Source organism: Niastella populi (assembly GCF_002078015.1).
Classification (GTDB): Bacteria; Bacteroidota; Bacteroidia; order Chitinophagales; family Chitinophagaceae; genus Niastella; species Niastella populi.
The window spans coordinates 57,672-103,561 of the sequence record NZ_LWBP01000191.1 but is presented as its reverse complement, the minus strand read 5'-3'; the positions used below and the strand labels follow the sequence as shown (position 1 = coordinate 103,561).

The window sequence follows — 45,890 nt, the reverse complement described above, 5'->3', positions numbered from 1 at the left end:
TTACGAAAGAAATTTGATATTGACATTGCTCTCATGTTCGCTTATAATAGCTTCTACTCTACAACTGATATGTATGATACTGTATATGATTATGCTTATTCGCTAATAGGTAAACACGGGATTGTTGGAGTTAGGAAACAAAAAAGATCTGTAGGTATCATTTGTCGTGTTAATAAAAAGGAACTGAAGATCGACCTTGTTCCTTGCAAAGCAACCAAAGGCCTTAGAAACCAAGGTTACTTGTGCGTGAACAAAGAGACGTGGTGGTCCCAAGATTCAACTTATACCAAAACCAATTTCCACCTGCTTAACAAACAGCGGTTGACCCATACACAAAAAAATCTTGTGGTATTATTGAAAGAATGGAAGCGTATTAATAAGGTACCTTTGCCTTCCTATCTTTTGGAAAACCTGGTATTGGACGCCTATCGATATAACCAGGGTATGATTCCGCGTTCGCTGACGGATAAATTGATTATGGTGTTCAATTTTATTGCGAAAAATCTTAATACAGCCTGTATTCGTAGCATAGAAAACACAAATAATATCCTTACCGAAATTCCCGATGGTGATAAAGCTGATATTATATATGCATGTAAGTCGGTGGTAAATAAGTTTAATTATCAGCCTAATTCTATTATTAAGAATTTTACTACCAACAACGCATAATATAATTATTCCAGCTATATAACTTATTTTTTATTAGTAGAATATTGTTCATGAACTTCACCAGGTGTTCGAACTACATCCCACACCCCGTACCGAAGTGTAAAGCCTTGTAAATGAAAGTTTACGAGGCTTTTTTGCTGGTATCCCTGATGGGTATATCGAACTATGAAAAAAACAGGGCCACAAAATTACGTATCACAAACTGCGACCCCGGGAACTATGGCTTACATTGAATTTATTATCCGAGCCCATGAGATGACATCATTTCTGGCATCTGGATTCATGTCTGCCAAATCCTCTTCGCTGATCAGTTTATCAGCCAGTTGAGCACCTTATATCATCTTCGCATACCTTATTGTCATACCGTTGTGCAATGTGCTTGCACCAAGATAGCACCGCCATTTTTCAATTCTCATATTAAATAATTAAGTGCTTGATAAATTGGTTGCGGCGCAGGATTTGAACCTGCGGCCTTCAGGTTATGAGCCAAGCTTCCTCAATTTTTTTAGATAATAATCTCTCATAACGTGACTTATTAGTTGTTTTAAATTTTAAATTCTCCTTTTTGAAAAAATGTTACTGATGGAGAAAAGGTAGATACCGTCCAGCAGAGTGCCCCGGTCAAATAAAGCCGAGAGGCTGCCTTAGCAGCCGGTGACGAAGGATACGAGCATTTGACGGTGCACGGGGATGGTATAAACCGACTACTCAGAAAACATGGTGAAAGGGGGAGTCTGTTAAGGGTGGATAAAGCAGGTAAATGTCCGGCTAAATTTTATTAATGTAAAAGACAGATAATGTGGAACTATTCATCTACATCATCAAATATGCTTCTCGTCGAAGTAAAATCGGGAGTTGACTTAATTTTATTCAAATTACGTTTGGGTAGACCTCTATTCTCATCTTGAGATTTTTCCTCTATCCAATCTTCTGCTTTTTTTCGTTCGCTTGATACAACATCATCAACGTCAGGTAAATTATAAACTTTCTCTAGCGTCTTAAGCATTCCTAAATAATCATCCATATGATCCTCTGGATCGTCTTTTTCTTTATAACTTGATTCAAAGTCATCTCTGATTTTATCCAGGTTTGGAATTAGTTCGGTATAAACTCTATCTTGTAAAATACGAAGTTCATCCTCATTAAATACAGTCCGAACATTATCATTTTTTAACGCATAAATATCCCGGCCATCTATCGCACATTGAGTTAGGCGGTTGACAAAATTTTTGCGCTCTTCGTCAGGAAGGAGATCTAGTTCATGCAGGCGAACAACAAGAATTACTTCTGAAGACGCTGAAAAATACAATGACGGATCTGAAATAACTTTTAAAACCTCCGGATTTGCGGCTATATAAATTTTGAGAAAATCTTTAGAACAGCGGCGGGCAAGAAAACCGTAAAGTGCAGACGTTGCTCCCCAAGATGAAAAAAATGATGTCTTATATTTATCCGTTGTTTTAAAATCGCTCAATCTTTCTAAAATGGCTTTATAATAATTTTGAGGGATAATTACAGCTCGTTGAACACCGACATCGCCGCATGTAATTTGATCGATTAACTTTTCGGTGGATGTGCCAGTGATATAAATTTCCAGCCACTCAGGATTTTCTATTAAAATTGACGCATAAGAATCGCCAATGGTTGGGTGTTTAAATCGCCAAAATGAGTTGTCGTTTAAGGTGACGTGTTGAACCATGCCTCCTTTAAGAGCTAGCAAAGACTGAATTACGCCAGCAACAGAACTTCCTAAGCGCTCAATTGCCGGGTTTTCAATACCGGTAAGCGTTATAGGACTTTCAAGCTGCCCATTTCTCATATAGATAAGAGCGAGTGCAGCTTTACTATCAATATCCAGTCCCTTAATCACTTCTTGTAGAAAGCGTTCTTGCTTATCTATATATTCGTTCAGAGTATATTCATGAAATATCAAACCTTCGGTAAATATTGGTTCGGAAAGCCTTCTTGCCGTTTCCGGTATAAAACGCGGATGGCTTGCAACATAGTCCAGATGGGGCTTAATTGCGGATAGAAATTTCTTCGTTTGTTTTCCCAACTTTAAGTGATTGTATAGAATTTGCTTTTTTTCTTCCAGGCTGAGGTTATGTACATCAATGACTACCTGGCCTTCTTGAAGTAGAGGGAATGCTCCTTCTTTTAAATCGTTTCTAGCTCTATTGTAGATATAGTCTCTTGATGTCATAACAATTTTGACACCTTGTTTCAGCATTGCCTTAACCTGCGGAAAGATATGATTCCATGAATTGACCAGGGATGACTCATATTGAGTGACACCGAAAGCATCATCAATCCAAAAAAACTGCGCAGGATTTATCGAGTTCCATCGAGCGACTACTTCGTCCGGCCTGTCAACCTTTACTGTAAAAGCTCCCCATTGATCCAGGGCGGACATGGCTAACATTGAGGCAATTGTTGTTTTTCCTGCAGCGGGTTCTCCTATTAATAAAACAAAGCTATGTTTGTTGAGCGCCTTTAATGCTTTATTATATGAATCAGTAATGACAATTTTTGCGAGTTCATCTCTTAATGATGCTAATAGCTCTTTCGCCTGGTCATATGCACGTTGATCCAAAATTTGGCTTAAATCTCCCAATCCATATAAGCGAGGGACAGAAGTTCTTAGACTTTTGCTTTCATGAATTTGTTGGCAAATCCATGTTGATCCAAAAATGAGCGTATGCTTAACTCCCAGAGCCTTGAATTTCTCTTTTATAATTTCATCCTGCTGGCCTGATATTCCTGCATTTGTTAAAATTACATAGCAATCGCACCTGCCAGCTTTAATTAAGCGCTCAACTTTTGGAAGCTCGTCTGTTAAATCAGATAGCGTTAGGTTTGATTCAAATTTAGCGGTGAACTTGCACTGAATAACAAATTTTCCTTCTATTGTTTCCTTTCCCGTAGGCTTCCATTTACCTGCAAAGGCACCGTCTTTTCCTGCATCATTTGTATCAAGAAAAGATTCTACTGTCTGGCCTAATATATCCCTGGTGATGCTCAGACATAACTGTTGAAAGCTATGCCATCCTAGCTGGTGGAGATTATAGTTAATACTTGCTGACATATTATTCTTCAAACCTAAGCAATTCAACTACATATTGCCATTTTTTTGAATGAAAACAAGATTTTTGCATCGAAAGATATACCTATGATGGCTAATTGTAAATTTTTAGTCGCATGCCTTAGATTCTAACCAACTTAATCTAAAAATATCCTATTTGCCCTCATAAGCAATTGTATTTCAATTTATAACTTCATTTTTAACCCATAAAGATTTCTTAGCGAATCAACAATCCGGTTCGTACTCCGCCCCAACAGGGGTACAACCTTCCGAAAGAGGAAAATGTACAGAGGGCTGTTCTAACAAGAGCAGCCCTTTTTCTTTGATATTATTGTAGTTGTGCGCCAGGGCGGCGTGGAGGCGGGGTGTTCGAAGCGTATGCCCGTCATATACGAGACCACCTTCGAACACTTTCTTTAAAAGAGCCTGTTTACCGGCCAGTGAAATTTTCAAATAGAGATTTCTGAGATTCGTTAAAACCGGCATGGCCTGTTGTAGCTTCTCTAAAAGATTTGTGTGGGATTTAGCGAGATTACCGATTGCTGTTTCCAGCGCTCCCTTTTCCGCAGATAATTTGGCGAACCATTTTTTGTAGGTGACCATTTCTATTTCATCATTGATCATTCGCTCTTCCAATCTTTCTATTTTGATAATTACCTCATTTAACTTTTGCACCTGCGCTTCCTGCAGCAACTTTCTGTCATTCGTTTCCTGTTCCAGGCTTTGAGTGGCATACTTACTGATCTTATTAAGTTGTTGCGGTGTAAAACTCAAACCCATAAGCACCTTTTCAATCAGTTCGTGCATTTTCTCACCCCGATAATTCCTGTTTCTTTCTTTTGGACAGCTGTAGTACATGTAATATTTGTTCTTACCCTTGCTATAGCTGGCCGTTAAATGCCAGCCACAATCGCATTTAACGATGCCGCGTAAAGGAAAATCTTCCCTTGGTCGTGTACGGTACCTGGGCCGGTTATTTATTTTGTCGTTGGCAATCCAGAAATCAGCTTCACTTATTATTGGTTCATGCAAAGCCTTTACAAATTTTTCCGGCTCGCCATTATAGGCAGGCAGGCGTAACAAAGCTGCATAAATAGGGTTTGTAAGCACCCGCATGATGGCGCTGTTACCAGACATGGTATATCCTATTTTGCGGGCTTCTTTCGAGATAAGCGAGGGCGAAATGCCGTTGATGAATTGCTGGAAAATAAACCGGACAACGGGCGCTTTCAATTCATTGATTTGTAAGGTGGGCCTACCCTCACTATCTCTTATATTATTATAGCCGAATGGCGCATTGTTAACCACCCTGCCGGCAGCCATGGCATTACGAAGACCCTGGGCAGTTCTTTTTCTAATGTTCAACAACTCATGATTCGCCATTAGATATTTAAAGGCCCGGCCAAGAAAAATACCAGGGTCGGTTGTATCTATATTGATAGGTTCATCGATAGCCACCACCTTAACACCATGTTTCTTTTCCAGGTGTTCAATTTTAGCAAGTGCTTCACTCAGGTTCCGGCTGAACCGGTCATGATCTTTGATGACCAGGAAATTCACCCGGCCTTTACAAGCTTTGATGAAGTTTTCCAGCGCGATGTAATCGGGCCGGTCGAATGTGTCGGAACATTCGCCATCATCGCGAAAGATGGCAGACATGGAAACGTTATTCCTTTGGCAATACTCCCTGATCAGGTTCTCCTGTGCATCGAGGGAGTACACCGATTGATCCTTTTTGCTGATCCGCACATACCCTATTGCTGTCTTCATTTTCGTTAAGAATTACCTGAACAATTAATGATGCAATTAACTTCAATAACTCCTCCTCATTTTCACACATCACAATACCCTTTTAAAATTACTTTGACACGACTAACGTTCGCAGTTATAAATTTAAAAAGGTTGCGGTACTTTATTGATATTTCACCACTTCAGAAATTGAAAGGGTGGTTCTCTTTTTAAAGAGTGTGCTCGACGATGTTACTTGGGCTATAATTTTTGAAATTTAAACTCTTCTTTTTCTGTGTAAACTTGTATCACAAAACAGTTGGATAAATACGTATGGTGCTACTATAAATTTAAGATTGTTTCTCTTTCAAAATGTCTGTCATTACTTCAGTGCTTTTTTGTTTGTAAAGCATCATGAGAAACCGGGCCATCGAGCGAAGATTATGGCTACATGTCTGCTTTTAATTTCGAAGACAAATGCCCGTTTACTGAAGCTATTTCGGCCACTGCATATAAAGGCATCCTTTTAATACCTGCCCATTCGCGGCAGTAAGATAGCCAGGCAGGCTGCTATCGGCAAGATGTAGTGTTGTATCACAACACAGGTTTAAGTCGGACAAAAACTCCGGAGTCGTTTTTGTTTATTACAGAGACAAAGCCTATCGGCTTTCATTTATTCAAACCAATGCACATCGAAAGGAGTTTTGAACAGTAGCAAATAGAGACAACCACGAGATTTTTACCTGCCTCCCGTTGATGACTGAATGGCAGCACCAATAGCGAAAAAGATAATCACAAATTGAGGCGAGCTTTGTATCACAATTCTTCCTTTTAACGGCTGGCCAAAAGAAAGAAAAAGGAAGAATAAAAATGGTTACTTGCCTAAAGCATAGCCAGGCTGTTTTTTGCCCTCTTACCTATGCCCGAAATACCATACTTACAATACTGATAAGCCGCTTCCAGAAGACACTCAAGATCATTGAAAGTAAGCAACACTTTTATCGCTTTTAACTGAACCGGATCAGATGCATCAATATCAATTCCGGCCTGCAACCAATCTTTCAATTCCTGCCTGATATAAGGCATGGAAAACTTTTTAAAAAAGGAACAGAGGACATCATTGGGATTGTCAGCCTGTTCGTGCGTTAACAGGTATACTTTATCATATTTAACAGGCCGCCTGGTAACATTTGCTCCGCTGGCATTTATGTGTATTACATAAATAGCTTCCAACAACAGTTCCAGGTCAACAAATAAGGTTTGCAAACCTGTACGGCGATCTTCCTCATCATAAACATGACTCTGATTGATAATAACCGCATGGAACCAGCGGTTACAATTCGCTCTGAAATAATCGAAATCGATGCTATCAAAAACCCCGGCGATGGTATCCAAAGGATCAGCCTTTACCAGTTCTACATCAAGTACTTTCCGTTCACATACAGCATTCATAAGGCTATGGTTTAAGGTTAGCAAATGGAACCTGCATTCCTTCCTGGGAATGGATCATCCAGCAGGCTTCTATCAATTGTTCAATTTTCTCATAAAAGAATAAGTGGTTATTGCGTTCGCGTGGGTCATTTGAGACGCAGTTCGGGCTGCTGGAAACGACCGTTACAGTCCAGCCCCATAAGATCTGTCTTATATCGTTCAGGTGATAGCTTTGGAAAAACTCATATAGAACTGAAAGCGGGTCGCTCTTTTCCTGCTCGTTTAACCGGAGCGGCGTGTTATACCATTCGGGGTGAAGGTTAGCCGTTTTGCCAATGAAATTGACTTTGCAAGCGGATTCGTTTATTGGCTCTACCATATGTAAAAGTTTTAGGTTACAAAAGGTAAATGAGCCTGCAAGGGAAGGTGAGCCGGAACGGATTAAAAATGGGGCCAAAGATTATAGGGTTGGAGCCCACCTACCCTTTGCCGAACGGGCCCTGACAAAGCCCACTACCCATCGGGTAGCCGAAACACAAAGGACAAAGTGAGCCCAACCCTATAGTAAATATAAGGACTGGGCACTTCACTTACCATCCTGTGTTTCGCGAATTGTCAGGTTCGTTCAGCAGGCTCGTAAGCACTATAAAGTTAAAGAAAAACACTAATACATGTATTAGGATGATAAAAATATTCTTTCCCTTACTTGCATGGATACATGGCAAAGGAGATACAGAAAAATAAGGTAGACTGGTTTATAATAAACAAGGTAAAGGAGATCCGCACAAAGAAAGGATTATCCCAGGAAGACCTGGCTGCGCACCTGAATATATCAGCTGCATATATAGGCCAGGTAGAGAGCCCGAATTTCCGGGCGAAGTATAAAACCTTACACCTAAATGAGCTAGCAAAGTTGCTTGGCTGTTCGCCACGGGATTTTTGGCCGGAGAAGGCGTTGTGAATGTGATGTCTGCTCTCCCATTTCTAAGACCTCTAAAACGAAAGCCGCCGCTTAGTCATATTATTAAATTAGTTGAAAACTAATCTAATTTATCTTAATTTGTAAACAAATTTGCGAATTACGCTAATATCATGGCGAAAAACGAAATCAACAGAATTCGAGTTGTATTAGCCGAAAAGGGAATTACAAATAAATGGTTGGCGGAGAAATTAAAAAAGAATCCCACAACAATTTCAAGATGGTGTAGTAATGAAATGCAGCCATCACTTGAAACTCTTGTTAAAATTGCAGAAAAACTTGCTGTTGATGTAAAAGACCTTATCAACTCAACAACTAATAAAAGGTGAAACAATCTGATATAAAAATTATCAAGTCCCTTGGCTCCATAGGGTCAGAAACTCTGAATGGTAAAAATTATAGTAGGGATGACTTTGCACGAAGTATTATCAACTATCCAGCTATGATGGTTCCATCTGTGCAAGAACCAATAATTCAACGCCTATCCCAAGCACTCAAAGGCGATATAGGATTGATAGATCCGTTCATGGGAGCCTCTAATACACTGGTTACAGGAATGAAATATGGGTTAAACATATTTGGGCAAGATATAAATCCATTGTCACTTTTAATTAGCCAAGTTAAAACGCACTACTATTCAGCAGAAGAACTTGAAAATGCAGAGGAAAGAATTTTGAATGTAATAAAGGGAGACAGGTCAAAAAAAACTGAGGTTAAATTTCCAAACATTGACAAATGGTTTACAAAAGAAGCTCAGACTGACCTTTCAAAAATTTATAGAGCAATTCTTAAAGAGAAAGAAGTCAATATACGTAAATTTTTCTGGACAACTCTCGCCGAGGTGATTAGATTAAACAGCAACGATCGAACATCTACTTTTAAGCTACACATGAGACCCTTGGAAGAGATTCGCAAACGGAAGATCGCATGTATCAAAAGCTTTGAAACAATATCAAAAAGAAGCATTAAAAGTTTGACAACCTTCTGCGAGGTACTAAAGCAAAATGGTTTTATCAAAAATGGGAAGTATTCTAAATCTCTGGAGATAGCTTGGGCAGACACAAAGAAAGAAATTAAAACAAAAAGGACATTTAACCTTTTAATTACCTCACCACCGTACGGTGACAATCAATCAACTGTCACTTATGGTCAATTCTCGTATCTCCCATTACAGTGGATACCTTTAGAAGATATTGACGAAAGTATAACGTTTGATTATTTACGTTCAACTTTAGCAATTGATACTGAGAGCCTAGGCGGGACAACGAACAAATCACAGAAAGAGATGGATGAAATTGTTTATAACAAATCGAAAACATTAAAAAAATTTATTAACCAATTTGAAGGTGTAGAAAGAAGGCGTGCAGATAAAATTACCAGATTTATTTATGATTTGGATTCAAGCATAAATAACATGCTACCAAAACTAAGCAAAGACTCATATATGGTCTGGACAATTGGCAATAGAAACGTCAACAAAAAAGAAGTAAAAAACGATATAATTCTAAGTGAATTGATGGATTCAAATGGCATAAGTCTTTTCACCGATCTTGAAAGAGACATACTAAGTAAAAGAATGCCAGGGAAAAACAATATTTCAAATACTATGAGCAAGGAGAAAATTCTAATATTCAAGAAATCGAGTTAATGGCCAACAAGCAATATCATTTTGATATAACACCACACATTGTAAAACAATTAGGTGAGCAACTAGTTTCAGATGAAATTACAGCACTTTTAGAATTAATAAAAAATTCTTATGATGCGGATGCATCCTATGTCTCAATTGAAATCAATACCACTGGACAATACCTTAAAGGCCAACTTTATTTTCCTAAACATAAAGGCTTTATAGTTGTCGAAGACGATGGATTTGGCATGAGCGAAGATACCATCATGAAATCTTGGCTAATTATTTCCTATTCCCAAAAGCGCCAGTTAAAAGAAGCAAAAAAGACAACACCGAATGGACGAACCCCGCTTGGCGATAAAGGTCTCGGCAGATTAAGTACTCAAAGGCTAGCAGACTTCTGCGAAATATTCACCAATGAGAAAACATTGCAAGGAACTCATATTGCCTTCAACTGGAAAGACTTCGAGAAAGAAGAGTCATTAGGTAAAGTAACCGTAAAAGCAACATCCTATAAACCGAAAAGAAAACACGGTACAACTTTAGTCCTAACAAATTTAAACCATGCAGAAGTTTGGGAGGGAGATAATCTAGAAAAATTCAAAGGCCAAGTTTCCCAAATAATTTCCCCCTATAAAGAAAATCGCCCCTTTGATGTGTATATAAAAATAAATGAAATAGCCGTTGATTTAGACAAGTCAAATGAAGAATTGAGGGATTTAGCAATCTCGCGCTTTGAATTTAATTTTGATAGTTTAACATTAGTATTAAAAGGAAAAACCAAATTAGCTAAGTTTATTGGCAATAATAGAGATGATTTTAAAACTTTTCTTGAGAATGATAATGGCCGGAAATTTTATAGCTTCTTAAAAAAGAAACATAAGGATATACATATAAGCTCAAACAGTTTTTTTATTCATTTTGAAAGAAAGTTTGATTTCAATAAAGATATTGGAGGGTTGGAAATATTTAAAGGAGAGAGGGCAAACCCAGGACCTTTCTACGGAGTAATCGATGAGTTTACGTACGATAATTGGCTATCAAACGACGAGAATCTAAGAGAAATATTCGGCAAAATGTCCAACTATAGAGATTTTGCTCAAAGTCAAGTAGGAATAAAACTATTTAGAAACGGATTCGCAGTAAAACCCTTTGGAATAAATGGAGATGATTGGCTAAGGTTAAGAGAATCACAAACAAGCGGAGGGTCATACTATACACTTAGACCTGCTAATGTAATTGGCTATTTTTCGATTGATGAAGGAGAAAACGATAAACTTCAAGACAAAACGGATAGAGAAGGTTTAGTTTCGAATCCATATTCAAGAAACTTCTTCACTATTTCATACTTTATAAGAGATGAAATTAATCGTTACCTTGAGAGTATTAGAAGGTCATATAATGAATTTCTAAAAGAGTATAAGACAGTAAATAGTGGCATTAAGACAGTAAAACAAGCATTTGATCAACTAAAAGATACTCAAACTAAAACGGATGAAGTCAAAGAAGAGTTTAAGGAAGCAGTATCTACGGTCAGCAAAGCCATTTCTGATTCAAATAAAATTATCAAAGCTGTAAAAAGCAACCCTCTATTTTCTACTGATTTGGAAAAGCAAACGGTAAGTAAAGTAGAAAATATACTAAAAGAGTTACTCGCCATACAAAATACATTAACAAAACTGGAAAAAGTTATAACACGGGCAGAAAAACTTACCGAGGTTATTAATGTACTTGAGCCTAAAATACATGTCCTTGAAGAACAGCTTGATAATTTTTCAGAACTAGCAAGCTTAGGATTAACAGCCGAATCCGTAAGCCATGAGTTTGCTTCCATTGCAGATAGATTAGCAGAGAAGTCTAGTTTGTATTCCAATAAAGTTCGCAACAAAAAAATGACGGACTCGGATATTTATGTTTTACTGGAATACATAAACAGTACAGTTAATGGCTTAAAAGTTCAGCTAAAACATCTGGATCCGGCATTAAAATATAACAAAGAAAAGAAAACACCGATAAAACTTTCTGTCTTTTTTAAAGAAGAAAAAGAATACTATAAGAATAGGCTTGACAAGAACTCTATTGAATTTAAACTTATCGTTAGTAAAGATTATACTATTACCATAAATAGAGGAAAGCTTGTTCAAATTATCGACAATCTTATAAATAACTCCGAATACTGGCTCAAAGAGAAAAGAAAAAGTGAACCTAAATTTAGTCCTTCCATTGTTATTAAAATTGATAACCCATGGCTATATTTTTATGACAATGGTTACGGAATAGCACCTGCTATCCAAAATGAAATTTTTGAGCCCTTTGTAACTACCAAGCCCAAAGAAGAAGGTAGAGGACTTGGCTTGTTTATAATACAACAACTACTCGATTCATCGGGTTGCTTAATCACATTGGAACCGTCGTTAAATGAACACAAGAGGAGGTACATATTCGCAATCAATCTTTCTAACATCATTCAATAGAAATGAAGCAAGGCATTAATCAAACCCCTGCAGTTCTTGCCGACACATTTAAAGATAAAAGCGAAGCCCAGGCAAAAACAGCTTTATTAAATTTGCTTTCACAATTAAAAATTCAAAAGATTGTCTATATAGATGATAGATGCTCTATAAATGAACTAAAGGAAGCATATGTAGGAAAACTAAAAGCTCATTACGACAACAAGCCAGAAGAGCTGGATTTTGTAAACTGGGAGCTTCCAGAAGCTCCTTTTGAAAAGGATATTATTAAGATATGGGATGAAAAAGACGATGCCCAAAGAAGGGAAATCTTCTTAAAAATAATAACTTTTGAAGGCAATAATGAGGAGCTTGAAAATTCCACTGCACCTTTGAAACTAAAAGATCTTTTAAAGGATAAAATTGAATTGTTGTCACCTACAGAATGGATTGAAAAGAAAAATGAAATATTAAGCAGCTTAACAGCCACCAATAAAATCCTATTTCTATTTGATATAGAATTTGTGCATGCACCATTGCCCGATTTACGAGATGGTAGAGACTTGGCATTCGAACTGCTTCAAGATAAAAAGATAAGCGAATATTTACATTGCGGCTTATTCTCCCACCTATTTGACACCATTGAAGAGTATGATAAAAGAAGTGAATATTGCAACACACATAATTTAGAGAAAGAAAAATTCTACACAATTTCAAAAAAGAGATTCCAAAATAGTTCATATCTACCAGGCTTGGCAGAGGGCATTAGAAATACTCTTTTGATCAATGAAGTAGAATCGCTTAAAAAAGAAACCTCAGCAATACTCAGAAGTTCATTTTCTCAATCAATTCAAGAGATTAATTCTCTAACACCAGAATCATTTAACCATATAATTCAAAGAAGCTCAAAACTAGAAGGTGTTTGGGAAATGAGCACACTCATCAGAATTTCAAATATCATAACCACCAATAGCGCTTTGACTCGGCTGCTGCCCAACGATAAACGAAAAAAAATAAATCAATGCCTTGAAAAAATACGTTTAGTTGAAAAGATAAAAACAGGAAGCGAAACTCCGATTGTAAAGTCACAGGTTATTAAACTAAGGGAAAAAGAACTATATATAAGTAATGAAATTTTGAATCGTTTGCATTACCCAATATCAAATGGAGATATTTTTAACATTGAAAACAAAGATTATATCTTACTTGTTCAACCTTGTAATGTTACACTCAGGAGTAGCGGTTCTAGAGATAGAAAGTATAATATAGGTTTTTTGGTTGAATTAGAAACGATAGACCAAGATAATTATTTAAAATTCAAAAAGGGACAGCTAGCCACTTTGGAAATTGTTGAGGATGTTACGTTACCTAATGACAAAGTAAAGATTGTTCGTTACTCGACATTTCAGCCGGTAAGCTTGTCACCCCTAGATCTAACTGTTTTTAACAATGATGGGTCATCAAAAATGAACTTAAGTGAATCTGAAAGCAATTCGGCGATCTTACAAGATTCATGGAAAAAAAGGTATAAAGACCTTTATAAAGAGTTTTCTGAATTTAGTGAGGGAATAAAGACTTATAGAAAGATAAAAATTGCAAATAAAAACACCATTAAAAAATCGATTTTTAACGGCCCTCTTTTTTCTGGATTTAAAATAGATAACGAAAACTGCCTATCTAAATCTGGAAAATTGTTAGAGTTTAACATTAAACGGGTAAGTCATTATAGATCCCCATTTTCAGATGATCTTCTGCAAAAATTCATGCTGTACTTATCTAGAAATGCGTTTGACCATGATTTTTCCAATTAATTAAGTGAAATTAAACGACCCTACTGCTATAAATACTATCGACCGGAAGACAAAGAATACAATCAACGAATTCATTCAGGTGTTCGCCCCCACTCCCGTACGCGGTACAACAAATCGTGGATCATGCTGAAAAGTTGGGGAGCAGGAATGGTTATTCTTAATATAGAATGTATTCGGGCCATTTTTCCCTTTTTTAGTATATTGCACCAGGTTATACCATTGGCAGCATTTATTATTCATTCCGCAATCAGCATTCTTTCTACACAAGACAATCGCCAGACCTTCACGAGACTTTCACAAGACCTTTACGAGACCCTCACGGGACCTTCACGAGACCTTTACGGGATGTAAATCTTATGGTAATGGCTTCGGAGTGCATTTGCAATGGTCTTGCACTCCGGTTGAACTACTATTAAAAGCCAATGAAAGTATACTGAAACGGGTAGTTGTATTTATGTGAATAACCCGGGAACAACCTACAGATTGCCTGATGACACACTGGCGATTGCCTCACACACCAGGTATCGGTAGAGGGGCCGCAGGCAATCCCCGGCGTATCTCAGTACAATACCCCGGCTATCTGGCTACCTTTAACGTACAATGCAGGTACCATTACCCTACCATGTTTGACCATAAATCCCCCATTTTTTTGACCTGATCCCAAAAAGTCACTCTTAAAGCAACTTTTTGCATTTCAAACAGCGCGTCCACAACCGGACAGCTCAGATTTATTTGGCTCAAAGAGAGTGATTTCATGAGCCGAATAGCTTGATTATCCGGCTCATGAAATTGAGTTATGGTTTAAGTTGGGTTGGTACTCTTTTAATCTTATTCCGGTACAAAGATTTTATGTGTGCAACTTATCTCTTGACTACCTTAATTGGCTTTTGGCCGGCCTTGCCTGCCCTGATAAAATAAGTGCCCGATGGCAAATTGGTTATATTCAGTTTTAGCATGCCGTTTTTCCCTGCAAACTTATTCCGTAAAACCACCCGTCCTTCTATATCTATCACCGTAATCTCTGTGTTAGCCGGTATATTGGTTACCGAAACAAAATGGGAGGCCGGATTAGGAAATGCCTGCATGTCGGCTTTTCCATTCGTTGACATACCAGTTACAACAACCGGCGCCAGCGAAGCTGCATCCGCAGCCACAATTTCAATAGACGACACCTTGTCGTTCCAGCCATTGTCTACAAGGCAACCGTCGTCGGCGGTAAGCGACAAACTGCTCCCCATAAAATTATCATCCCAATATAATAGAACCCTATAGCCTGAAGCCACCCTGATAGATGAAATATCATCGTTCCTGACGCCGGCCGCTATTAAATTGCTTAACGTATACCTGCCAACACGCAAAGGCACGCCGCCACCCGTGTAGTTGCAGTCTTTATAAACGGTAGCATATTGATTGGTAGTGGAAGCGTAAGGGCAGTTGATCAAAAGAGAAACGGCCGTAGATGCGGCGAATCCGGAATAATAAGTTCCCTGGGCGGCTCTGGTATCCCAACGTGTTGGTATAATGTTCTCGGTATTGCGATTATTGTAAGCCACGCGTGCATTCAATTGCAGCCAGGAGATAAAATCAGGCCGGTTACAATCTATGATATACCGCCGTGCATAACGCTGGAAGATGCCTTTGAAGCCATTCAGGTCGGGCCCTTCTTCATTATTGATGACACCCGAGTTGTACATATTCACCTTCGTATACTGCGCAATGTTGACTGCATTCGTCAGGTAAGATGCATCTCCCGTGTGATTAAACAACATCACAGACGCACCGAGATATGTTCCCTGGTTATAGGTAGAGCTCCAATAATTAATGGTACTGCCGTTTCTGCTATCATACACCTTACCGGTAGCTGGTTCAAAAAGATTGTTCTTCGACCAGTTGTACAGGGTAATGGCTTTGTTAACATAACCTATGTCATTAAACGCCTGGTACAAATACATACAAGCTACCATCGCGGGTCCATTGATGCATGAATTGGTGCCGGGCGTACCTTGTTTCCATACAAGCCAGTTGCCATTGTCGCGCACGGCACGGGCATACATCTTATCAAACTGATCTTTAGCCTTATTGAGATAAGTTTGGTTGCTGGTTCGTAGTCCCATGCGTACACAGGCAAGCACCATCCAGGTGATATCATCATTGTAATCATTCCACATCCAGTCCTGCCCTTCTTTATTGAGAAAAAGCAGGTACATTTCATCGAACATGGTTTTGTACTTGAGGTGACCGGTAACCTCAAACGCGTCTACCACTATTTCCATCATTTCGGCAACGCCCCAGAACCCTTCATTGGGTATGATCTGATTGCCCGTTCTGGCATCGTAATACTTCGTTTTCCAGGCGGCAAATATGGCATCGGCAATAGCCGCCGTTGGCGCAGCAGGCCGCTCATTAACTTTTTCAAAGCCCCATCTTTGGTTGGAATTGCTGTTGTTGGTCCACAACACTACATTGGTGCCGTCGGCCGATCCACCGTTCGTTACATCAGCGGAAAAGCCGGTGTTGCCGGCAGACCTGATACTGAACGAAGCATCGCCATTGTTAACAATGTTCCAACGCACCTGGTTATTATTGGTATTATCATTCTGGTTGATGTTAACCGAATTTGCCGGCGTGGCGTTAGCCAGATGCAAGTACTTTCCGGTACCGATGTTTTGAAAAGTATAGTTGTTGCCTGTAATATGTACTACCCTCCATCGTTCAGCATCGCTGTCGGTGTCGGTCCAGATATCTACATTGGCGCCATTCGACAAGGAAGAGTTACTTACATTCAGCAATTTGTTATTGCTTTTCGAGCGGATCTTATAAATGGCCCCTGATTCAATGCCGGCGGTTTGGGCAATAACATCAGTAGCATGTAAGAGCAGTAATGCTATAGCAGCACTTAGGAAAAGGTGTTTCTGTTTCATGTGACAAGTATTGTTTGGTGATAAATACAAATAACGAGGTAGCCTAGGCTAATATATTGATTTAGCAAGTTGCACCTATCATTACTGCAGCAAAAGATTCAATGAAATATCCACATACAATCGATTTCAGGCTTGAAAAAACGCCTGATTTGCCATACGCCACTATACGATGGTTGGCGGTGGCGCTGCATTGTCACTAACCTTAACCAGTGCCCATACTTATCATCCTGCCTAAGATTTGAAGGTTTTGTTTAGTGTAAATTAGTCGCCATTAAAGTGAGACCCTGCTGGTAAAACCACCTTGTGAAGTCTGCAATCTTACTTTTTCAAGGTTCAGAAGAAAATCGGCGAATGCCGGAAGGTGTTCAATCTGGCTCCCGTACCCGGCACAAGAAATTCCAAAAATCAAAAAGGCAAATACCAATACGAAAGGTGTGGAATTTGCCTTTTAAGGATATCCCGATTACTGGTACAGGTTGAAAAGATTGATTAGTGCTCTTTATGTATGAATAATAGGTAGCGGTTAGTGCAAGCAGTTGTTTGGAGTAAGATTCCCTAAACAGGGGTTGCTTTTTGTCTTTATCTACCCGAATGAACAGATCATCCCACAGCTGAAGACCGTGCAACGACTATTTCATCTTTTGATTCAGTTCCTTTCTTTGCACCGAAGTATGCAACGGCCGCACCAAGCAGCAGGCTTACAAAGGCGAGTATTGCTGCCGTTGATGCCGCATCCGCAGCTTTATCTGCAACCTCTCTTGCCTTCGCCTCTGCTTCCTGTTTCATCTGCTGCATTTTTGCAGAAGCCTGTTTTGAAGCAGCTATCCAGTTATCTGCTATTTGTTCCGCCTCTGCCCTGCTCTTACCGGTTCGCGCAACGATAACATTCACCACTGCGTTTCTATCCACCGCCTGTGCAACATCTTTTCCTTCAGCAAAAAGTTGACCCAGCAATCCATCTACCTGTACGTCTGTATATTGCGGAGTTACCGCATTATTGTCGGCTGTAATTCCTGCATTATCCACCGACTGTTTTGCCCGGTTTTCCAAAGCACCGGGCTGTAATTCTGGCTTTCCTGTCTGCTTAAGTAATAGCGTAGCTTCATTTTTGAGTTTATTCAGGTCCACATTTTGCAATTGCTCCCTGATTTCAGGTGTCGCTGCTTCAACGGCTTTTGCGGCCACATTACCAACAGTACTAAGCGTGTTTCCGACCAGCCTTCCTACCCCGCCAAGTATACCACCTATTGCTGTTGTAACAAAATAAAGTGTAAGAAGAGATACTATACTCCAGGTTAACAGGCCATGTATGGCGCCATCAAATTCCTGATTGGTCTTTGACAGCCGACCCGCTACCCAGCCACCTGTAAATAAGGCTATTAGACTCGATATTACATACCAGATCGCTGTGCCCACGCCGAGGCCCTGCACCGGGTTTTCTTCTGTTTTAGGATCAACAGTGCTTAGTCCAATACCTATACCCAGTAAACTGAGTGTAATTTGTATAACTACCGCTATCAGTACACCAGCAAATACTGCCGCCCAGGAAATGCGCTTTACTGAAGCAAGTACACCTGGTTCACTCAACACGCTGGTTCTTTCTAATCTCGCTTCCATAATATATGTTTTAGTTAATACGGAAATTTTCATGCTCAGCTTATTTCAGCAATATTCCCGCAGCAGTGATTAGAAAATTACCCACTCCATCTGAATGGATAGTCCCGTTACGGGTATAAAAAACCTGATGTAATAGAACTCAATAAATCACTAATCGATTTGTAATAGTGAAGCCGATGAGTGAACTTGTACTGTTTTCCTTTACCGATGTTGCGGCCTTAATTAGTGTGTAGTCCTACCTTCACCTGGAAAGCAAGGCAAGCCCTCCCCCGGTCTGTGTTTGATAACTGCGTGGCTGCGGCTGAATCTTCATTGCGGGTCCCCGGCGGCGGGCTCGCTATTTAGGAGAAGCGCCCGGCGCAGCGGCCGCATGGGACATCGCCGCCCTGGCCAGCATGTTCGGCATGATGATCGGCTTCCTGAACGGGACCCGTGTCTTTGAGTCGGAAGGTTTACAGGTGGCCGATCCTGCCAATATGGTCCTCAACATTGCAGTTATGACAGAGGGTTTTGAGTGCTGAATATCAGCATTTGCCGGGCCGTTCCTGTTTTTCTGACCGATGTTTAGTCATGGTCCCACGTTTGTTTTAAAGAATGGCTGAATTGTTTTGTATCCGGGCAAAAAAGTTATCTTAGCGCCTCATGCAACGCCTGATCTATTACATTTCATTACCGTTCATTTATTTGCTTTCCCTCCTGCCCTTTCCAATCTTATACAGGGTCAGTGATGGGTTCTATTTTGTCCTCTTTTACGTAATGGGCTATCGCAAAAAAGTAGCCCTGCAAAACCTTCGCAATTCTTTCCCCGAAAAATCGGAAAAAGAAATAAAAAGATTGTGCAGGGATTATTACCACTACCTCTGCGATCTCTTCCTCGAGAGCTTTAAAACGCTTACGATCGGGCGGTCGGCCATGTTAAAACGCTGCACGTTAAGCCCCGCTGCAAAAGATATTTTCGACCGCTATCACAGTGAAGGGAAAAGTATCATGCTCGTGATGGGACATTTCGGCAATTGGGAATGGGCAGGCAATACTTTCAGCCTCACGTGTAAACAACAATTGTTTGTAGTATACCACCCATTTGGCAATAAGTATTTCAACGGCCTGATGTATCGCATGCGCACCCGTTTCGGCACCGGGCTTATTGCAATGAAAGACACATTTAAGGACATGGTGAAAAACAAAGCGAAGATCACCACCACCGCCTTTATTGCCGACCAGACACCACAGCCGGATAATGCATTCTGGACCACCTTTCTCAACCAGGATACTCCGGTTTTCAGAGGTACCGAAAAAATTGCCAAAAAAATGGGTTATCCTATTGTTTACATAACAATAAAGCGGCTGAAAAGAGGTTATTACAACATTCTGGCGGAAGTATTGTCGGAAGATGCCAAAAATACCGCCGAAGGAGAAATATCAGCATTACACACAACCAGACTGGAAAAAGATATTCGGGAACAACCAGAAATATGGCTCTGGACACATAGACGATGGAAACACAAACGCCCTGCAGAATTACATTAATTGTATAAAAACCCTTTAAATAAAACATGCAAAAGAAACCGGGCCGGGAACTGATCCTTGCCACCAAGCCATTTGCCAAAGAAATTGTATGGAAAAGCTGGTTCTACAGCCTGTCTACCTTAACGATCCTGATTGCCCTCTTTGCAGGCATTTACTTTTTAGATAATATCTTCTTACGGATTGCCTGCAGTGTCGCCGCCGGGCTTACTATGGTGCGGATGTTCGTTATTTACCACGATCACCAGCACCATACCATTCTTCACCGGTCATTGCCCGCAGATATTCTTTTCAAAATATATGGCATTTTTATTCTCGCGCCTGTCAGCATCTGGAAGCGCTCGCACGATTACCATCATAATCATAACTGCAAATTATTCAGCGCCAGTATCGGTTCATACCCGGTTATGACCAAACAAAAATTCCTGCAGTCTTCCAAAGCGGAGCAACGCAGCTACCTGGCCATCCGCCATCCGCTCACCATTATGTTTGGCTATATCACCATGTTCCTCTACGGCATGTGTGTGCGCTCTTTTATCAGCGCACCCAAACGCCATTGGGATTCGCTGGTGGCTCTTATCGTTCATATTGGTATCAGCGCATTTATTTTTATTAAACTGGGCTTTATCACCTGGCTGCTGGCGGCCATAGTGCCATTTCTGCTGGCTTTTATGATAGGAGCCTACCTGTTCTATGCCCAGCATAACTTCCCGGGCGTAACCTTCCGTGAAAAAGACGATTGGTGTTATGAGGAAGCGGCGATGTGTTCCAGCAGCTACATGGTCATGAATCCCTTCTGGAGATGGGTTACGGCAAATATCGGTTATCATCATATTCATCATATCAATTCACGCATTCCGTTCTACCGTCTTCCCGAAGTAATGGCCAGCATTCCGCAATTACAGGAAGCAAAAACAACTACATTGAATCCGCTGGATATAGTAGCATGTTTCCGGTTAAAGGTGTGGGACCCAAGCACGGGCTCAATGGTGGGAATTAAATAAAACATGCGGCGTACCTGAACCCGCATTAAAAAAAATAAAGATCCCGAACTGAAAAGTTTGGGATCTTCTATTTGTAAGAATAAATACCAATATTGCTACGCTTTGTCTTTGATCATCTCCCACTTATCCGCTTTACTGAAACGTTACTTTAATCATCCTGTTTACAGCCGGCAGCGTTGTAAAACCATTGGGGTTTGGCACTTCCATAATGGGCTTGCTTTCATTGAGCGGCGTACCTGCCAGGTTGAATTGTGTAATACCGGCTCCCGGGAATTGATTTATGGCCGTTCCGTTATCGAACAACTTGATTGAGGACGACAGGTCGCCCTTTTCATCGGCATCCCAATCATTTCCCGAGGTGGCGAAAAACCAGTCGTTTGAAAATCCATACATCGTTGCAATTGCGATCCGGTCGCCTTTCGCTACCGATAACATTTGCGACACCATGCCACCGTCGGCGCCATCGATCCGCGGAAGCAGCACGGTACTTTTTCCTTCTTTGAGTACATACACCGATCTAACGCCCGGCTTCGATCTCAAGGCTGCCGCCAGCAAATCGGCATTGCCATTCTGCGCCAGTTCTTTCAATCCTTCGCCGCGGTCTAATTCCCCTGTTTTAAAGAAGGGATTTTCCTTACCCTTATATACCACCACCAATATCGGTGACAAAGGAGTAAAAATGCCGGTCTTTTCCATCAGATAAGCACTCATTGCCGAGATATCGCCAGCCTCTGCAATATCAGTGAGCCCGTTTGCAGTTGGTTTACCGGCTGTATAAACCGGCTCAGGCAACAGCAGGTTTCCGCCTGCCACATAGGAGATGGCCCATACCCCGGGACTAAATGGAGTTTCATTGGCGGTGCCGCCCGATTTGTTGGTAATGGTAATGGTGAATGTAGAATTGCCATCATATGCGAGGGATGCCTGCATTAGGTTAGAAGCGGCCAGGTAAGTGTTGCCATTATCATCCATCCCATTTACTTCTTTAATGTTTTTGGCCATTGCTTCAGCCGTTCCGGGATGGGTTACCGCAGCGCCGGGCGCCTGGTTCACCCGGGTGCCGTTATCCCACAGTTTTATCTGCGCTGATACATCCCCGGTTACCGGCGAACCATCATCGTTGTACAATTTAATGCCCGGATTTTCCGGCGCAAAGAACAGGTCGTTGCTCCAGCCATACATCGTGGCAAATGTCAGGCGCTGGTTTTTGGCTGCGGAAAAACTGAATGAAACGGATTGTCCGGGAAAAATTACAGGCGGCGTACCGCTTCCCCTGAAAGTACCTGATTGTACCAGCGGCTTGCTGTCGAGTACGTTTTCAATTTTTATGGTACCCGTCCGGTCGGGCGGGTTATCATCATCTTTTTTACAGGAGCCCAGGAACAACACTGAGGCAAATAATACGTAGGCTTTTAATGAGTTGTATTTCATTGTGGTGAGTTTTATAACCCAAAACAAATGAAACCTTGTCCCACAGGTGTTGCAGAATTATAACAAAAGTATCACAATGGATCAAAATGTCTTTTATTTAGCACCTTTGCTGTATAATATCGATATGGATATCAAAACAGTATTGATCATTGAAGATGATCCTAACATCGTGGAACTGCTCAGGATCCACCTTCATGATCTGGGCTGCAAAGTAACCACTGAAAGCGATGGCCAGAAAGGGCTGGCTACCGCCAAAGAAGGCCTGTTCCACCTTATTATTCTCGACATTACTTTGCCCGCATTGAACGGCCTCGAGATCTGCAGGAAAATAAGGCAAACAGACCGGCATACCCCCATACTGATGCTCACCGCGCGGAGTGAAGAAATAGACAAAGTAATGGGGCTGGAAACGGGGGCTGATGACTACCTCACCAAGCCCTTCAGTTTAAGGGAACTTATTGCGCGGGTAAAAGTTATATTTCGAAGAAGCGAAGAATTTGCGATCGATAACCTTCCCGCATCCACCACTCCCCTTCTAAGTTTTAGCGGGCTGGAAATAGACCTTGACAAACGAAAGGTTATGCTCAACCACTGCCGTATAGACCTTTCACCGAAGGAATTTGAGCTGATCACACTGCTGGCCTCGAACCCGGGTAAAAGCTACAGCCGGAAAAGACTGCTGAACCTGGTATGGGGATACGACTTTGAAGGTTATGAACATACCGTTAACAGCCATATCAACCGGCTACGCGCTAAAATTGAAGAGGATGTATCCAATCCACGATTTATATTAACCACCTGGGGCGTAGGCTACAGGTTCAATGAAGAATTATAAATGTCTGTACGAACTATTAATGGCAACCGGCTTTTCTGGAAGATCACCGCTGTATTTTCCGGGCTGCTGATCGTATTGGGAATCGTTTTTGTAGCCATCGCTTCGAGGTTCTCAAAATCGTATTATATGGCGGCCCACCAGGAGCTTTATGGAGATATTGCCCGGCACCTGGCAACTTTTACCCAGCCTTTTAAAAACGGCAAACCAGATACAAGCGTAACACATGATATTATCCATTCTACCATGGTTGCCAACCCCAGCGTAGAAGTGTATTTACTCGATACCGCCGGTAATATCAAAGACTATGTTGTACCTGACACCACCGTACAGATGCACCAGGTGAATATTGACAAGGTAAAGCAGTGGATAGGGGCAACAAATATGCAACGCCCGTTGGGTGATAATCCCAAACAGCCCGGAGAACCCGGCATTTTTTCCGCTGCACCGGTATATGAGAACGGACACCTGGTAGGATATGTATATGCCGTGCTGGCCAGTGAAAAACAAAAAGCCATTCTGCATGCGCTTGACAATAACCTGTATATCCGCCTCGCCAGCTACATGTTTTATGCAGCGCTGGTGGTAGCGTTCATTGTAGGCATTGTTACGTTCTTCCTGATCACCGACAGTATCTGCCGCATAGCCGGTGTAGTAAAACGATTTAAAGAAGGCGACTACTCTGCACGCATAGAAGGTTATGATAAAGGGAACCTTGGCATGTTAACATCCACTTTCAATGAAATGGCAGATGTGATTGTAGACAATATCGACAAGATATCGGCCACCGACAGGTTCAGGCAGGAACTTATCGCTAACATTTCACACGACCTTCGCACACCGTTATCCATAATGCAGGGATATGTAGAAACGCTGATGATGAAAAAAGACCAGCTCGATGCAAAGGATATCGAAAAATATCTTACGATCGTGTATGACAGCAACAGGAAGCTGTCGGTGCTGGTAGAGCAGCTTTTTCAGTATGCCAGGCTGGAAGCCAACCTGGTAACCCCACAAAAAGAATCGTTTTTGATCGATGAGCTTGCGTCTGACATTCTCTCATCGTACCAGTTAAAGGCAGACACCCGGAATATACGACTGCACCTGGATAAGAGCGGTAACCTGCCCCCTGTTTTCGCTGACCTGGCACTAACGGAACGGGTGTTTCAAAACCTGCTCGACAACGCCTTCAAATTTACAAACGATGGCGGTTCGGTAACAGTTAAGCTAACCCAAAGCAAAGCCGGAATAAAAGTGCATATTATCGATACCGGTATCGGCATTGCAGCCGAAGAGCAATCGCTGATCTTTGAACGGTATAAGCAACTAAAGAAAGAACACACTTCTCAAAAAGGAATGGGTATCGGGCTTGCTATTGTGAAAAAGATCCTCGAGCTGCACCAGGCGTCTATTGACGTATTCAGCGAACCCGGCAAAGGCACAACATTCAGGTTTGAACTGCCTTACAAAAACAGCCCGTTGAACGTTAACGCATTTGCGTAAATTAAAAGCATCTGTTATACTAAAAAAATATCCCCGGCCAGTGAAAGTACCTAAACATTAATACCCGGATCGCTGTTTTTATTCCATGGCTAGAATATTTATAACCGGTTCTGCAGACGGTCTTGGCCTTCTTGCGGCAAAAGCACTGGCAGCCGAAGGGCACAACGTTGTTTTACATGCCCGCAACCCCGCACGGGGAACTGAAGCAAAAAGAAAAGTACCAACAGCGGAACCCGTATTAACTGCCGACCTGTCGGACATTGAAGCCACTAAACAACTGGCGGCGGAGGTCAATGACCTGGGAAGTTTCGATGCCGTGATCCATAATGCAGGGGTTTATCAGGTTTCATCACAACTGATCTTTGCAGTGAACACCTTAGCGCCGTATATTCTCACCAGTTTAATTCAACGGCCTGAACGATTAATTTATTTGAGCTCCGGCATGCATTTGCAGGGCAGGCCGAACTTCGAAAACTTCAATGTAAACAGCGGCCGCATAAGCTACTCCGATTCAAAACTGCATGTACTGATGCTTTCCATGGCGGTAGCACGCAAATGGCCGGGTGTTTATTCCAACACGATCGACCCCGGTTGGGTGCCAACGAAAATGGGTGGCCGCGGCGCCCCGGATAATCTTCAAAAAGGATACGAAACCCAGGTGTGGCTGGCCACAGGAAACGACAGCAATGCCAGGGTAAGCGGTCATTATTTTCACCATAAAAAACAAAGAGCTTATAACACTGCCGCCGATGACATAACTCTGCAGGAAAAATTGTTACAACTATGCGAAACAATTACCGGTGTTGCCTTTCCGCAATAGCATCCAGCACTATTGCGATTGGGAGCCAACCCTGCCGATCACAATGAAAAAGGGTTGAATGCCAGCAGTATATCAATCGATGAGAACCGGCTGCAGTTTACTCAAATATAATCACTTCTTTTTGCGGTTATGCCACCGTCAATGGCACCAGGCAAAGCACATCTTTACCGCTCGTATAGATCTCAAGGCAATACCCTTTTTTATCCAGATCGGGATGTTGTAAAAGCTCCTGGAAAGTTCTGCCGATGACCGACTCATCTTTTTTCCAATCTACCAGCATTTCACTGGCATAAGTGCCTTTTCGTATAATGAGCGTTTCGCAACCCAACTGCTCCGCTTCACCGGGAAATGATTCTTCGACCGCCGCTTTATAAACTATTTCACCACGTTCATTCATGTGGCTGATACCATAATGCGTTCTGGTGGCAGCATCGGCCGCCAGGGAATGCAACTTTTGAAATGCATCGCCCACTCCCATAGGAAATGAAGCAGCCTGCACATAAATGACCTTTATATCTTTTTCGTTGATATATTTCTCCATATTGTACATTTTTAATGATGCTACAAAGCTACTATCTGTCATTTTTTGTGAGGGGTGCAATCAAGACAAACCAGGGGGGTGATTGTGACATTTTGGAGCAACCTCCACGCATTGCAGAAAATTTTTCCGTGAAGTTTATGCAAAAAGCATGGGAGTGCGTCTATAAGGCTGGCCAATAATTGTTAAAATGGGAAGATCATTATTCATTTCCTTGCTGTTTATAGCAAGCCTGAACACCGGCAGTGCCCAAACAACTAAAGAGAACAGGAAACTGTTGATCTATTCGCCCCTGCGTACCTTTTTTCAGCAAAATCCTTCCTTTAAGGAAGTAGAAATTTACGGGTGGGAACCGCGTGGGTGCAACCGCCTTACTATCAAATCAACCGATTCACTAGCTAACCGGCAATTTTTTGACCTGTGTTTCGAAGGCGATAAATATTTATTTGAAAAGCAATTCGGGAAATGGCACCTTCCTGATTCGCTGGTAGAGTCGTTGATCGATCATAAGGCAGACTACTGGCATGCAACCGTCAATATCAGATACGATTCCGTCTTTATTGCCACTACCCATAAATACTATCCTAAAGACGATTATTACTTTGTAAGGATCAGGGACTCTATCTGGTACATAAAGGGCACGGCTGCCCTGGAAAAGGAATTACAGGCTTGTATTCAGCATATTTCTGCGGAAGAAAAACTCACCGATTCTGTTTTCATTTTTACAGCGATCCTGAAAAAAGACAGTACGATAACCGTTGACAAACAAATAACCTCAGCAAACAAAACTTACGCAAAGGCTTTAACCGAAGCGCTTAATAAATCGCATCCCTGGATGCCCTATATGCATGGAGGAATGGCGCTAAAGTTCTATATGAAGTTCTATGTCAGGATCAATGAAGACCGTACGGTAAGGGTGGATTTCAGGCAGCCTTAAAGAATCAGACACCCACCCACAGGCGTTATCGAAAGCCATTTTGATGATAAACATGCGGCGGAAGAGCCGAAAACTCACCCCCCAATTTGTCCAGATCAGCATATTGCTGCCAATTTCTAATAAAAAATCTTGCACGTATGGTTTTCGTTCATTAACTTTGAAATGCAAAGTACTTTCATCATGAATGAAAAGCCAGATTACGCCCGTGATATAACTGAGATCCGCTCTATGATGGAGCGCTCGTCCAAGTTCCTGTCGCTATCAGGTTTGGCAGGCGTAATGGCCGGTATGTATGCCCTGGCAGGCGCTTTTATTGCTTACCGGGCGCTCGATTTCAATCCCGGTGACCTGGGCACTGCCACCGACAGTTCTTTATGGAAGATCGTTGTGCTGGCCCTGCTCGTTCTTGTGCTGGCGCTTGGTACTGCTATTTATCTTTCCTGGAGAAAAGCGAATAAAAGCGGTGAAAAATTTTATAATGCTACCACAAAGCGGGTGGTGAGCGCAATGGCAGTACCCCTCATTGCCGGCGGTTTGCTGATGCTTGCGGTATTGCTTAAAGGACTGGTTGGCCTGATAGCCCCATTTTCACTAATATTTTATGGACTGGCTCTATATAATACCAGCAAGTTCACTTACGATGAAGTTAAAACGATGGGACTGGTTGAAATAGGGTTAGGCCTCACCGGCACCTTCTTTATAGGTTATGGGTTATTTTGTTGGGCCCTGGGTTTTGGCGTGGTGCATATTGTTTATGGCATTTATTTGCATTACAAGTACGAACGGTGAAAATATCAATCAATGGATTACATAAAGCGTTTGAAAACAGGGTCAGGCTCGGCATTATGTCGGTGCTGGCTGTCAATGATATGCTCGACTTTAATTCACTGAAAGATTTCTTCGATATCACCGATGGTAAACTGGCCAGCAATATGAAAGCCCTGGAAAAAGAAGGGTTTATAAACATGAAAAAGTCGTTTATCGGGAAAAAACCCAACACTAAATATTACATGACGAAGAAAGGTAAAAAAGCATTTGAAGATCATTTGAAAGCACTGGAACAATTACTAAAATCACAAAAATAAACATGAACCCAACAACAACTGAACACAGGTTGCCGCATACACGGAACATAGCAGCGGCTTCTAATGGGTTAAAAGTATAGCCATATTTTTTTGCTCCTACACTTTGAATTTCAAAGTTCTTTCAATTTAAACTATTCAAAAACAGTGAACATGACACCAAACACCAACGCAACCACCCGCACCAACAAAGGTTCCTTAGCGGTACGAATGCTGATCGGCGCAGCGATCGGCTTATTACTGATCTGCTTTTTTCTTATTACGGCCGATAGTCCCGATCCCGCCTGGCCTAAATTATGGATAATAAGACCATTGATCATAGTTCCGCTGGCTGGCGCAATGGGTGGCTTATGTAATTACTATCTCGTGAATTACCATGGCATGATCGGATTGAACAAATTAATAGCCATTATACTAAGCGGGATCATATTTGTAATTGGCTTGTGGGTTGGGATTATATTAGGACTGGACGGCACATATTGGAATTGATCGCATCTGTTAACAATCACTATTCAATAATTCATTCAATAAATGATGAAAGACCAGATCCTCGGCCACCTGAACCATCCAGGTGAACTCGAAAAACTGTACAGGAGCAATAAAAGTTTGTTCAGGCGCGAATTCAATTCGCTTTACCCCGAAATCCAGGGCAGCCGGTTTGCCGTTTTCTGGAATGAAAGGCTGAACTATGAACGGGATGAAATCAATTGGGCTAACCGCAGGGAATTAATATTTGTGGTCATCGCGATCATTGTCGCAGGACTTACCGCAAAACTGCCTGCCTTTTTGCACATAGATGAGGAATACTTCTATACCCGGAACGCAGGTTTCATCATCTTTCCGGCGTTGTCGGTCTATTTCGCCTGGAGGAACAAACGATCGACCGGTAAAATTGCAATTATTGCCGGCCTGGCGCTGGCAGGATTACTGTTTATCAACTGGCTTCCCGATACCCCGAAAAGCGATACCCTTATGTTATCGTGTATGCATATGGCATTTTTCCTGTGGTCATTGTTAGGATTTGCTTTTGTTGGCGGCAAAGACAGTAATGGAGAAAAACGGCTGGCCTGGTTATGTTTTAACGGCGACCTGGTGGTAATGTCAGCGCTCATTGCCATTGCGGGTTTTATACTATGCGGGGTAACCGCAGGACTTTTCTCATTAATTGGTTTCAATGTTGAAAAACTCTACCAGGATTTTCTTCTCCCCTTTGGCCTTCCTGCCGTGCCTGTTTTGGGAACTTACCTCACCCAAACCAACCCGAACCTTGTAGGGAAAGTTTCGCCGGTGATCGCAAAAATATTTTGTCCGCTCGTACTGGGCATGCTGATCATTTATCTGGTTGCCATTGTGATCACAGGTAAAGATCTTTATAACGACCGCGATTTTCTGATCGTGTTCAATGCACTCCTGATAGGCGTTATGGCAATCATATTCTTTTCTGTTGCCGAATCGACGAAAACAACAAACAGTAAAATAGAGATCTGGACGCTCGCATTGCTTTCAACCGCAACCATCATTGTAAACAGCTTTGCATTATCGGCCATCCTGTTCCGCATTTCCGAATGGGGCCTCACTCCCAACAGGGCCGCAGTGCTTGGCAGCAATGTGCTGATACTGGTAAACCTCCTGCTGGTAACAGTGCTTCTTTTCAGGGTACTGATCGGGAAGAATGAAATCACTGAAGTGGGGAAGGTTATTACCTATTATTTACCGGTATACTTTATATGGTCAACAATCGTGATCTTTTTATTCCCATTCCTTTTCGGGTTCAAATAAAGCAACACACTACATCAAAACCATAAAATGAAAATTGATCTTATCTTAGCATACGTGCAGCGGTACGAATTCGGGCACGAAAGGGATTTTGTGCTGCAGGCGCACCGGACATTGTGGAAGCGATCGTTCTCACCCCTGTACGCCTTCAAAAGGATCATGCGCGGACTATTTACCTTAAGCGCGGGCGCCTTTCTCCTGTCGGCATTCATGAATTCGTTTTACTGTTATAAGAGAATGAGAAAGAATTATCCCGTCGACATGACCAAACGGAAAAACCTGAACAAACTGGTGGAACCACAGGTACGGTCTTTCGGTGAAAATGCTATGGAATATGTATCTACGTATAGTTAGTAAAAAACGCAGTTGTAGAATCTAATAAAAATGGTAAATTGATGCATTCCTGATGCCAACCAGATGCTTTAATATACAAACCATACCTGAGTTTCCTGTATCCAGACTATACAGGAAGTTCGGACTGCAAATTTCCGGTTATCTTATCTGCACCTGCCTATGCCTTCCCTTGTTTGGAAAAACACACCATGTAGGCGCAGGGCAAACTTATACTTCACTTGCACAGGCTGTTGCGGTTACATTACCCGGTGATACCATAATGGTGCATGAAGGGAAGTATGCCGGCGGTATTTCCATTGCCAGGTTGCAGGGCACTAACTTAAAGTGGATCTATATTACTCCGGCGCCGAACGCAACCGTTATTTATGCGGGCGGTATCGCTGCCTGGCATATGACAGACGCCGCTTATGTGCAGGTAAAAGGTTTCATTTTTGAACAGCAAACCGGCAACGGGTTCAATATGGATGATGGAGGCACGTATGATACGCCCTCGCATCATATTATCTTTGACGCCTGTACTTTCCGGAATATCAAAGCAAAGGGCAACAACGATCTGCTTAAACTATCCGGGGTAGATTTCTTTGAGATCAAAAACTGTGTCTTTCTCAACGGAGCAACAGGCGGCAGCGCTATCGATATGGTAGGTTGTCATGAGGGTTCCATCACGAACAACCGTTTTGAGAACCAGGGCAGCAATTCTATACAGGCCAAAGGCGGAGCAAAAAACATCAGGATCGCATTCAATGTTTTCAAAAACGGCGGTCAACGCACGCTTAATTTGGGCGGATCAACAAACCTGAAAATGTTTCGTCCGCTCGACGCCCGCTACGAAGCCGCGCAACTGACGGTTTATTCGAATATTATCATCGGCTCCGATGCGCCAATTGCCTATGTAGGTTGCGTGCATACCGAAGTGATGAACAATACCATTTATCTTCCGCAAAAATGGGTGATCAGGATCTTACAGGAAACCGTAGATACTTCCCGCTTTTATCCCTGTGGAAATAATTCTTTTAAAAACAATATCATTTACCGCAATAACCGGGTGAGCACCGATTGCAATACCGGCGCAAATACGACTCCGCAAAGTTTTAATTTTTCCGGCAACGTTTGGTATCATGCGCAAAACCCTGCATGGACAGGCCCTGTCCTTCCGGTGAAAGATATCAATAGCATTATTGGCAAAGACCCGCTTTTCAATAATGCCGCATCAGGTGATTTTACATTGCAGGCGGCTAGTCCGGCGGCAGGCAAAGGATATCAAAATAACGGGAAGCTGTGAGATCAGCTGCAAAAAGCCTTACGATCCGGCTTCAATCTTCTTTATGAATTTCTCCGGTAAATTATAATTATTAAACCCTTCCCATTTCCCTGCCTGCAGCAATCCTTTTGGTGTACCCAGAAATTCCTGCCGCCTTCACACCTGAGGCGGCCTTTACTTATTATTCTATACACATTTCACTGTATTGCAGTCAAACAGAATGTTAAAACGTTTACATCATACCGGTGTTACAAAACAAAATGGCATAAAATTCGTGATTACAATGCCATTGCAGGTACCTGCTGGCAATTATCTATAACCTATAAAAACAAGTGCAGTGAACCGATTTGTGTGGGTGTTGCTGTTATCGGCAACAGTAGCTTGTAGCAAAAAACAAACTCATCTTCCGGCAACCAAAGAAAACCCTTATGCCGGCTATACGGAATATCTTATCCCAGCCAAACAACATTATGCAACAAACAATGTCTACCAGACAATAGACAAAAAAGAACTGCATTTCACGGCCATCTTCGACAGCAGTTGTATATACACCAACAATAATGCGGAAAACGCATATGACATCAATAAACTATACGGCTTCAGCGACTGTGGTTCCCTTCACCACGAGAATAGCGCCCGCGTGGGCTGGCTATGGAATGGGAAAATGATTGAATTGTATGCTTATTGCTATACGAATGGCATTCGCAAAAGCGCGCTGCTTGGAACAACGCTAATTGGCACACCTGCCGAACTGAGCATCAGTATTCAACCCAACCAATACCTGTTCACCTGTAACGGATCAAAAACCACGCTGCAGCGCCATTGCAATTCCAGCAACATTCTCGGCTATAAGTTATATCCATATTTTGGCGGCAACGAAACCGCTCCGCATGATATTCATGTGTTTATAAAAGAATCTTAAGCACACATAATTTCATAATCCGGAAGGTACGAGCCAGGCAAAAAACGTTATTACTAAGGTTTTAAATTAACCCGGCCCGACGATGAATTTACAAGATCGTATACTCAACAGGCTTCGCTTCAAGCAAAGGCCATGAAGATGACCCGGTTACGTCAGATCTTCGCAATAAGCTTAAAAGGTTTCAGATCAAAGATCACGATCTCATTTTTATCGGTCTTGTCGTATTTACAATAGTTATTGATATAATAATGCTTCCCGGTCACTGACCCCTGCATGACATCCTATTCCAATGTGCTTTTATTTTATATAATTACATCCCCAAAGATCCGTTTAGCCATAATTTGCGGGCCTGTCTTATTCCAGGCTTACACACTTATCAGGCAAAATAACACGTTTATTGTCCAAAATAACACACTTATCAAGTGTATCCCTATAAATCTAAAATGTTGTTATAGTTTTATGCCTTAAAATCATAAACCGCGCCGATAGCCAGTTTAATGTTCATAACAACTGAACATCCGAACTATGGCAAATAGTTACATATTGTGCGAAATATAAAAGTGAATATCTGCATGAACCAGGCAGGCAAGAATATGACATTGCAAACCGCATGGCGCTCAATGGGGCAAACATATGCAACGGAAATTAATGCAATGATTGATTTTGGTGAAAAATTCGGATGGGATAACTGGAAGAAAGAAGAACCGGCCGACAACAGAGAAGAACTGGCTCAGGAAGTACTTACACTTTTAAAGAAAGCGAACAGGGAAGGTACCATCTCCACATTCAGAGAAAATTTTCCGCCGGCATATGCGCCTTTTATCAATATCATTCAGGAGCAGGGACAGAATATCGAGAACCTATGTTACATAAGCGATAATAAAATTGCCTTTATTGTAGGTTCTGCTTATGAAAAGAGAAAGGCCTGGTTATTATCGGGTAGCACCATCGTCAGGCTTCGGGATAATATACAGTCCATTGGCAGATCGCCCAAAAACAATATATATGCTATTGTAGAAAACGGCGTAGTAACTACATACAATGGCTGGGACGGACCTAAACTTTACGAATTCAAACTGCCCCCGGTAAACGAGCTATCCATTTCTCAAACAATCCCTTTTAATAACGGCTTATCGGTTTTACTCACCTCTCCGGAAGGCATTTATTTGCTCAATACCCGCGGCTACCAACTCATTCACCCTGTTCCTGACCCCGATGATAAAGAATGGACACCGAATATCCATATGGAACATGCCGCCGTATCGGGCGACAATGCTCTCATTGCAGTGGGCGATCAATCTTCCATACACCGCATACTGAACAGCCAGGGCGAAGAAATTGCCGGCTTCGGTCCGCAATCATCTTATCCGCATTACGCCCTGTTTTCGAAAGACGGGGAACAACTGGTGCTGAATTCATGCCATTTCTATAACGGTGTTACCATTGGCGTTTCTACCACCGGCATAAACGGCCTCACTATTGAATCGCATACCCGCGACGGCCGGTACACGGTAATCGATGAAAACTGCCGGGTGTATGCTGCAGTAGCCACCTCATCGTACTATATTATGGGCGATGTTGGCGGTTATATAAAAGCATATGATGCTACCGGCAAACTGATCTGGCGCTATTTCCTCGGCTCCACCATCACAGGCATGACGATCTCCGATGATGAAACAACCCTATGGGTAGCCGCCTGTTCGGGAATGATCCATCAACTTAAACTCGACCAGGGACAAAGAGACGATCATTCCATCGGCAATGGCAATCACTTTGAAGAGCTGAGGGCCATATTCTGGAAAAACGAACCGCACCCGCTCATCTGGTGATCTTCTCAATAAATAAAAACTTTCCCAATGTTTACACTTCGGGAAAGCTTCATCACAAGTCCCGCACGATCATCTATCTCACTACGATTTTCCGGATATAACTATCGCTTCGGTTTACAATTCTCACCAGACCCACTCCACCCTGACTTACACAAGGCAAATTAACAGCGCCTCTCCGCATAATGCCCACCATGCTGTAAAACAGCACACCAACCGCACACCGTAGTATAAACTTAAAATGAAATAAATGTTATCAATAAGTATGCGGTGTTCATTAATTCAAGTGCGCCCTATTTTCGCGTCGCAAAAGATAGCCGTTAACGTCATGATATCAAATTATGACCGGCTATAGTACCGATCGTTTGTTTTGTTCGTCTATATAAAACCGGTGCACTAAGCCTGGTGACAGCAGCCCCTCCCCGATCATTATATATTCTTTTATATTTAAAAGCGACCCTGCAATGAAGAAATCATTCGTAGCAAGCCTGCTATTGCTATTGGCAATATTTACAGGCAACAGACTAATTGCCCAGACTACCCAGGCCTCCATCGTTGGTGTAATTACCGATGATAACAAAAAACCGGTACAGGGAGCAACGGTACAGTTGTACAACGAATCGACCGGCTTCACTACCGCAACGCTGACCAATGCAAAAGGCGAATACATTTTTAAGGAACTGCCACTGGGCGGCCCCTACACCATCAAAGCTTCATTTGTTGGTTACGGTGAGCAGAAGCGCACTGATTACTTTTTAAACCAGGGCGACCTGTTACGGGTTAACATCATTATGCAGGTTTCTGCAGCCAGCATGAATGAAGTTACGGTTACAGCTACGGGGCAGCGGAAAAAATCGGAAAACTTCGGCGCTGCTACCTCAGTCACCGCCCGTGACATTTCGCGGTTACCGGTAAACGGCCGCAACTTCACATCCCTCATCGACCTGTCGCCCTTAAGCAGCGGCAGCAATCTGTCGGGACAATTAGGCTCTTCTACCAATATAACCATCGACGGTACTTCAGCCAAAAACCCAACCTCCAGCAGCGGTACCAATAACCGGATCGGCGGACCATATGCCATGTCTATGGAGGCCATCCGAGAATTCAAAGTAGTAACCAACCAGTATGACGTTACCTTTGGCCGTAGCGGCGGTGGTACTATCAGCACCGTTACAAAATCAGGTACCAATACTTTTTCAGGGAGCGTATTTATGTTTTCACGGGCCGACTGGTTATCGAGCAAATATGATATGCGCGGAAACCGGCGGTTAAATGATTTCTCTACCAACCAGTATGGATTTTCATTAGGCGGCCCCCTTATCAAAAATAAAGCGCACTTCTTTATTGCCTGGGACCGCCAGGATGACGCCCGGCCTTTACAGATCGCCGATATTCAATCACCAGCCGATGAAAGACGGCTCGGCATCCACACAGATACATTGAACCGCTTCCTCGGTATTGCCAGAAGTAAATACGGCGTCGCCAGTTCGCCTCAAACCGGGTCATTCGATAAGAAAAGACATACCGATGCCGCTTTTGCCCGGGTCGACTGGCAGTTAAATGAAAAAAACCTGCTTACCATCCGTGATAACTATGTAAACGACCGCGCCCCATTGGGCCGCAACGACAATACTTCGATCAACCTGTATGAAGTATATGCAGACGCGCATGCATGGAACAATAGCTTCCTGGCTACTTTACGTACAGTGGTTAATTCCAAACTGACCAACGAACTGAAACTACAGCACCTGTATACTTTTGAAGAAAGCACACCGGGCAGCCAGTTGCCCAAACAAAATATTCCACGGGCAATTGTAGAACGTATCGGCAGCAGAGTGAATGGCTCTAACGTAAACACGAACATTCAATTGGGTGGACAACGCTATTCACCGGAACATTTTTATAACAATGTGTTCCAGTTGGTGAATAACGTTTACTTAAACACCAACAGGTTCAACTTTACATTTGGCACCGATATCCAGTACACGCACATGAACTCTTTGTATGGCAGTGAAATGAACGGGCGGTTTTATTTTACCGGCATGAAGAATTTCGACGAGCTGAGACCTTACCGGTATGCCCGTGAGGTTGCACTCGAAGACGACCCAAGCGTTGACCAAAACATCCTGAATGCCGCATTATATGCGCAAATGAAAACACAATTGATGCCCGGCCTTGATATGACGGCAGGTTTGCGCGCCGATTACACCAACTATTTCAACCGCCCTAATTTCAACCAGGTGGTGTTTGATGAACTGGGATTTGAAACCAACCGCTCTTTAAAAACACTTCAGGTACAACCCCGTATTCAGTTCAACTGGGACATCAACGAAAAACACAGGGATTACGTGCGCTTTGGCGCCGGCATATTTGGCTCCGACATCAACAACTACGCCATGATCAACAACATGGTTTTCGATGGAACGAAAGTGCTTTCCGTAGACATTCAAAGCGACATTCCCACACCTGACTTTCCGGCCTATCGCAATGATCCGTCAACAGCGCCGGGAAAAGACCTGCTCAGCCGCAGCGTTCCTACCATCAATATGAATGGAAAAGACGCACTGATACCCGTAGTGTATAAAGCCAACGCTTCATACAGCCGGTTTATCACCAACAACCTTAAACTCGGCGTTACGTTATACGCTACACTTGCGCGTAATAATTATATGTATGTTGACCGGAACATGGTCGATGAACCCTTCTTCCGCCTGAGCACCGAAGGAAACCGCGGCGTGTATGTTCCCGCCAATAGCATTGCCATAAACGGTACCAGTGATTGGATGAACGGCCGTAAGAGCACTGCTATTGGCCGTGTTCTTGAACTGAACAGCGAAGGCAAAATAAATCAGTATGCATTTGTGTTCGATGGCACCTGGCGCTACTTCAGAGATGGCGAAGTTTCTTTCAGCTATACCTGGAACGATTCAAAAGACAACACTTCGTATAATGGCGATGTAGCCAATACTGCAACCCTGGGACTTATGGTAAATGACGACCCGCGTAACCTGAACAGCATGTCGTACTCCGATGGCCAGTTCCGTCATAAAGTTGTATTCTATGGAACGCTGCCAACATTTTATGGTGTAAGCGTGGGTGTTCGCTATTCAGGTATCGGCGGCACCCGTTACTCGCTGGCGGTAAACGGAAACGTGAATGGCGACTTCGTAGCTTCTAACGATCTGGCTTATGTTTTCGATATAAACGACACCAAAGTGCCTGAAAAATACCGCACCGGTATCACCAACATCCTGAACAATCCCGACGCCAGCAAGAGCGTTAAAAAGTATCTTGAAAAAAGCATGGGCGGTATTGCTGAACGCAACGGCGGCATCAATCGCTTCAATGGCGTTTGGGATGTGCGCATCGCTAAAAAATTCACCTTCCGGAAAAAACAATACGTTGAACTGTCGGCCGATATTTTCAATGTAGAGAACCTGATCAATAAAACCTGGGGCGCCAGCAAAAACCTGGGCAAACAAAATCTCTATACCATTAACTCAACAAATGGTTTCGACCAGGCCACGCAAAACTATAACTATGATGTAGGTGGGAATACCGGTGTTATAACACCCGGCGGCAACCCCTGGCAGATCCAGATCGGCATTCGCTGTGGATTTTAGTTCCGGTCATTATAAGTGAAAGCGTCCCGATTATTTGTCGGGACGCTTTCGCTTAAAGTTTAGCTTTCTGAAAAAAGTAAAAGCACTATTTATGTTTGAACTGGTAAAACAGTCCTAATTGCCAAACCCGGTTCTGAAAATCGTTGTTCCTGTCTTTTGTAACGTCAGTTAACCCAAGATTATAACGGGCATCGATACCTAATCCATTCTTACCTACATAACCTGCACCAAAGCTCCACGAAAAATCGACATTGCTGAAATCATCAACATCCGTTTCCGTATTTCCACTCTCCCATTCAGAAGTTGTTAAAATACCTAACTGCGGGCCGGTTTGTAATCTGAATCCATTGCCAAACATATACTGTCCCAATACCGGAATGTTGATGTAATTCAGTTTTAATTTACCATTGTTGTATTCAGCTCCCTGCGTACTATATACGAGCTCCGGCTGAATGGCAAAAGAACGGGTAAGATGAATATGAGCAAGACCGCCAAGATGGAATCCGGTTTTAGTGTCTGCATCATTATCGGCGGCATCGTTTGCAATGTTCGCAAAGTTTATACCACCTTTAATACCATATTGCACATGTTGCGCGAAGGCGCCTTTGATCAGTAATAACATTACTGCCGAAAAAATAATTCTCTTCATAATGCTGGTTTAATTAAACAATACATACTAACTATTGCAAAGGCAATACCAGCCCCGCATTATGGCGTGCTTACAATTTAATTTATTGAATATTAGAAATTTCGCACTGTAGAATTCCAACCGCTTTTTTCGTTTTTAATCTGTAGCTTGCTTTTATAAATGCAATAAATCATGGAATCGCATATAGTTAAAATAAAAACCGTTCTGCAGGTCACACATGATGTCAAAAGCTTTCGTATTGAAAAACCAAATGGTTATCAATTCGTGGCCGGACAAGCAACGGAGGTAGCCATTAACAAACCCGGCTGGGAAAACGAGCGCCGACCCTTTACTTTTACTTCCCTGAATGACGAACCCACCCTCGAATTCACTATAAAGCGATACATCGGGCATAATAGTGTTACCAACCAATTGCATCTACTGGTTCCCGGCGATGAACTGATATTACATGATGTTTGGGGGGCTATTGAATACAAAGGCCCGGGATATTTTATTGCCGGCGGTGCGGGCATTACACCGTTCATTGCCATCCTGCGTCAACTGCATCGCGATAACCAGCTAGCCGGGAACACCCTGTTCTTCGCCAATAAAACCGCCGCTGATGTTATTTATGAAGAAGAATTTACTTCCATGATGGGAAAAAATGCTGTTTATATTCTTAGCCGCGAACAAAAAGACGGCTATGAAAACGGAACGATCAATGCAGATTATCTGCGTTCTCATGTAACCGATTTTAACAAACATTTTTATGTATGCGGCCCTGATAAAATGGTCGCAGACATAAATGCTTCGCTAACGACCCTGGGGGCGAAACCAGACCTGGTAGTATTTGAAAAATAAAAAAGGTGGTCTCTCTTAAAGAGGGACGCACCTCGATCTGCCATATAATCTGAAAGTGAGCCGCCCCGAAAAGGGCGGCCCACCTTTTCATATCCACCCCTTATTCTTCGCTGCCCTTCTTCTCATAATAAACTCTTTCGCAAATACACCGATCAGCAGCAGGCCAAAAATAAAACCACCAATATGCGCCGCATAAGCCACCCCGCCGGCTTCTTCACCACCCAACGCACCCAGCCCATTTACAACCTGGAACGCAAACCATACGCCCACAGCAATAAATGCCGGCACCGTTATAATTAAAAATAAGATCCAGAGATGGATGCCTTTGCCGGGGAACAATCGAAGATATGCGCCTAATATGCCTGAGATGGCGCCAGACGCACCTAAACTGGGTATTAACATACTTTGTCCAAATACAAGGGTACTGAACACATGGCTTAAGCCCGCCAGCGAACCACACAATAAATAAAAGAAAAGATATTTGAGGTGCCCCAACGCATCTTCTATATTATCGCCAAAGATCCACAGGTACATCATATTACCCGCCAAATGCGCCAACCCGCCATGCATGAACATGGATGTAAACAAAGTGAAAAAAACAGGAATATTGGTAATACCGAGGCCAGGTACGCGGAAAGTTTCTCCATCATACGGGTTTATAGCCACCTTCGATTCGGTTACGATATCGCGCCCGGTAAGTATTTCAGCCGGCACGGCAGAATAGGCAAAAGTAAAATCATCGTTCTGCCCTAACCTTTGCCAGTAAACATATACAAAAATATTAAGCGCTATAAGCAGATAATTGATAAAAGGGAATCTTTTCCTGTCCCGGTTATCATCACCAATAGGAAATACCATCTTTTTTTCTCAAAAATAGGCAAAAGCCATACCTGTTGCCAGGCAATTCATACTTTTTACAACATTATAGTGAATATGTTATAGTTGTATAATAAAGCAAGGACTGGTTTCCATCTGTGCTATAAAGTTTGAATAACAATTGTACAGTTGAGCGTTTACAAACAACCGGTTGTTTTAACCTTTATGCACCGTTGCCACAAAAGCATCGATGGAATTTTCTACCAGCAGTTTTCAAACACGCCATTTGGTATCACTTTAAATTCACCCACTTTTTTTTACACCATCGCCGGTGATTTTTTAAAAGCATTCAAAGATGCCGGTAAACCGATACCCGTTCTCTTACGGAAGCTGACGTTATTTTCATGCAGGAATTTTTTCGATTCCTGAACAAAAAACCATGCATCGTATAATTCAAAATATCAGCCGGGCCGGTTGGAACGATAAAGTTATTGCCATCATGATCAATCAAATAACCCTGAAATCAGCGCCTATCTGCAAGCTATTATTTATGTGCAATAATTTCCCCAGGTTCAATGAAGCTTCCATATCACCAAATATGCTTTCGCTATAGAAAAAGCAGGAAGTTCAGTCTTTGCAGACATCTTACTTCCGGCCTCTTCTTACCACTTCTTTCCAATTATCTTCTACTGCGGGTAGCCATCATTTTGGGTAAGATCAACATTCAGCTCCCGTTCCGATTCCTATCAGGCTGATAAGAACACCAATGCGGTAAAATACAAAGTAGCTACCCAGCTAAGAGATCAGTTGTCACGCGATGCGCATCATTCATCGATCTTACAAAACGAAAATTATTTATCGCAGGCTTTTCCTTACGAGCATACCGAGTTGAAGAAACGCATCCGCACAAGCATCGACACGCTGCCTGAAAAATGCCATCAGTCATTTATGCTTTACCATTACGGAAACATGAGCTATTAAGACATTGCGCAGGAAATGGGCATTTCAGTTAAAACCGTGGAAAAACATATTGGTAAAGCCCTGCAGGTATTGCGCAATGCTGAAAGAAGAAAAACTTATCGGCGTAGCGGTGCTGGTAATAAGTACGCTCGCCGGGTTAAAATAATAACCGTGCCACCCGCCGCCTGGCGAATGACACGGATGCAATCTTAAAAGCGCTGATCTATGAAAAGTAGGTACCGCCGTTGATATCGATATTGGCGCCGGTGATAAAACTGCTTTCATTACCGGCCAGGTAGGCCACAAGGTCAGCCACTTCGCCGGCATTCCCTTCGCGGCGTAATGGCGTTGCATTGGCAACGGCAGTGCGCACTTCCGGTTTGGTGAATGTATCATGGAAGGTAGTGGCGATCATCCCGGGATCTACCGCATTCACCCGGATCCCTTTTGGCCCCAGTTCTTTGGCCATTGCACGCGTGAACGTAGCAATAGCACCCTTCGATGTAGCATATGCCGATGCGCCAAAACCGCCGCCATCTCTTCCGGCCTGCGAAGAAAAATTGATAATACTGCTTCCGGCCGGCATATACGATACTACTTCTTTCGTCATCAGGAACGCCGATTTCACATTCAGGTTAATTACGTGGTCCCAAAACGCCTCGTCCATATCGGTGATGAGCTTACGGCCAACCATACCGCCGGCAACATTGGCTAAAATATGGATCTCATGGCCAAAGGCCTTTTTCGTTTCAGTTACCAGCCGCGCCACTTCTTCCCGGTTGGTGATATCTGCTTTTACTAGAAGCCCTTCCCCGCCGGCCGCTTTTATCAGGGCCAGCGTTTCCTGCGCCAGTTCTTCACTGCTGTTATAATTCACTACCACCTTTGCACCTTCCTGCGCCAGCTTTACCGATACGGCCCTGCCAATGTCTCTTGCTCCGCCGGTTACTATTGCTACTTTTCCTGTAAGTTTCATTATGGATGTTTTTAAGTTTTTATTCAATGTTTTTTTGACGAGGCTATAAAGGTTATACATGCCCAGGCAACAGGCACCATGGCGGCGCCCATTATAAAAAATGAAGTATAACTGGTACGGGTGATCACCGGAACTATCCACGTAGTGATGAGCGTACCCAATACTGCAGCTGTGCCGCCCAAACCGGCTACCGTTCCAACATTCTTTCCATTGAAATAATCGCCGGGTAATGTTTGCAGGTTATTTATCAGAAATTGAAAGCCGAACAGGGTACTGCTGATCAATGCAATGGCCACCGAAATATTATCTTTCAAATGTTCAAGCCAGGCGGCAATGCAGATCAATGAGATCAGCATTAAAACAGACCCAATGGCCATAGCGCGTTTTCTTGCCTTTGCTGCCGGCATACCCCGCCTGATACAATGAGAAGAAAAAAATCCCCCGGCCAGTCCGCCAATGGCGGCAAACAAATACGGCACCCAGGCAAAGGCCCCCACCTGTTTCATATCGAAATGATATTGCTCTTTTAAAAAGGTAGGCAGCCAGGTAACGAATAACCACCATACGGGATCTATAAAAAAACGGGAGCTGATGATGCCCCAGGTATTTTTGAATTGCAGCAACTGTTTCCAGCTATATATTTTTGTTTCGGGAATGGTGTTTGCGGTATTTGTATGGCTTTCCAGAATATGCGCTCGTTCTTCTTTGGTGATCCAGGGATGTTTATCGGGTGTATGCTTATTGATAAGCAGCCAGGGAATAACCCAAAGTATTCCCAAAATGGCAATGGCGGCAAAGGTCACTTTCCAGCCAAATGCCAGATATAGAGAGGCTATTACCGGTGCAGCTACAACGCTTCCCAGCGAAGCGCCTGCGCCAAATATTCCCTGTGCTATGGCGCGCTCTTTTGCCGGAAACCATTCCGCATTGCTCTTGGTTGCGCCGGGCCAGTTGCCCGCCTCACTGATACCCAGTAAGAAACGGAATACGCTGAACGATAAAATACCTTTTGCCAACGCATGCAACGCAATGGAAATACTCCAGCCAATGATCGATATGGTTATTCCCAATCTCGTGCCGATGGCATCCATCAGTTTACCGGTAACGGTTTGCCCAATGGCATAGGCCACCATAAAAAAAGAAGTAATAAATGCCAGTGCGCTTTTGCTATCCGCATCGGCAATTCCAAAATCTTTATAAATGTAGGGCCACATGAAATTGATAGCGCCCCGGTCGATATAATTGATGATGGTGGCCACCCCAATTAAGCTCACAATGTACCAGCGCAACCCCTTTATTTTAAAAGCACTGTCCGGTACCGGTATCTCAGCTATCTGTTCTATGTTTTGTGATACTTTCAAATGACAAGTTTTTGAAATGATCGTTTTTATTAATAATGCGTTACCCGTAGTTTATAGATCACCACTTCCCCATAAGCATCGCATGACTCACCGGCTACTTTTTTATGCCCCTGGCAATTCGATTGTACATATGCGCCGGCTTTAAAATAAGCGCCTGAAAAATGAACAGGGTAAGTTTCAACCAGTACATCGTTGTAATAACTTTTCACCTGTCCGGCTGCTACTTCAAACTTTACGTTGAACTTTGCGCCCAACTCATAATTCTTTGTCAATACTGCGCCATCGGCGCCATTATGATCTATGAACAATTTTTTGCCTTCCAGCCTGAATACGATCACATCATCACCGGCATCGTGAATTTGACCGGCCACAATATGTGGTTTTACATTGGGCAAGTGCGTAATGGCCTGTTCTATTTCCATGATATGCGTTCCCGCATCGGACGACCAGCTGGCGCCGCTTCGGCCATTGTTGGTCATTTCGCGCAATTCACTTCTCGGGTATCCCGAACCGCGGGTTGTGATGCCGCCGCAATTGGCTCTAAACACTACGCCCGTATTTGTTGCATTGTTTTGAAACCAGGGAGCTATTGAATAGGCCGCCAGTTCCGGTTGTTTTATTTCGTCTGATCTGCCATCCTTATTTTTATCAAGCGGTATATTCAGTTTCCAGTTGGTGAGGTCCAGCACATTGGCGGGATAGTTCGCTGCCTGCAGGCTGTCGCCCCTGTACGATGTTGAAATAAAAGCGACCAGTGCGGCCACTAAAAACACCCTGCTCTTTTTTTTCATACCGGTTACTTTACAATGTTTAATTCCCGCAGGAAACTGATGATCGATTTATTCAGTTCTGAATTTTTATCGGCCGGGAATTTGCCATGCTGCCCGCCCGGAATGGTTACAAACTGTGTTTTAACACCTGCTTCCTGTAACTTCTTATGCAGGTCAACCGATTGCTGATATGGCACAACAGGATCAGCGTCTCCGTGCACGATGAAAACCGGCGGATTGTTTTTATTAACAAAGCTGACAGGCGATACAGATCTTATGAACGCTTCGTCTTTAGCTTTGTCACCCAGCCAGCGGGTGGCCGATTTACTGGTGATATGTGAGCCATAAGCCCAATCGTTCACATCGGTGATCCCATATTTATCAATAATAGCGGCCACTTTTATATTTTCCACTCCCTTACAGTTACCATCGAAGCGATGGTCGTTTCCCAGGAGGCCCGCCATCAATGCGAGGTGCCCGCCGGCACTGCCGCCCATGATCACGATTCTATTTACATCTACATTCAATGCCGCCGCATTCCTGACAATATACACCAATGCGCATCTTGCATCTTCCACAGCTGCAGGTGCGGTAGCCTGCGGCGTAAGGCGGTATTCAATATTCGCCACGGCAAAACCTGCTTTGAAAAATGTACTAAAACCGGTCTGCGACTCCTTGGTGCCATGGTTCCAGCCGCCGCCATGAATATTTATTACAATCGGCGCCGGCCCCATATCCTTGGGCGCCAGGTAAAGGTCAAGTTTTTGTTCCCAACCAGGGCCCGAGGTATACACAACATCCAACAGCGCATTATACCCTACAGGATAATTTACTTTCTTTACAGCATCTTCCTGGGTAAACCCGGTCAGGCATGCCAATAGCCCTGCCATTATCAATGACATTTTTTTCATCAGAAAAAGTTTTAATTTATATGCTTAAAAAACGGTGTAAGTTCATTTAAGAAAATCTTCGCGGTGGGGCGAAAACACATCTACCAGCATACCGGCCTCGAGGCATACACAGCCATGGATGATATTTGGCGGTACATAATACCCGTCGCCTTTGCGAATGATCTTCTTTTCATCGCCAATGGTCATTTCAAATACCCCACTTTCTACATATGTCACCTGTGAATGCGGATGCTGATGCAGCGATCCAACACCGCCTTTTTCGAATTTCGCTTTTACCAGCATCACCTTCTCGTCATACCCGTAGATCTGCCGCTGAATGCCATTACCAACATCTTCCCATGGTATCTCCTGTTCAAACTGAAACTCATTGCTCTGTAACATATATGCCTATTTAATGGTAATAAATGATAGTTTGTTGTTGTACTGTAAATTGACTTTGTAGGTTACCTTATTATATGTGAACGTAAAAGCAGTATTATCGGCATCATCGCTCACAAGTTTTATATCTTTTGTCTGCGGTTTAAAACCAACCGTGTACTCCGCCACCGGATTGGTTTTCCCATGGGGTTCGGTAATATTGATAAATGTATGCCCCGCCGCTGCTTTTGTCGTAATGATATATGCTTTCTCATTTCGCAGATTGAAGTCAGGATCATTTGCCCCACAGGTCACAAACGACACGCTGGTGTTGGTATCTGCCAGGAAGGTAGTTGAATAGAAGCGTTTGTTATTGATGAAGGTGATTACGCCATTGGCGGTATTCATTTTGGTTTCGCCGTTCACCCACAAATGCTGATAGCCGTAATTGCCGCCCGCAGGCAGTAGCTGCGTTTTGCTGGCGGTAATGGGAAAATTG

General features: G+C 42.7%; 39 protein-coding genes (1 of these 39 only partly in view). 22 read left to right on the top strand and 17 right to left on the bottom strand.

The window, feature by feature from the left end:
* Window positions 1-669 (top strand): nucleotidyltransferase family protein (locus tag A4R26_RS35065; RefSeq protein WP_165760344.1); only part of this gene is annotated, 669 nt, incomplete at its 5' end.
* A gap of 805 nt (window positions 670-1,474) precedes the next feature.
* Here the strand turns inward: A4R26_RS35065 and A4R26_RS19950 are convergent.
* The 4 genes from A4R26_RS19950 to A4R26_RS19935 form a co-directional block, all read right to left on the bottom strand.
* On the bottom strand, window positions 1,475-3,754 hold the full coding sequence (locus A4R26_RS19950; RefSeq protein ID WP_081167231.1) for an nSTAND3 domain-containing NTPase: 2,280 nt from the start codon (window positions 3,752-3,754) through the stop codon (window positions 1,475-1,477).
* Window positions 3,755-3,976: 222 nt separating this feature from the next.
* Window positions 3,977-5,521 carry a recombinase family protein gene (locus A4R26_RS19945; protein WP_081167206.1) on the bottom strand — a complete coding sequence of 515 codons (1,545 nt, stop codon included), beginning with the start codon at window positions 5,519-5,521 and terminating at the stop codon, window positions 3,977-3,979.
* Window positions 5,522-6,361: 840 nt separating this feature from the next.
* Complete coding sequence (locus A4R26_RS19940; protein WP_081167202.1) at window positions 6,362-6,931, bottom strand: hypothetical protein; 570 nt, start codon at window positions 6,929-6,931, stop codon at window positions 6,362-6,364.
* A gap of 4 nt (window positions 6,932-6,935) precedes the next feature.
* Window positions 6,936-7,289 carry a hypothetical protein gene (locus tag A4R26_RS19935; RefSeq protein ID WP_081167198.1) on the bottom strand — a complete coding sequence of 118 codons (354 nt, stop codon included), beginning with the start codon at window positions 7,287-7,289 and terminating at the stop codon, window positions 6,936-6,938.
* Window positions 7,290-7,628: 339 nt separating this feature from the next.
* On the opposite strand from A4R26_RS19935, the gene A4R26_RS19930 reads away from it, so the two are divergent.
* The 5 genes from A4R26_RS19930 to A4R26_RS19910 all read left to right on the top strand — a co-directional run bounded on the left by A4R26_RS19930 (window position 7,629) and on the right by A4R26_RS19910 (window position 13,780).
* Window positions 7,629-7,871 (top strand): helix-turn-helix domain-containing protein, encoded by a 243-nt coding sequence (locus tag A4R26_RS19930; RefSeq protein ID WP_081167195.1) that lies wholly within the window; start codon window positions 7,629-7,631, stop codon window positions 7,869-7,871.
* 131 nt (window positions 7,872-8,002) lie between these two features.
* On the top strand, window positions 8,003-8,218 hold the full coding sequence (locus tag A4R26_RS19925) for a helix-turn-helix transcriptional regulator (RefSeq protein ID WP_081167190.1): 216 nt from the start codon (window positions 8,003-8,005) through the stop codon (window positions 8,216-8,218).
* Entirely contained in the window at window positions 8,215-9,537 is a 1,323-nt protein-coding gene (locus tag A4R26_RS19920) for a hypothetical protein (protein ID WP_081167187.1), read from the top strand. Before A4R26_RS19925 ends, A4R26_RS19920 begins: the two co-directional genes overlap by 4 nt.
* A complete protein-coding gene (locus tag A4R26_RS19915) occupies window positions 9,537-11,993 on the top strand; it encodes an ATP-binding protein (protein ID WP_081167184.1) in 2,457 nt (818 codons plus the stop codon). Before A4R26_RS19920 ends, A4R26_RS19915 begins: the two co-directional genes overlap by 1 nt.
* A 2-nt stretch (window positions 11,994-11,995) precedes the next feature.
* The gene (locus tag A4R26_RS19910) at window positions 11,996-13,780 is read left to right on the top strand and encodes a hypothetical protein (protein WP_081167180.1); all 1,785 of its coding nucleotides are present in this window, start codon (window positions 11,996-11,998) and stop codon (window positions 13,778-13,780) included.
* Between the two features lie 860 nt (window positions 13,781-14,640).
* Here A4R26_RS19910 and A4R26_RS19900 read toward each other — a convergent pair.
* Together A4R26_RS19900 and A4R26_RS19895 are read right to left on the bottom strand one after the other, a co-directional pair.
* Complete coding sequence (locus A4R26_RS19900) at window positions 14,641-16,701, bottom strand: glycoside hydrolase family 76 protein (protein ID WP_081167173.1); 2,061 nt, start codon at window positions 16,699-16,701, stop codon at window positions 14,641-14,643.
* A 600-nt stretch (window positions 16,702-17,301) separates the two neighbouring features.
* A complete protein-coding gene (locus A4R26_RS19895; RefSeq protein WP_207625789.1) occupies window positions 17,302-18,351 on the bottom strand; it encodes a hypothetical protein in 1,050 nt (349 codons plus the stop codon).
* A gap of 609 nt (window positions 18,352-18,960) precedes the next feature.
* Between A4R26_RS19895 and A4R26_RS19890 the strand changes: the two genes are divergently transcribed.
* Both A4R26_RS19890 and A4R26_RS19885 read left to right on the top strand, forming a co-directional pair.
* Window positions 18,961-19,845 carry a lysophospholipid acyltransferase family protein gene (locus A4R26_RS19890; RefSeq protein WP_081167169.1) on the top strand — a complete coding sequence of 295 codons (885 nt, stop codon included), beginning with the start codon at window positions 18,961-18,963 and terminating at the stop codon, window positions 19,843-19,845.
* A gap of 26 nt (window positions 19,846-19,871) precedes the next feature.
* Window positions 19,872-20,846, top strand: a complete 975-nt coding sequence (locus A4R26_RS19885; protein WP_081167165.1) for a fatty acid desaturase family protein — start codon at window positions 19,872-19,874, stop codon at window positions 20,844-20,846.
* Window positions 20,847-20,978: 132 nt separating this feature from the next.
* Here the strand turns inward: A4R26_RS19885 and A4R26_RS19880 are convergent, their stop codons facing one another.
* Window positions 20,979-22,277, bottom strand: coding sequence for a spondin domain-containing protein (locus tag A4R26_RS19880; RefSeq protein WP_081167160.1), 1,299 nt, complete (start codon window positions 22,275-22,277; stop codon window positions 20,979-20,981).
* Between the two features lie 76 nt (window positions 22,278-22,353).
* Here A4R26_RS19880 and A4R26_RS19875 point away from each other — a divergent pair, with 76 nt between their 5' ends.
* The 3 genes from A4R26_RS19875 (at window position 22,354) to A4R26_RS19865 (ending at window position 25,432) form a co-directional block, all read left to right on the top strand.
* Window positions 22,354-23,112, top strand: coding sequence for a response regulator transcription factor (locus A4R26_RS19875; RefSeq protein ID WP_081167156.1), 759 nt, complete (start codon window positions 22,354-22,356; stop codon window positions 23,110-23,112).
* Window positions 23,113-24,612, top strand: coding sequence for a HAMP domain-containing sensor histidine kinase (locus A4R26_RS36245; RefSeq protein WP_081167154.1), 1,500 nt, complete (start codon window positions 23,113-23,115; stop codon window positions 24,610-24,612).
* A gap of 85 nt (window positions 24,613-24,697) precedes the next feature.
* A complete protein-coding gene (locus A4R26_RS19865; RefSeq protein WP_081167152.1) occupies window positions 24,698-25,432 on the top strand; it encodes an SDR family NAD(P)-dependent oxidoreductase in 735 nt (244 codons plus the stop codon).
* A gap of 127 nt (window positions 25,433-25,559) precedes the next feature.
* Here the strand turns inward: A4R26_RS19865 and A4R26_RS19860 are convergent, their stop codons facing one another.
* Window positions 25,560-25,973 carry a hypothetical protein gene (locus tag A4R26_RS19860; RefSeq protein ID WP_081167150.1) on the bottom strand — a complete coding sequence of 138 codons (414 nt, stop codon included), beginning with the start codon at window positions 25,971-25,973 and terminating at the stop codon, window positions 25,560-25,562.
* A 187-nt stretch (window positions 25,974-26,160) separates the two neighbouring features.
* Here A4R26_RS19860 and A4R26_RS19855 point away from each other — a divergent pair, with 187 nt between their 5' ends.
* The 8 genes from A4R26_RS19855 (at window position 26,161) to A4R26_RS19820 (ending at window position 32,302) form a co-directional block, all read left to right on the top strand.
* Window positions 26,161-26,907 (top strand): hypothetical protein, encoded by a 747-nt coding sequence (locus A4R26_RS19855; protein WP_081167147.1) that lies wholly within the window; start codon window positions 26,161-26,163, stop codon window positions 26,905-26,907.
* 180 nt (window positions 26,908-27,087) lie between these two features.
* Window positions 27,088-27,696, top strand: coding sequence for a hypothetical protein (locus tag A4R26_RS19850; RefSeq protein ID WP_081167220.1), 609 nt, complete (start codon window positions 27,088-27,090; stop codon window positions 27,694-27,696).
* Entirely contained in the window at window positions 27,693-27,992 is a 300-nt protein-coding gene (locus A4R26_RS19845) for a winged helix-turn-helix domain-containing protein (protein WP_081167145.1), read from the top strand. The genes A4R26_RS19850 and A4R26_RS19845 overlap by 4 nt, the downstream gene beginning before the upstream one ends.
* Before the next feature lie 150 nt (window positions 27,993-28,142).
* Window positions 28,143-28,478 carry a potassium transporter KefB gene (locus A4R26_RS19840; RefSeq protein WP_081167143.1) on the top strand — a complete coding sequence of 112 codons (336 nt, stop codon included), beginning with the start codon at window positions 28,143-28,145 and terminating at the stop codon, window positions 28,476-28,478.
* A gap of 42 nt (window positions 28,479-28,520) precedes the next feature.
* Window positions 28,521-29,768, top strand: coding sequence for a hypothetical protein (locus A4R26_RS19835; protein ID WP_207625788.1), 1,248 nt, complete (start codon window positions 28,521-28,523; stop codon window positions 29,766-29,768).
* Between the two features lie 27 nt (window positions 29,769-29,795).
* The gene (locus tag A4R26_RS19830; protein ID WP_081167140.1) at window positions 29,796-30,119 is read left to right on the top strand and encodes a hypothetical protein; all 324 of its coding nucleotides are present in this window, start codon (window positions 29,796-29,798) and stop codon (window positions 30,117-30,119) included.
* A gap of 52 nt (window positions 30,120-30,171) precedes the next feature.
* The gene (locus A4R26_RS19825) at window positions 30,172-31,401 is read left to right on the top strand and encodes a DUF5123 domain-containing protein (protein ID WP_081167136.1); all 1,230 of its coding nucleotides are present in this window, start codon (window positions 30,172-30,174) and stop codon (window positions 31,399-31,401) included.
* A 316-nt stretch (window positions 31,402-31,717) separates the two neighbouring features.
* Window positions 31,718-32,302 carry a hypothetical protein gene (locus A4R26_RS19820; protein ID WP_081167132.1) on the top strand — a complete coding sequence of 195 codons (585 nt, stop codon included), beginning with the start codon at window positions 31,718-31,720 and terminating at the stop codon, window positions 32,300-32,302.
* A gap of 152 nt (window positions 32,303-32,454) precedes the next feature.
* On the opposite strand, the gene A4R26_RS35880 is transcribed toward A4R26_RS19820, so the two are convergent.
* A complete protein-coding gene (locus tag A4R26_RS35880; protein ID WP_278248436.1) occupies window positions 32,455-32,577 on the bottom strand; it encodes a hypothetical protein in 123 nt (40 codons plus the stop codon).
* A gap of 270 nt (window positions 32,578-32,847) precedes the next feature.
* Between A4R26_RS35880 and A4R26_RS19815 the strand changes: the two genes are divergently transcribed.
* Entirely contained in the window at window positions 32,848-34,131 is a 1,284-nt protein-coding gene (locus tag A4R26_RS19815) for a YncE family protein (RefSeq protein ID WP_242674964.1), read from the top strand.
* 461 nt (window positions 34,132-34,592) lie between these two features.
* On the top strand, window positions 34,593-37,751 hold the full coding sequence (locus A4R26_RS19810) for a TonB-dependent receptor (RefSeq protein ID WP_081167124.1): 3,159 nt from the start codon (window positions 34,593-34,595) through the stop codon (window positions 37,749-37,751).
* Window positions 37,752-37,836: 85 nt separating this feature from the next.
* On the opposite strand, the gene A4R26_RS19805 is transcribed toward A4R26_RS19810, so the two are convergent.
* Window positions 37,837-38,400, bottom strand: coding sequence for a porin family protein (locus A4R26_RS19805; RefSeq protein WP_081167120.1), 564 nt, complete (start codon window positions 38,398-38,400; stop codon window positions 37,837-37,839).
* 171 nt (window positions 38,401-38,571) lie between these two features.
* Here A4R26_RS19805 and A4R26_RS19800 point away from each other — a divergent pair, with 171 nt between their 5' ends.
* On the top strand, window positions 38,572-39,240 hold the full coding sequence (locus A4R26_RS19800; protein WP_081167116.1) for a ferredoxin reductase domain-containing protein: 669 nt from the start codon (window positions 38,572-38,574) through the stop codon (window positions 39,238-39,240).
* A gap of 87 nt (window positions 39,241-39,327) precedes the next feature.
* Here the strand turns inward: A4R26_RS19800 and A4R26_RS19795 are convergent, their stop codons facing one another.
* The 7 genes from A4R26_RS19795 to A4R26_RS19760 form a co-directional block, all read right to left on the bottom strand.
* Window positions 39,328-40,098 (bottom strand): rhomboid family intramembrane serine protease, encoded by a 771-nt coding sequence (locus A4R26_RS19795; protein WP_081167113.1) that lies wholly within the window; start codon window positions 40,096-40,098, stop codon window positions 39,328-39,330.
* A gap of 1,141 nt (window positions 40,099-41,239) precedes the next feature.
* A complete protein-coding gene (locus tag A4R26_RS19785) occupies window positions 41,240-41,992 on the bottom strand; it encodes an SDR family NAD(P)-dependent oxidoreductase (RefSeq protein WP_081167102.1) in 753 nt (250 codons plus the stop codon).
* Window positions 41,993-42,015: 23 nt separating this feature from the next.
* Complete coding sequence (locus A4R26_RS19780) at window positions 42,016-43,353, bottom strand: MFS transporter (protein ID WP_081167098.1); 1,338 nt, start codon at window positions 43,351-43,353, stop codon at window positions 42,016-42,018.
* 29 nt (window positions 43,354-43,382) lie between these two features.
* Entirely contained in the window at window positions 43,383-44,144 is a 762-nt protein-coding gene (locus A4R26_RS19775; RefSeq protein WP_081167094.1) for a polysaccharide lyase family 7 protein, read from the bottom strand.
* Between the two features lie 5 nt (window positions 44,145-44,149).
* Window positions 44,150-45,034, bottom strand: a complete 885-nt coding sequence (locus tag A4R26_RS19770) for an alpha/beta hydrolase (protein ID WP_081167091.1) — start codon at window positions 45,032-45,034, stop codon at window positions 44,150-44,152.
* A gap of 42 nt (window positions 45,035-45,076) precedes the next feature.
* Window positions 45,077-45,415 (bottom strand): cupin domain-containing protein, encoded by a 339-nt coding sequence (locus tag A4R26_RS19765; protein ID WP_081167087.1) that lies wholly within the window; start codon window positions 45,413-45,415, stop codon window positions 45,077-45,079.
* Between the two features lie 6 nt (window positions 45,416-45,421).
* Window positions 45,422-45,890, bottom strand: the end of a protein-coding gene (locus A4R26_RS19760; RefSeq protein WP_081167083.1) for a heparinase II/III domain-containing protein. Its footprint extends 1,667 nt past the window's final position; the window shows 469 of its 2,136 coding nt (coding positions 1,668-2,136); its start codon lies off the right edge, out of view; the stop codon is at window positions 45,422-45,424.

Coding starts and splice junctions, on each gene's coding strand:
- A4R26_RS19855 (WP_081167147.1), top strand. CDS start 26,161: ATGGGAAGATCATTATTCATTTCCTTGCTGTTTATAGCAAGCCTGAAC.
- A4R26_RS19835 (WP_207625788.1), top strand. CDS start 28,521: ATGATGAAAGACCAGATCCTCGGCCACCTGAACCATCCAGGTGAACTC.
- A4R26_RS19770 (WP_081167091.1), bottom strand. CDS start 45,034: ATGAAAAAAATGTCATTGATAATGGCAGGGCTATTGGCATGCCTGACC.
- A4R26_RS19930 (WP_081167195.1), top strand. CDS start 7,629: ATGGCAAAGGAGATACAGAAAAATAAGGTAGACTGGTTTATAATAAAC.
- A4R26_RS36245 (WP_081167154.1), top strand. CDS start 23,113: ATGTCTGTACGAACTATTAATGGCAACCGGCTTTTCTGGAAGATCACC.
- A4R26_RS19880 (WP_081167160.1), bottom strand. CDS start 22,277: ATGAAATACAACTCATTAAAAGCCTACGTATTATTTGCCTCAGTGTTG.
- A4R26_RS19765 (WP_081167087.1), bottom strand. CDS start 45,415: ATGTTACAGAGCAATGAGTTTCAGTTTGAACAGGAGATACCATGGGAA.
- A4R26_RS19925 (WP_081167190.1), top strand. CDS start 8,003: ATGGCGAAAAACGAAATCAACAGAATTCGAGTTGTATTAGCCGAAAAG.
- A4R26_RS19860 (WP_081167150.1), bottom strand. CDS start 25,973: ATGGAGAAATATATCAACGAAAAAGATATAAAGGTCATTTATGTGCAG.
- A4R26_RS35880 (WP_278248436.1), bottom strand. CDS start 32,577: ATGCAGGGGTCAGTGACCGGGAAGCATTATTATATCAATAACTATTGT.
- A4R26_RS19950 (WP_081167231.1), bottom strand. CDS start 3,754: ATGTCAGCAAGTATTAACTATAATCTCCACCAGCTAGGATGGCATAGC.
- A4R26_RS19825 (WP_081167136.1), top strand. CDS start 30,172: ATGCCAACCAGATGCTTTAATATACAAACCATACCTGAGTTTCCTGTA.
- A4R26_RS19915 (WP_081167184.1), top strand. CDS start 9,537: ATGGCCAACAAGCAATATCATTTTGATATAACACCACACATTGTAAAA.
- A4R26_RS19900 (WP_081167173.1), bottom strand. CDS start 16,701: ATGAAACAGAAACACCTTTTCCTAAGTGCTGCTATAGCATTACTGCTC.
- A4R26_RS19865 (WP_081167152.1), top strand. CDS start 24,698: ATGGCTAGAATATTTATAACCGGTTCTGCAGACGGTCTTGGCCTTCTT.
- A4R26_RS19805 (WP_081167120.1), bottom strand. CDS start 38,400: ATGAAGAGAATTATTTTTTCGGCAGTAATGTTATTACTGATCAAAGGC.
- A4R26_RS19800 (WP_081167116.1), top strand. CDS start 38,572: ATGGAATCGCATATAGTTAAAATAAAAACCGTTCTGCAGGTCACACAT.
- A4R26_RS19775 (WP_081167094.1), bottom strand. CDS start 44,144: ATGAAAAAAAAGAGCAGGGTGTTTTTAGTGGCCGCACTGGTCGCTTTT.
- A4R26_RS19945 (WP_081167206.1), bottom strand. CDS start 5,521: ATGAAGACAGCAATAGGGTATGTGCGGATCAGCAAAAAGGATCAATCG.
- A4R26_RS19895 (WP_207625789.1), bottom strand. CDS start 18,351: ATGAAAATTTCCGTATTAACTAAAACATATATTATGGAAGCGAGATTA.
- A4R26_RS19935 (WP_081167198.1), bottom strand. CDS start 7,289: ATGGTAGAGCCAATAAACGAATCCGCTTGCAAAGTCAATTTCATTGGC.
- A4R26_RS19940 (WP_081167202.1), bottom strand. CDS start 6,931: ATGAATGCTGTATGTGAACGGAAAGTACTTGATGTAGAACTGGTAAAG.
- A4R26_RS19890 (WP_081167169.1), top strand. CDS start 18,961: ATGCAACGCCTGATCTATTACATTTCATTACCGTTCATTTATTTGCTT.
- A4R26_RS19810 (WP_081167124.1), top strand. CDS start 34,593: ATGAAGAAATCATTCGTAGCAAGCCTGCTATTGCTATTGGCAATATTT.
- A4R26_RS19785 (WP_081167102.1), bottom strand. CDS start 41,992: ATGAAACTTACAGGAAAAGTAGCAATAGTAACCGGCGGAGCAAGAGAC.
- A4R26_RS19795 (WP_081167113.1), bottom strand. CDS start 40,098: ATGGTATTTCCTATTGGTGATGATAACCGGGACAGGAAAAGATTCCCT.
- A4R26_RS19910 (WP_081167180.1), top strand. CDS start 11,996: ATGAAGCAAGGCATTAATCAAACCCCTGCAGTTCTTGCCGACACATTT.
- A4R26_RS19875 (WP_081167156.1), top strand. CDS start 22,354: ATGGATCAAAATGTCTTTTATTTAGCACCTTTGCTGTATAATATCGAT.
- A4R26_RS19840 (WP_081167143.1), top strand. CDS start 28,143: ATGACACCAAACACCAACGCAACCACCCGCACCAACAAAGGTTCCTTA.
- A4R26_RS19830 (WP_081167140.1), top strand. CDS start 29,796: ATGAAAATTGATCTTATCTTAGCATACGTGCAGCGGTACGAATTCGGG.
- A4R26_RS19885 (WP_081167165.1), top strand. CDS start 19,872: ATGCAAAAGAAACCGGGCCGGGAACTGATCCTTGCCACCAAGCCATTT.
- A4R26_RS19850 (WP_081167220.1), top strand. CDS start 27,088: ATGAATGAAAAGCCAGATTACGCCCGTGATATAACTGAGATCCGCTCT.